The sequence below is a fragment of the Nitrososphaerota archaeon genome, from assembly GCA_011605775.1.
Taxonomy (GTDB): Archaea; Thermoproteota; Nitrososphaeria; order Nitrososphaerales; family JAAOZN01; genus JAAOZN01.
Genome location: JAAOZN010000040.1, coordinates 1 through 53,404, shown reverse-complemented (window position 1 = coordinate 53,404; position 53,404 = coordinate 1). Strand labels below are relative to the sequence as shown.

Below are 53,404 nucleotides of genomic sequence, written 5' to 3'. Positions count from 1 at the left end.
GGTATGATCGTCTTCGCTTCTACTTCTGAGGGCAGTAGCAAATTACATCCACCTTCTATTGCTTTGACCTTATATTTAGATGTGACGGAAGATTCTGCTGTATAAATTGATTTTACTCTTCAACTATCTTCTTCAACTGAGACCTATACAGCTCCACTATCTCCTGAACGGTTGTGGCGTCTTCAGCATCCTTATCGTCTCTCAACCTACCAGTAAACTTCGGGAACCTGAGCGCTAATCCAGCGCCCTTCTTGATCAAGTTCATAGCGCAGGTGTGGACTGGGCTCAAGGTCACTTCTGAGGCAATGACCTCGATAACCACCTTTGGCGTAAACCAGAAATCAGCCTCTATCTTTGACTCGACCCTAGCATGCCTATTCGGTATCTTATATGGCTGAAGGATTTCGGGAAACCTCGCCAGATCTTCGTCTGTGAAACCGGTGCCCACTTTGCATACTGTCTTAAAGGCGTCTTCATCTTTATCGTAGGCTGCTAGGAGGAAGGCTCCGTATCTGCCAGCCCTCCTCCCCCTCCCAGAGAAGGCTCCTACGATTACTAGGTCTATTGTGTCTTGCAGCTCGCTCTTATACTCCCGCTTCAGCTTTATCCAAGCGAACTCCCTTGCACCAGCTCTGTAGCTGCTCTTCAGATCCTTGGCTACGATCCCCTCACATCCATCTAGAATGGCTTGTTGCATAAATTCTTCAATCTTTTGAGGATCAGCAGTTATTATAGCTGGAACTATGGTGATTCTTTCAGCCTTCTCAGTAACTTCTTCGAGGATCTTCCTCCTTTCAAGATAGGGTTTCTGGGTAAGATCTTCCCCCTCGAGGTAGAGTATATCGAATAAGTTTAGTGAGATCGGGTACTCTTTCATCGCCTCCTCTATGCCATACTTCCTCCTCCTATGCATAATCTCTTGGAAGGGTAGGTATTCGCCTGTGTCCTCGTTTATCGCTACAGCTTCACCATCTAGTATCGCTTCCTTAGCCTTGATGTGCTTTACAACAAGCTCTATTGCATCTGGGTAGTGCGCTGTTATATTTTCAAGCCTACGTGAGAAGAGGCTGGCCTCCGAATCCCTTTTATGTATCTGAAGCCTCTCCCCATCCAACTTATACTCAACGGCACACTCCCCGCCCATCTTTTCAACTATGGCTTCGGCAGACTCGAGCCTCTCAGCCAACATTGGTCTGACTGGCTTACCGATCTGAATCTTGAACTTCAGAACCCCCTCTAACCCTTCTCGAGCGACCGCTTTAGCGACGCTACCTAGGTCACTAGATAGATTATAGGCCCTCTCTAGGTGTACTCGATTCGCCCTATCCCCCGTGAACGCTACAGCTAACGCATCTAACACCGTATAGTCAGCTATACCAAGCCTAAGCTTGCCTGTTACTGTGCGCAGAAGATACTTCGCCTCAACTGGTGTTGCGTCGTTAAGGAGGCTCTGAAGATAACCCAATCTTAAATCGAGGCTGCCAGAGCCGGTTGTTTTGGCGATCTTTTCTAAAGTTGCGTAGACTCTTTCTACTGTTAGGGGCTCGGAGAAGAGTGTCTGCTGCTTCTTGTTGGCTAATAGATCTTGGGCTACCGCACCTATGTCGCCTTTCTCCTTATAGTACTCCTCGACCCTCTCTACTGATAGCCCAGTTATGTTGGCGACAGCTCTTAACGCGAGTTTATCAGCCACCCCTATCTCCACACCCATGTAGTCTGGGTAAAGCTTGCCCTGCGTCAAGTAGATGACTTTATCTAAGATCTCAACAGGAGTAGCCTTGAATAACTCAACCAAATATGCTGTTAAGTCAAGCCTCTTGGTCGTTTCCTCCATCTTCTCATAGGCTTGAGCGATTAGGCTGTACTCCATCTCCACACTACATATAATGCTGAAGGTTATTAAAGAGCTACTCCGATTGTTTCCACACCGAAAGCCAACGCCGCTTCTCTCTGCCTTTCATCTAGTGTTAAAAGCGGTAGCTTCTTCTCCTTTGCTAAAGCGATATACAACGCATCATACACAGTTAACCCGTAATCCAACGCTATTCTGAACGCCTTACTCAAATACAGTTGCTCAGGCTCAAATATGATATTTACGTTTAGTAGAGAAGAGAGCATGTTAAAGAGCCGTAGGGCATCTTCGACACTAATAACCTTTTTAACTCGATTTAGTTTCCAGAGGGCGTTTGCAACCTCTTTTACAGCGTGATCTAGCGATAAACAATATCTTACATACTCTACCAAACTCCTCCATCCAGGCTCTTTAAGTATAAATGCTGCGAGAGCGGATGCGTCAACTACTATCACGGTCTTCCCTCACCAACGCCGCTGAAAACCCTTTAGGAACCTCTATAGGTATCTTCTCAAGATCTTTCACGACTTTCTCGATGTTCTCAGAAGCTTCCAGCATCCGTGTCCTCTCTTCTACAAACTTTCTGAGTTCCTCAGCCCATTTGACCTTATATTTGAACTTCTCCATCTTCTTTTTAATCTCTTTACTAACTTTAAAGCTGACTACGCTCATCGTAGCATTCTTCAGTAGACCATTTGACAAACCTTATTGTAAACGCACTCTACTTTGCTTGCTAAATTTATTTAGCAGAGGGCTCGGTTTCTAATTAGATGGTTGGGAGGAGGCGCTTCATCAAGGGTATATTGCTGTTAGCCTCCTCTATTATAGTGGCGTTCTCCACGCTACTCATATTCACACCTCAGAGGAAGGAGGGGTTTGTTGGCGGGGTTGTAGAGCTTCCTGAGCCCCCTAAGATCTCTATGCCTGTAGAAGAGGCGATTCAGAGGAGGCGCTCTATTCGGGAGTATAGGCATCCAATAGATCTTACTAGGTTCAGCCAGCTGCTCTCTCACTCACTCGGCAGAGCCGGAAATGGCTACGGCGCTCTCGAAGCAGCGCTAAATGAGATCGATGTATATGTTGCTGTGGGTGAGGGTAAGGTTGAGGGTGTTCCAGCAGGCATCTACCTCTATCTTAGAGATGAGCACGCCCTCAAGATGCTTCGTGAAGGAAGTTTCCTTAAGGAGCTCGCTTCAGCAGCAGTAAATCAAGTGTGGGTTGAGGAAGCCTGCTTTAACATCATTCTCTTCTCTGATCTTGAGCGTGGTGTGCTGCGAGAAGGTGTTGTTGAGCTGCCTCATCTGTGTGCTGGTATCTTGGGTGAGAAGGTGTATCTGGCGGCTGTAGGGCTGGGGCTTGGATGTGTGGTCATAGGCGCCTTCTATGACGATAGAGTAAAGGAGATCTTCAAAACAGCAAAGACACCCCTCTACATAATACCAGTCGGTGACCGAATTTGAGCATACCACTCTCTAACTTAGTATCGGGCAATCTAAGCCTCACCAAAGCCCTCGAAAGAGTCGATTCTATCCGAACACCGAAGCGCAAAAAGCTCAGCTTAGGTGAGTTAGGTAGGATTCTGTGGGCTACCCAAGGCGTAACAAAGAGGGATTCTGGGTGGATATATCCGCTAAGATCAGCACCTTCAGCAGGCGGGTTGTATCCGCTTGAAGTTTACGTAGTTGTCGACGCTGAAGGTGTTGATGGTTTAAGCGAAGGTGTCTACCACTACGACCCTGTAGGCGAAAGGTTAACCCTATTCAAAAGCGGAGACTATTTCGCTGAAGTTTCGAAGATAATGGGCTTTGTGCCCGATGAATACTCCCTATACCTTCTTATATGCGCAGTCTACCCTAGAACTACCTCGAAGTATGGTGAACGGGGTATTATGTATGTGCATAATGAAGTGGGTCACGCCGCTCTTAACGCTATGGTTGAGTGCGCATCGCTCAACCTCGTCTGCGAACCCGTAGTGATCAGATCTACATCTGCTGTGAAGGCGACGCTGGGGTTATATGAGGAACCTCTTCTGCTACTTAAAGTGAGTGGAGCGGTGTAGAGAAAAAATGTTAGAGGGTTTCTGAGGTTTATACCTCAGAAGCTTAGAGCCCGAGTATCCCTATGAAGAGCGGTATGAATAGTATCGAGAGCGTGTTCAGCAGTTTGATTAGCACGTGTAGTGAGGGGCCTGCTGTGTCTTTCATCGGGTCGCCTACTGTGTCTCCCACTACTGCTGCTGCGTGTGCGGGTGAGCCTTTGCCCCCTAGATTCCCTGCTTCAATAAACTTCTTAGCGTTGTCCCAAGCTGCGCCGCCTGTGTTCATTAGTATGGCTAGTGGTATACCAGCTAAGGTTGCGCCTATGACTAAAGCGCCTACAGCGCTCCAACCTAAAAGCACACCTACGACTATCGGAGCCACCACAACCAGTAGCCCTGGCGGAACCATCTCCTTTAGAGCCGCTCTTGTGCAGATATCTACAGCTTTATCGTACTCTGGCTTTGCTTTACCCTCCATTAGACCGGGGATTTCTTTGAACTGTCTTCTCACTTCGTTAACTATCTCTTTTGCAGCGGAGCCAACAGCTTTTATAGCGAAGGCTGAGAAGATGAAGGGCAGCATCGCACCTATGAGTGTTGCGACCAGCACGACAGGGTTGCTGAGTTCAAGCTTGATTTCGGGTAGGTTTAGGCTCTTTAGATATTCGTTCCCAGCTTCGATGTAGGCTTGGAAGAGTAGCTGCGCAGCTAATAGAGCGCTCCCCATAGCGAAGCCCTTGGTTAGAGCTTTTGTAGTGTTACCGACGGCGTCGAGAGCCTCCATGCTTTCCCCTATTCCACTTTGCCCAGACATCTCAGCTATGCCTCCTGCGTTGTCTGCTATCGGTCCGAAGCCATCTAAAGCTAGAACCATTCCCATCACAGCGAGCATACCCATCGTCGCCAAGGTGGTGCCGTAAACGCCGCCCATGAGAGATGCGTGCGCACCCCATTGTGGATTCGCTGCGCCAAATAGTGTGCCAAAGTAGTAGGCGATTAGCAGACAGGCTCCAAGCGAGGCTATGGGTAAGGCGGTTGTCTCAAGCGCAACTGAGAAGCCAGTTATTATGTTGGTTCCTGCGCCAGTCTGGGATGCATCGGCTATTCTCCTAACTGGGCCCCTCTCTCTGCCTGTGTAGTAGTCTGTTATGACTTGAACCAGGATGCTTGCCGCTAGACCAGCAAGCATCGAGAAGTATAGGTAGATGCCGCCTGGCTGTGAGCCGAAGAGGAGCTGTATGGCGACATAGAAGAGTACTGCAGACATTATGGTTGCTACGATGAGCCCTTTATGTAGGGCTCTCATCGGCTTATGCTCTTCCCCTTTGCCTAGTCTAACAAATGGCATACCTATCAGAGTAGCGAATATGCCGAGCGCTCTAGCTATTATCGGGAAGACTAGGAAGGCCCAGTTTTGAGTCCAAGACGCAATTACGGCTCCTATGATCATGCTGCCTATGTTTTCAGCTGTGGCTGATTCGAATAGGTCTGCTCCACGACCCGCTGAGTCGCCTACATTATCGCCTACGTTATCCGCTATTACAGCAGCGTTTCTTGGATCGTCTTCTGGTATGCCAGCCTCAACCTTCCCCACTAGATCGGCACCTACGTCAGCCGCCTTCGTATATATACCGCCACCTAGCTGTGCGAAGAGTGCTACGAGGCTTGCACCGAATCCCATCCCTATGATCTTGGTCGGTGTGGTTTCATCCGCACCATATAATACGAAGAGCGCTGTGACACCGAGCAGACTCAGGCCTGTTACAAGAAGCCCCATGATCGCGCCACCATGGAAAGCCGTCTTTAGAGCAGGTTCTATCCCCTTCTTCGCCATAATAACAGTTCTAACGTTGGAGCGTGTCGCCATATCCATAGCTATGAAGCCTGCTAGCAACGATGCGAAGGCTCCTATGAGAAAGGCTACCGCTGCGCCTGGTCCGAAGTGAACAGCTATTGCCTCAGCTTCCTTAGGTGCAACATACCCCGCAGCTAAAAGGATCGCTGCTATAACTATGGCTATGATCGTTATAGTTGAGTATTGCCTTTTCATGAAGGCGTAGGCTCCTACGCGTATCGCTGACGCTACTTCAGCAGCCTTTGGATCATCAACCTTGATTGAAAGTATTCGCCATATAAGGGCTAGGGCTGCGAGGATCGCTGCTATGCCCCCTATGGGTGCTATCCAGAAGTATGGTTCAGATAGAATGTTAACCATACTGGTCTCCAGACATCGGCAGACGGCTATCTGGTATTAAATCTTTCGTAAATACCATCTGCATACCCTTAAATTTTCTGGGTGTAAGGCTTATCTTAACCTCTGAGGGAGAGGTTCTTGGATGCATCTGTTCGTCATCTTGACCTCATTCTGCAACCTGAAGTGCTTGTATTGTTACGGTAAGTGCTGCGAGGATATCGGAAGCGGCTTCGACTTTGAAGTCGACTACTCTGTTCCAGACGAAATATCTTACAGCATAGACCTATTGAAGTCGTTTTGCTCTAAAGCTAAGGTGGGCAACCTAATCTTCTATGGTGGCGAACCTCTACTTAGATTGGATAGGATGTTTGAGATAATGGATAATGTTGAAGCTGAAAAGTTTATGGTTCAGACAAACGGTCTTTTACTAGATAGAATAGAGCCGAAGTATCTGAAGAAGCTGCATACAATCTTAGTTTCAATAGACGGCGATGAGATGCTCACAGATTTCTATAGAGGGAAGGGGGTCTACAAAAGGGTTATTGAGAATGTGGAAACTATAAGAGAAAAGGGTTTCAAAGGCGAGGTCATAGCCCGAATGACTGTCAGCCAACAGACCGACATAGAATCTAGCGTAAAGCACCTCTTAGAGCGCAGCAGCACATTCGATTCAGTTCATTGGCAGTTAGATGCGCAGTTCTGGCGAAGCGACTATAACCCAGAAGCCTATACCAGATGGATAGAGGAAAGCTATGGGCCCGGTCTACTCAGGCTCATACACTTTTGGGCCGATCAGCTCACAGCTGGGCGTGTTTTACGCATCTACCCCTTCCTAGGCGTCATAGAGACTCTACTCAAAGGTGGTGAAGCTGGTTTAAGATGCGGCTCAGGCTGGACTCAGTACACTATCCAGACCGACGGCACTATAGTCCCGTGCCCAAGCATGGTGGGTTTTAAAGCATACTACCTCGGCAATATCAGAGATACCGATCCATCTACTTTACCCAAAGCCGTTAAGTTAAATCCACCCTGCAGCGGTTGCGATATACTCTCCCTCTGCGGGGGAAGATGCCTCTACGCTAACATAACGAAGCTCTGGGGTGAAGAGGGCTTTAAAATCGTCTGCAGCACAGTAAGGCTGCTAATAGACGGGTTAAGGTGCATTAAACCTTTGGTAGAAAAGGCGCTATCGGACGATGTAATAAGCTTAGATGATCTAGCGTATACCAAGTTTAACAGCTGCGAAATAATACCGTAAGCTGGTTATTAAGCAAATAATCTAAAATACCCTCAACTTATATCCATGCAACTAAATGTCAATGTTCATAGGTGTAGCAGCCTCACTCGGTGCTGCTCTATGCTGGACAGCTACTGCAGCGTTACTAAAACTAGGCTCTTCCAAATACCAACCGATCACAGCCAATGCGCTCAGAGCGGCGGCGGGAGCAGTAGGCTCGATACTTCTAGTTCTGTTTGCAGGTGAAGTAAATGTTTTCTTAAACCCAGATTTGAGAGCCTTTACCATCGCTTTTTTGGCTGGATTACTTGGTATCGTAATTGGAGACACACTCTACATCTACGCCTTGAAGTCAGTGGGTGTAGCGAGGGCGATGCCAGTAGCGAATACTTATCCACTCTTCTCAACATTAGGCGCCTTCCTCTTCTTAGGTGAAGAAATAACCCCTCAAATAATAGTTGGTGCCATACTCATCATTCTAGGACTCTGGCTCATCAGCCCAAAGGGAGAAGGGAAAAGTAGCTTTACAGCGAAGAACTTCTTCCTCACACTCAGTTGCGCTCCCATTTGGGCGCTGGCATACTTCTACTCAGCTACGCCCTAAACTACTACAGCTTTTTGGCTCTGAATGCTGTGAGACTCCCGCTTATAGCTGTTATACTCATCGGATTTGCCTACTCTAGAGGTTATAATCCCATTAAGCTGGATAGGCGCTCCCTCTTAGTCCTTACTCTAGCTGGTATTCTCGGTCTGAGCATTGGAAACGCTCTATTCCTACTCGGTATAACTAGTATGGGGGTGGCTAGAGCGGTCCCGCTTTCCTCAATCTCGCCCATCCTCTCCACCGTGGTAGGTAGTGTCTTTCTTCGTGAAAGGGTTACTCTAAAGGTTTACCTGAGCGCCTTTATTGTAGTTATTGGAATAATTCAGATCACGATAGGTTAGAGACAAATATATTTGGTAGAGCTTGGCAGAGGAAGGTAATATGCAGTATAAAGTTGGTAGAACATCTATTAAAATAGTTCAAGGAGACATAACGGAGCAGGAGACTGAAGCTATAGTCAACGCAGCCAACCCAAGCCTCATGGGTGGAGGAGGGGTTGATGGAGCCATACATAGAAAAGGTGGTCCAAGTATCTTAGAGGAGTGTAAGAAGATTAGAGCAACCCAGTATCCAGACGGGCTACCAACGGGTAAAGCGGTTATAACCACCGCAGGTAAACTGAAGGCTAAATACGTTATACACACCGTAGGTCCGATATGGCGAGGTGGGGGTGAGGGTGAAGCCGATCTATTAGCACAGGCTTATCGAAGCTGCTTAGAGTTGGCAGCTTCAAGAGGCATAAAGAGCATAGCCTTCCCATCTATTAGTACGGGTGCATACGCCTACCCGATCGCTGAAGCAAGCAGAGTCGCGTTAAAGGCGATTAAGGAGTTTCTAGAAGTGAAGCCCGTGTTTGACGAAGTGGTTCTTGTGCTCTTCAGCAAAGACGCGTTAAAGGTGTATGAGGAAGCAGCCGCAGAAATCTTCGGCACGTAGCTAGCAGCCCACTCTTAAAATTAGTTTTTAGAAGGCTATTATGAATATTAGAAAAGGCTATTATGAATATTAGAAAAGTAGTGCTGAGCGATATAGAATCTTTTGTCGATTTATATGTTCTATCTTATAAAGGACTGGAGGAATACGCTTACACGCAAAGAAAGGATATAGAGGACTATTTCAAATGGTTGTTGAAAAGGGATTCTGAAGGCTTCTTGATAGTCGAAATGAATGAACCTGTAGCGTTCGTAGCTTGCGACGCAAACTGGTTTAGCGGCGTTGATGGTGAAATTGTAGGAGAGATACACGAGCTGTTTGTGCATCCGAATTATAGAAGGAGAGGTATAGGAAGTACGCTTGTGGAAAAGGCGGTCGATTACGCTAGAAGAAGGAATAGAAGAACTATGGGTTTATGGGTTGGTGTAAAGAATCTTTCAGCAAAGGAATTTTATAGGGAAATGGGCTTCATCGAAAGGCTATCCTTAGGGAAATGGACGAGAATGATAAAGATATTGGAAAATTGAAGATCTACGCTGTTTTAATTTTAGAGGTAAGCCCTGTTTCAGACCGAAGCAAACAAGTACTTTAAATAAACATCTTTGGTATTATAGTTTGCTGGTAGAAGAATGGGTGGGTTGGTTGCTATTAGATACTAACATCGTTATCAGATACGCTTCTTTGGCTGATGTTAAAACTTTGCTGAAGATTGAGGGGGAGTGTTTTGAGTACCCGTATGATAGAGAGGTCTTTGAGGCGATGCTTAGAAGTAGAGGCTGCGCGATTCTGCTCGCTGAAGTGCTAGGCAACCCTATTGGGTACGTAGCCTTTGAGAAGAAAGGTTGCTTTGGCACTATACTTTCGATCGGTGTTGCTAAGAAGTTTAGGCGCAGAGGTGTTGGCACATACTTGATGGCACAAGCTCTGGGGATGCTGAAGGAAGCTGGTGTTCGGAGGGTAGTCCTCCAAGTGTCTGTTAAGAATTTGGCTGCTCAACGGTTATATGAAAAGCTCGGGTTTAGGGCAGAGGGGTTGCTTAGAGGGTACTATAGGGGGGAGGAGGACGCTATCCTTTATAGCCTAGAATATGGCGCGCTTAGCCGCCAAGATGCTTAACGGTGTAAGGGTTGGCTGGGGTCTTCGAATGTACGAACCTTACTAAGATCTATAAGGGTAGTGAAAAGAGGGCGTTAGATAATGTATCATTTAAGATGCCTTCATCGGGCATCCTAACCCTGCTTGGCAGAAATGGTGCAGGGAAGACCACACTATTAAGAATCGCTACAACACAACTTCTACCCACAAGCGGAAACGTAACTGTTTTAGATCTTGATGTGGTCAGCGAAGCTAAGAAGGTTCGTGAACGCATAAGCGTCTTGCCACAAGAAGGCAGACCATTCCCACCTCTAACGCCGTGGGATCACGTCTACTACACCCTCTTAGCGCGTGGTTTCGGTAGGTTCGAGGCGAAGGCTAGAGCTAAGAAGGTGCTTGAAGATCTTGAATTGGTCGAGTATGCTGCTATACCAGCAGATAAGTTATCTGGTGGTTTAAGGCAGAGGATACTTTTGGCGATGGCTCTATCAGCATACGCTGAGCTGGTCTTCTTAGATGAGCCTACACTCGGCTTAGATGCGGTTAATCAAAGAAAGATCTGGTCTCTCATTAAAGACTACTGCAGAAAATATGGTTCTGTCGTGCTCACAACAAACTCTATCAACGAAGCAGAGGTGCTTTCAGATTACATCGTTGTGTTAAATCGTGGGGGTGTTGTAGCACAAGGTACGGTTGACGAATTGAAGGCTATGGTACCATATAGGTTCAGAGTGAATGTTTCAGAAGGCTTCTCTAAAGAAGAGCTCTCATCTTACGGTAAGGTTGTTGAAGTGGGTGGAAAGATGAGGGTACTCTTAGACGAGGCTAGTGCAAGAGAGTTGGCATTAGATGCTGTTAAGAGGTGTGTCTCAGCCTCGGTCTCCCCTACTACGCTCGAGGATGTCTTCATAGATCTGGTTGAGGAGGGCGCTCAAGATGAAGAGGCTTCAGAACCTTAGAGCGGTCTTCGTATTAGCATACATGTTCAGTATACTCTGGATCGTAAGGAATCTGCTAAGCCTCATATACCTATTCTTCGCACCCTTCACAGTCCTCTTCTTACTCTACGCTTTAGTGGGTTCTGAGGTTCTGCCGTACGCCTTGGTCGGCGCCTACATTATGACCATCGTTCAAACAGGTTCTGGCATAATTGGTGATGCTGCGTGGCATAAACTTGAGCTTAAATTCCAAGACATGATGGTAGCATCTCCAGTTTCTGAAACGGCGTATCTGCTTGCTGAAGCCCTATCAGAACTCCTCTACGCTTCACCAGCACTCATCATACTATCAACCCTCATACTTCAGCTTAAACCAAGCGTTTTTACCCTCGGCACACTACTCTCCATTACACTACTAGTCTGGCTCTTAACATCAGCGCTCGGCTTCTTCATATCAACCTACGTACCCAACATAAGAAATGCGTGGCAGATCTCTCTGCTCGTAGGGCTCGTGTTAGCCGTGCTTCCACCAGTCTTCTACCCAATAGAGCGTGTACCAGAGTCTCTACTCTGGTTAGCGTACATACCACCAACCACACACGCAGCGTTGATACTAAGAGATTCCATCGGGCTTACCTCTACCACGAACATAACTTACAGCTGGCTTATCCTCATAGCATACACAATAGCATTTTTGCTCTTGGCGACCTATAGGGCTCAGTGGCGTGAAAGGTAGGTTAAGCTTCTACGGCCTTAAGCAGATCCTCTAAACCCTCACACCATTTTTCGAAGCTAAGATTCTCTAGTGAAAACGTTGCGTTTGGGTGGTAGTATCGCTCTATAGTAATCGTTCTAAGGGTTGGTGAGAAATGCTTCAATGAAGCTAACATCATACTTTGGAATGGGTATAGCCCTCCAACAAATAGTATGAAGTCATATTTGCCTCTGCCATCAAACCCCAACCAATTCGGATCCAAGAGCCTCTCCACCACGCTCTCCACATTAATCATATACTTTGTGCCATCATAGTGTTGGAAGGCTCTGAAGACACTTGGAGAGACCGCTAGAGTTGCGCCCAACTTCTTAGCGATCCTTTCTATGGTGTTGACCATATTTACTTTAACGTACTCTTCATCCAATATGTTCCCACCAACTATTATCAGAAGTCTCTTTGCTCTACGCAGCATCTTACCGCAGTTCTCAGGCGTTAAGGTGTAAGCAGTCTTAGGACCCCTAATTTCAGCCTCATCCCAAGCTATAGCTTTAGACATCTTTACCTACCTCCAAAAATCATTCTGCTGAGCAAAGTGGGGTCAGGTATTTCTGTTGGCTTCCAACCTTTCTGCTTAATGAGAGTTAAGATTTCATCCTTCATAGTTATTGGCAGATCGTTCTCATCCCTAACAAATAGATGCAGATCTTCAGGTAAGCCACCATAAAATTGGCGATGCAGGCTGACATAGTTGGATAATTTGATCATCCGCCCTTTAGGTGTGTCGTTGGGTCTCATGACGAGCTTGGCAGCGGTAACCATGGCCTCCTCTGCCGTTTCAACTACACATAATAGGTGCTCTGGGGTAGGTCCAACATAGACCCTTCTCCCGTCCTTAGCGTTATACACCAACCACCTCTCGTAATCTTCACTTCTCCCCAGATAGGCTCTTCTATACTTGACTCCTTGTGGCCCTAAGATGACGGGTATCCCGAATCTGTTGGCTCCAGTAGCAATAGACATAGCCTTTTGATGCTGAGCACCCCAAGCGATAGCAACGGCGCCGATTCTATTTAATATGTAGTCTGCTATCTCTTCAAAGTTCCCTCTGAGGTTTCTTTTAGCGAATATGCTCGCTATCTTCACTACAGCACCTACAGCATGGGCGTTAGACACACATGGACCTAAGTTGACTATACACCCTGCGTCAAAGGCTCCAGGATATTTTTCGTAGAGGGTCTGCCCATTTTCATCTTTGTAACGCGCTATATCTAAAGCAGAACAGCCAGAGGTAACAACGATATACCTTCTCTTAGCGAATTCATCAGCCATCTTAGCAAGATCATAATTTCCGCCAGGATAGTTTGCGCATCCGGCAAATACTACCACCCCAGGTATCTCGCCCATAACTATTGGTCTGCCAACATTTCTGATCTCAGTATCCTTTATTGGTCCTCTTCCAGCCCTGATCTTGAACCTTTCGTTCCTGATCTTGTCTTCTGAGGCAGCATCTATCACAGTAAGCACAGGTATGTCATTGGGGCAGGCTGCGTCGCATCTTGCACAGCCTAGACATTCGTCGAAGACTTCTAGGAGTAAAGATTGGTCACCTCGTTTAGCCGTGTTTACAGCTAAGCCCACATTTATCCCGATAGGGCAGTTCTTTGTGCAGCTTAGGCAAAGTGAGCAAGCTGCGGCCTTGGCTACTATCTCGTTCCTATTGTACCCTTTTTGATTAAGCCTAAGTGGGGCGATTAATCTTGCAGCTTTCACCGCTACTCTACCAACCTTGACCGGGTCTTGGATGACAACCGCTAGCTCTTCGCCTGAAACTAGTCTTGAAACCACGATATCGTCATCGATATTTGTGTAGTTAGGCAAGCCTCCTACGAGCTGATCTGAAGTCGCTATAACCCTAGATCCAACCTTCGTCGCCTCCTCTATTACATCAGCCCTAACGCACTCTTGATCCACTATCACAACATCTGCTATACCCATCCTTATGAAGCGAAGCTGCCTAGAGATTGGTCCAACGATCTTAGCACCGCTAGAGAAGCGTGCAAGATCCGATGCTGTGCAGCATACACCAGCGACCTCAACCTTACCATAAAGCCCAGTCTCATTCAGATAATCTATAACTTCACTACCAGGCGCAACGTTATGACCTATGCATAGTATTACTGGTTTCTCGCGCTCCACAACCCCCATACCAACCTCAATGAATGGTGTTTCAGCATCTCCTTTTGGGAAGCCGAGCGCTGATATCTGCGCTATATCCGCTACTTCTAACGCCAGGATATCAAGCATACCAGCATGTAAGGCTTTAGATTCGTAATCTAGGTAGTTCTGCTCCTGTCCAGTTGCGGTAGCTGATAGAAGGTGGGTTATCTGCCCCTCAAGGTAGTTCACAACATCCACTAGATCTGAAAGCTTCTTCGGTCTTATACCTGTTATTAACCTTGTGATGGGTGCTTCGATTTCAACCTCGCCGCCCAAGTTTATAGGTTGATCAGGACCATACTGCTTGATTAGAAAGTTCAAAAGGTGGTGAGCGTGTGTTGTATGTGCTGAAGTACCCATTACGGTCTGCAGAAGCACCCATTTGCCCATGTGCCCAGCCATATCTATCCCACAGGCCCCTCTCTTTCCAGCAGTAAGATCACACTTTCCGTAGGTGCAGAATTCACAGAAGTCACTTAAGGGGGAGTAGAAGGGGGGATAGCGTTCAAGAAGCCTCAAATCCCACTCTCTTAAATCCATTAAACTAGGGTAGGGGGTTGGCCCCATTGGTTCGGCCCATTCATCGAACTCTGTAAACTTGCCTACCGTAAGTTCAAGTCCCTTGATTTTTAAACCGCCTGACTCTAGCTCCTTAATGTTTATGCGAGTTACCATCTTCTATTTTAGCTACTAAAATCTTCTTTTTAAACTTTAATCCTTATGGGTTGGCTAAGCAACTATTAGAAAGGTTAAAACCTAGGTGTGTGGATGATTTGTGGAGATGAGCTTTACAGAGGAAGAGATAAGGCGTGCAGCAGATATGAAGATGTGGATAGAGGCTAGAATCGCCGAGCATGAGGCTGATATTGAACGGTTAAAGCAGATGCTCCTAATAATCGATAGTATACTTAGGCAGAGTAGCTTTAAGACCGCCGCTGAAATCGCAAAGCCCTCTGCTGCAGAAGCGCCTACTGTTGAGAGCTTCAGTGAGGTTCGCCCGCTGAAGAGGGTAAAGGATGGTCTGCTGCTGGGCAATGCGTATATCTCACCAGACACCGTAGTCATAATACCAGCTTCTGACGTTAGGTTGATGGTCGATACACCGCCTTTCAAGAGTTTCTTCATCAACAGAATACTTGAGGGGATGAAGGCTAAAGATAACGAAGCTGTTAAAGAGGGGAAGATGGTGCTGAATCAAGTCCTCTCCTACAATATAGAGGAGGATAATGGTAGGCTGACGAAGATAACTATAAGAAACTACGGGAACCAGACTAGGCTAAATGAGATAATAAGCACAGTAACATGGTCATTTACAAGGATGCTTGAAAAGAGCGGGTAAAGCCTTGCAGAAAGGTATAGACAAGGTTCTGGTCCTAGACTTCGGCGCACAGTACGCCCACCTCATAGCGAGGCGTATAAGAGAATGTAGAGTGTACTCTGAGCTCATACCCTATTACACTAAGGCTGAAGATATAGCGCAACTCAAACCGAAGGGGCTGGTCTTATCAGGTGGTCCAGCAAACGTATACCAGAAGGATGCTCCGCTACCAGACCCCGCTATCTACGAGCTAAAGATACCTATACTAGGAATATGCTACGGCCTTCAGGTCATAGTGCATCAGCTTGGAGGAGAGGTTGTTAGAGTTGATAAGCGCGAGTATGGCAAAGCTGTGCTCCATATAATAGACACAACCGACCTATTCAAAGGGCTCAAATCCACTACCGTCTGTTGGATGAGCCACGGAGATTCGGCGAAAACCATACCAGTAGGCTTCGAACCCATAGCATACACAGAAAACTCGCCGTACGCAGCCATACGTGATATTGAGCACAGAATATACGCTCTACAATTCCACCCAGAGGTCGCCCATACACCACGCGGCAAAAAGATTCTAAGAAACTTCCTTTTTGAAATATGCGACTGCAAAGCGAACTGGACTATGCCATCCTTTATTGAAAAGTCGGTTGAAGAAATCAGATCTAAAGTCGGGTCTGAAAGAGTCTTGTGTGCATTGAGCGGTGGTGTAGATTCGTCGACAACGGCTGCGCTTATACATAAAGCGGTTGGAGACCAGCTAACCTGCATCTTCGTAGATCACGGGCTGCTCAGAAAAAATGATGCTGAGGAAGTCGTGCGAACGTTTAGAGATACCCTAGGTGTAAGATTGATCGTAATAGATGCATCAAAGAGATTCCTAGATAGACTCAGAGGCGTGGTGGACCCTGAGGAGAAGAGGCGGATCATCGGCGAAGAATTCGCTAACGTCTTCACAGAAGCCAGCATAAAATATGGGCCATTTGAGTGGCTAGCGCAGGGAACCTTATACCCTGACGTGATAGAGTCTGCTGCAAGTCAAGGCCCAGCGTCAAGAATCAAGACGCACCACAATGTAGGAGGGCTGCCTCAAAAGCTTGAATTCAAGCTGCTTGAGCCTCTCAGAGATCTCTATAAGGATGAGGTTAGAAAGATAGCCTCCTTACTTAAACTGCCCGCCAGTATAGTAAAAAGACACCCTTTCCCCGGGCCGGGTTTGGCTGTTAGGATCATAGGCGAGGTTACAGAGGAAAAGCTGCGCATATGTAGGGAGGCTAGCAGCATCGTGGAGGAGGAGCTTCAAAAGCACAATCTCTACGATAAGGTGTGGCAGGCCTTCGCTATAGTTGGTGACGATAAAGCTGTTGGTGTGCTTGGGGATGCTAGAAGCTACGGCTACATAGTTTCTGTGCGTGTTGTCCAATCTACCGATGCCATGACTGCAGACTGGGTAAGGCTACCGTATAAGGTGCTTGAGAGAATCAGCAATAGGATAACTAACGAAGTTCCAGGTGTGACTTGGGTCACATATGTGATCTCAAGCAAACCCCCAGCGACCATAGAGCCCCAGTAGCCTAAACTTTTGTACGCATCCGCGCGAAAAGCATCAAGGTTGAAATCGCCAGGGTAGCAAGGCAGAGAGTGAATGCCCAGAAATATGCTCCCACGTCATAAATTCGCTCACCTGCGATTATCATCTTCGGCGTTGTCAGATCCATTATCAGCCCCATCGCTGCTGGGTAAGCGAATGCGCCTAGGACTACGAAGGTGTTAACCAAGCTTAGGAGTAGGGCAAGGTTCCTTTCACCTACCTCTTTTCTGATGATCGTGGGCCAAATCGTAAAACCGCTTAGGCTTAATACAGAGCACGAAAAGAACAACATAGAAAGATACACATCACTCAACATAATTGAGTAGAGTAGCGCTGCTAGGAGGATAGCGGTCAAAAGATGAGTATACTTATACACAGAGCTACAGGATTTTGTCCTGTCAGCTAAAATCCCCATGAGAGGACTCCCTATGGCCATCATAGCAACAGGTAGTGCTGCTACAATACCGGCAACGTCTCTAGTTAGTGCAAAAACGTCATAGAGATACTTCGGTATCCAGCTGACAAGACCTACATAAGATCCATACGCTACCGCAGTACTCAGATAAATGAGCAAAAGGTTCGATGAAAAAAGTGTTCTTAATTTAACTCCACTCTGTTTGGATGAAGGATCGGTAGCCTGTTTCTTAGTAGCGTGTCTAACAGTAAAAGCGGCGAAGAATACGTAGAAGATTAGACTTGCCACAGCTACTGAGATAAATGTTTGGCGCCAACCTAAACCTTGCCCAAGCATGATGCTGGGAATAACCATACCTAGTAGACTTGCTGTGTATCCCCAGCCTGTGTAGATCCCGACTACCTTACCATATGTGGCACTCTTAAATGTGAGGGCGGTCGCCTTCAAACCGGCTATAAAAACACAAGCGATGGCTGCGGCTACTCCTATTCTGGATAGGATGAGTGATTCAAATGTTGGGGATGTGGCGAATAGGTAACACGCTAGAACATAGATGGGCATCGTGAAGAGAACCACCTTGCTTGAACCGTATCTATCTATCGCAGCACCATAAAGTGGTTGGAGTAGACCATATATGATAAAGTAAGAAGATGTGAGCACACCCACGTTCGCCGCAGATACACCGAATTCACGCATAAACTCCCCTGCAAGAGGACCGATAGCTGTTCGGTGAAATTGAGAGAAGAAGTATAGCCCCATATATAACACTAAGATAACTATGGGTTGTATGCTGGTAGGCTTCTCTGACACAGCCTTACTCAAAATCTCTTCCTTAATATCAGCGGTCGGCTTCTACCGCCCAATAATTCAAGCTCCAGTGTATCACTGGAACATCGGCCACCTTATGCCCAGGAAGCAGCTTTTTAACCCCGGCTAAGAGGTTTCTGAAAGAGGGGGTGCTGATCTTAACCCTATATGGCTTCTCCTTTCCGTCGCTGATTATATAGAATGAGAGGCTTCCTCGCGCCGCTTCTGTTCGAGCGTAGGCTTCACCCTCCCTACCTCTCAATCTCCCTCTGATGTGGTATCTGACTGGCCCGGGCTTCATCATCTTGACTGCTTGCCTTATTATCCTTAGGCTCTGATACATTTCTAGGTAGGAGACCATACAGCGAGCATATGAGTCACCCTCTTTCATCACAGGCACGTCAAAGTCGATGGTATCGTAGAGCGAATAAGGTTCATCTTTACGAGTATCTGAAAAGACACCAGATGCCCGAAGCGCTGGACCTACTATGCCGAGATCTATGGCGTCTTGCCTACGCAAAACACCAACGCCTACCGTTCGATCTAGAAAGAGCGGGTTCTCAAAATATATCTCCCTATAGTGGCTGATGCGCTCCTCAAATTTATCGCAGATCTTCAGCACGTAATCCGTCCAACCCTCTGGGGCGTCGTTTCTAACTCCGCCGGGCACAAAATAGGCGAATGTGACTCTAGCACCAGCAAGTCGTTGAGCAGCATCGATAATAAGTTCGCGGTCGCCCATAGCCCACATAAACATTGTTGAGTGCCCTGTGAAGATACCCATTATTGCAAGCCAATATGTGTGGTTAAGTATGCGGTTAAACTCAGCCATTATTATGCGCAGATACTTAGCCCGCTCAGGGACCTTATCTGAAATGTCAAGTATGTCTTCTGCAGCGAGCACATAAGGGAAGAGCATGCCTGAGGAATCGTGTACAGTCATACGCTCTAGTTGAGGTATGTTCTGAAAGTAGTTCTTGTATTCACACATCTTCTCCTTCCCTCTGTGCACATAGCCTATGTCTGGTTCGACTTCGGTTATGATGTCTCCATCCACACCTAAGACAAGCCTCATATGCCCGCTCCCAGGGTGCTGAATGCCGAAAGAGATGGCGATGCTCCGCTCATCCTTCCGAACCCATTGGAAGAGCTGCCTACCCAGTGTATCATAGTCTGGCACATCAAGAGCTTGCTGGAAACGCTCTAAGAAAGGTGGTGTTTTAACCTTCATAAAGTCGCTTTGTGTCGGTATGTATTCTGGCGGAGGGGTATGAAGGACAGCCCGCTCTATCTTAAGCCCTGAATCCTCACGCTCGATCGCCCCCCACTTTTTAACTTGAAACTCCTTTCTCAACGGAGGGGTATCGTCCCAATCGTCTGGTAGAAGTAGCTTGGCTAGCTTCGGATGCCCCTCAAAGCGGATACCCAGCATCTCATACTCTTCTCTCTCGTGAAAGTAAGCTCCAGGCCATATGTTGATAAGGGATGGGAAGACAGGGTTATTCCGAGAGATTCTGCTGCCTAAGATCAATACCTTAGACTTCAGACCTTCTTCTACTGAGCCCACAATATATAGGACTTCCATTGCGTTATCATTAGGGTGGTCTATGCCACAGACCGACTCTATGTGGTTAAAACCGTATTCTTTCACAACCTCAGCCACTCTTACGACACTTTCCGCAGGCGTCACGACCTTAATCCTATTTCCTCTGACGGTACACTGGGCTTCTGGCGCTCTCTCTCTAATCTTCTCAAACAGATCGTTCAAGTTTTCGCTGCCTCCCTTCGCTTCCCAACTAGATATGACGGCTTACCCACAGAGGGTGGTATGCTCAACTCAAGCGGGGAGTAGTAAAGCTTGTTCCTATCATAGTCTGCCAACCTAATCTCAGGAGTCATATGTAGGCACTCGAAGGGGCAAGAATCGACACATAACCCGCAGAACACGCATCTCCCATAATCTATAGATGGGAAGAGACTCTTTTTGTTCTGCTCAAACTTTACTTCAGGCACTTCTACCATCACAATCGCGTTACTTATTTCATCGCACATAAATGAGCATAGCTGGCAGCCAGTGCACTTATCTAACTCAAGGTAGTGGCGCCCTCTCCAGCCGGCGGCTGCGACACCCTTCTTTGGGTCAAAGGAGTAGTAGGTTTCAGGTAGGCCGCTTTCGACTTCAGGGTACCTTCTTGTAACACGACTATAAAATAGGTGGCGTAACCCGCTTTTAACCGCGTTAAGTATCGCTATCGGTTTTACCATGTCTTATCTCATCCTCCACTTAGGTGAGAGGCGAAGATAAGATTCGGATATGACCCTCCCTTTAAGATCCATACAACGAATCTTCTCCTGAAGCTTCACGATACCATCTATAACTGCTTGGGCTGGTGGAGGGCACCCTGGTATGTATACATCGACCGGGATGATTTTGTTAACCCCTTGGAGCACATTATAAGACTGCTCATAGAGCCCTCCAGATATTGCGCAAGCACCCATGGCTATACAAAACTTTGGATCGGGCATCTGATCCCAAATCAGCTTTAACCTAGGTGCTAGCTTTCTGGTCACCGTACCCATAACTATCATAAGGTCGCACTGCCTAAGGCTCCCAAAGGCTTCCAATACGCCAAAACGCTCCATATCCCACCTTGGACCAGCCGAGGCCCCTATCTCAACGCTGCAGCACGCTGTTTCAACGTGAGTCGGCCAAAGAGAGTAGAGTCTACCCCAGTTAACAAGATAGGTTAGCGGCTCGCCTATAAGGTAGTCCATAACCCTTCTTATTGCACTTTTAGGCTTGACCACTTCATTAACCTTACCCACCAGCACGGCCGCAGACTGAGGTCCTTCCGCTCTGCTCTGCATTATCGCTTCGACTGCTTTTGGGTCTACCTCGCTTTGCATAACGGTAAGCTCCCTCTCACTATCCGGTATATATGTTTGCATATGTTAAAACATAAGAGTTGGCTTCCCCGCTATTATGGGGTTTGGTTAGGTGAGGTAATAATTATGGTTGAGATCAGAAAGGACTATTTTAGAGATTCGCTTTGTATAGTGAGCGATGAAGATCTTGAGCGCGGTTACCTAGAGGCTGGCGGAGGCGAGGAGGTTTGCCCCTACTGTGCGGGTAATGAGCACCTAACTCAACCAGCCGAATTGGTCTTAGTGCAGTATCAAGGCTCGCTGGTTAAGAAAAGCGATACTGAAGAGGAGAGAATTAAGAACTGGTCCATCAGAGTTATTCCTAGTAGGAAACCATTTGTTAGCATATCTCAGCAGTCAAGATTTACTGATCTCCCTCTTTATAGCGAGCCTGCATTCGGCTACCATTATGAAGTAGTGGCGACACCAGACCACCAAGAAACTTTATCAACCATAAGCGTAAATCAGTGGTCTAATCTTCTCAGAGTCATTCAAGACCGTATGAAGTGGTTATATGGTAAGAAAGGTGTAACATATGTTTCTGTTTTCGCAGAGCGAGCAAAGGGGCACGCTAGATTCAATTTGGTTACACTCCCTAAGCTCCCGCCCATAGTGGAGCAAGAAGCCACCGCCTTCCATAACACTTATCGAGAAACGGCTGTATGCCCGATGTGTAACGTTGTATCTATTGAAACAGGCGGCCCAAGGCAGATATACCTAAACGAGCATTATATCGTCTTCGCTCCTTGGGCTCCATCATCCTTATACGAATTCTGGGTCTTCCCTAGGAGGCATCAGACCAGTTTCCTAAAAGTTGGGCAGAAGGAGCTTGATAACCTCGCCCTCACTATCCGAGCGGCATTAGGTGCGTTTGATAAGGCTTTTAACTTCACACCCTATACCATCGTGTTACACTCATCCTCAGAGAAGAAGACATCTAAGCAGCTACACTGGCACCTCGAGGTGCATGCGAACGCTCCACCAGCGAACTCGCTTCACGTGGGCACGGGCATATATTTCAACCCTCTTCCACCGGAGAAGGTAGCTAGCAAGCTCAGCTTCGCATTTAAAAGAGAGTTCGCTGCGCTCGTAGGTGTCTCCTAGTCTCCGCTCAACCTCTTTTTCAACAAAGCTATGTTGGGTGTTGGTGCTGGTGGAATCCCTCTTAACACAGCAAGGTAGAGCGTTGCGTACTCCAATATGTAGAGGAGCTTCACCATACTTTTGAAGAGCGAAGCCTCTCCCGCGTGGACGCTCCTATACTTGACACCAGACCGCTCAACCAGCTCCATAAGCGTATCAAACCGCTTCTTTAACCTTTCATCGTATTCGTTTATTGCGAAGAGGACCCGAAGGTTTGAAGGATAAGGGAGCCAAGCTTCGATACTGTTGTGGCAAGCTTCAGGCAATATCTCAACAGACGCATGAACCTTAGCGTTTTCGTTAAGCGAGTTCTTGAATCTCAAAAGTACACCCCTAAACTCCTGAGGACCGTATACTATTGGGTATGCGTTATAGAGGTGGTGCGCGATCTGCTTTGCTTCATTATCTTTCAACTCACTCTCCACCCCTACCGATCCCCTTAGCCTACGCATCAAAGCTATTGTGTCGTAGAGGTCGCTCTCCGAAACCAGTTCATAGCCCAACCTTTCTAGAGCAGATAGGGTTGAGTAGAGTATGAAGGGTAAGGCTGATCTAGGGGTTAGGGCGCTGCCAAGCTTTACGTGTGGTACGCTATTCTCCTTACAGATCTTCTCGAGCTCTCCACCAGAGGAGAACCCGACCACTTTACATCCTCTCTCAAGCGCCTCCTTAAGGGCAGATAGAGTTTCTTCTGTATCCCCTGAGTAGCTGACCGCTAGAACCAGTGTCAATTTATCAGCGAACTGTGGTAGATGATACCCCTTAACTACATAGAGGGGAAGGAATCTGGCTCTGCTGAAAGACAGATCTTGCAGAATATCTCCGGCACAGCCTGAGCCACCCATCCCACAATACACTATTTTATTCGCATCAACTCCTTTAAGATCTACTGATAGCTTGAGAGCTGACTCAGCCTGCTCAGGCCAAGATTCGTAGTCTCTGTGCAATCCTTCTCGATCTACTCGTTCAACCTCCCCTTTACTCAGCTCCACACTAACCACCTCTCTCAACTCTACACATTTCAAAGACAGCCTTCATCATATTCTCATAGGCCTCGCCTGGGCTTTTACCTCTTCTACTCATCATCCTCCTCTGCACCTTTAACACCTCCTCTAATGGCATAGGCTCAGCGCCTCTCTCAACACCTTTTGGGCAGAATGTGAAAGGCGGTATATCTCGGTCTATGAAGCCTCCTATGTGGCTAAACACGCCTATCTTTCTACCCGTGCTTATCTGAGTGCCTATCGAGGATTTCACACCATCGCCTATGAAGCACCCTAATTTCACACGCTTGGTATCAACAACCGCACCATCCACACTTACCCTCACGCTACCGTATGTGTTCTTAAGATCTGAATTACAAGTACCAGCGCCTAAGTTGACCCACTCCCCTACAATAGAGTGTCCTATGTAGCCTAAATGCGCCTTATTGGTGTAGCTTAGGATAATGGAGTTGGAGACCTCGCCCCCGATCTTACAACCCTCACCGATCACGCTACCTTCGATTATAGAGGAGGGTTTGATGAGGCTGCCCATCCCAATATAGGTAGGTCCAGAGACCCTAGTAAAAGACTCAACTGTGCACCCATCATCTAAAATTATAGGACCTGAGCTGGTATCAAATGTAACGAAACCTTCTACCGTGACCCCATCTCCAAATCTTAAACCTTCTCTACTGCCCTTAACAAAGATGTTAGGGGGTAACGCCTCCTTCGCTTCCCCCATTTGCTTTGCTTGCTCTCTTAACGCGGGTCCGATTAGATCAAGGAGATGCCAAGGATATTTCGCAGCCACTGTGTTAGAGACTCTAAAAGAAGGTGAGGAATCAGGTAAAGCGTTGAAGTAGGGTTTACGTTCTCTTATGGTTTGCATAATCTTACTTAGGTGAAACTCGTCCAGCCTCGCTGCAGCAAGTAAGTCTTCATCAAAGATCGCAAACCTCTTATTCTCTGAAGCCACCTTCTTAAGAAGGTCTTTGAAACTAGGGTTGAAAAAGCCGTTTACAAGTATGGCGTCTTCATTTACAGATTCTGGATTTACTGCGAAGTTTTGTTGTCTTTCCTCAACCACCTTCTTTAGATAATTTGGCACTAAAAGAACCACCTCATCTGGCTTTAGAGCGTTAAGCAGTCTATCGAGTACAGTACCTGCAGCAAAGGGTAGCTCGAATGCTGCTCTTGTGTAGGTTAGTGGCTTGAAGTTGTTTGAGATTATAGGGTCGTCGAAGACTACTAGATACAACTAGGGAGGCACCGGCTTGCTAGAGGATCTTACCGAGCCTCTCAAGATACTTCCTGTAGGCTGAGGCATATGACTTTTTGTCCCCTATGTCGATGAAGCCATCTTCTATAATGTGTCCGTAAATCCTTTCCCCGCTCTTTATCATATTTTGGAAGGCTAGATCCATACTGTATACGACACCTTCAGGTATGTAGTTTAAGACTTTGGGCTCCATAACGTAGCAGCCGATGTTGATTAAACCTTGAAGCTCGGGCTTTTCCCGCCAGTTCTGCACAAACCCCTCAGCATCTACATCTATGAAGCCGTATTTGAGCACCACCTTATACTTGCTTAGCGCTATCGTTGCGTCAGCCCTCTTCTCCCTATGTTTATCCACAAAGCGTTGCAGATTAAAGTCGAAGATGGTGTCGCCGTAAAGACATAGGAAGGTGTCAGATATGTAGGGTGCAGCACTCTTAAGCTGACCAGCAGTACCCATCGGTCTGCTTGTGCGTATATATGTGATCCTAACCCCGAATTCAGACCCATCCTTAAAGTATTCTTCGATGGTTCTGCGTAGATATCCTACACAGATGCATATATCATCAAACCCATACTTCTTAAGCCACTCTAACACGTACTCTAAAACAGGTCTCTCACCTAGAGGGAGCATCGGCTTAGGTACGAAGAGCGTGTATGGTCGAAGCCTAGTGCCCAGACCAGCTGCAAGTATAACAACCTTCAACCTGCTCACACAGCAAGTAAGTGAGACGCCGTTAGTTAAAGTTTACACCAATATTCTGGAGCGGTAATCTGCCAAGACTAGCTTCACGCTTTCAGCAGAAGAGCCTAGTGCAAGGGAGTTAAGTATCACCCCTTTGCAACCAGTTCGGGCTAAAATCGGTAAGAAGCGTGGCTCAACTATCTTCTGAAGCAGATTTAAAACAGGCTTTTCAGAAAGCCCCACGAGAAGCCTCAGCGTACCAAGATCAAGAGCAGTCATATCTTGAGCAACTGCTTGTGACGGGGTTAGTGCAGCGACCAGAGCGTCAATATTAGGGTCCTTAGATAGCGCCCTAACCTGCTCAATAACATACCCAGGCCCTATGGCAGCAAACTTAGACACTCTCTCATCGGATAAGACGAGGATGGGCATCTGGTGCGCAAACATGATCAGAAAATCTATGTTCGCAGCTATCACCCTCTCCCACTCTTCTGAATCTATGTGGAGGGTATCGCCCATGTAGAGCCCTACGGGTATGCTTACCGTTGAGGTGACCGCTCTTATACCCTCCTCTTCTAATTCAAAGTTTCCGAACCTATTTGCTCCGAAGTCAGATGCTCCGGTGCTTACAACCAGCGCATCAGCACCACCTTCTTCAGCAGCAGCGGCAAGATCGGCTCTGTTGGCTAGTAAAGCGGCTAGAAAGAGGAAGTCCTTCTCAGAGAGCAAAGTTACGACTTTAGGCAAGAGATAGGACCTCTGCTCATACCCATTCTCTAAGACTCCTCTATGTGCAGATTTAAATCATTTGTTGATAATTAAGTAACAATCTTGTCAAGCATCATGGCTAGGAATATTAAAGCAAGATAGGGGCTGGATAACTTAAACCCGATCCAAGCTCGCTCTTTGCTCGGCTTAACGACGAGCCAAAAGTTTACCGCCAGCGCCACTGCGCCTAGGATCGCCGCTGTTGTAAGGTATATTGTTCCGAAGGTGCCTGCAAAGTAGATGCCTATGCTGAAAGCCACCATGAGTATGGATGTTGAGGCGATGCACCTTACAGCTACGCTCTCGCTGACGACGACTGGGAGCATAGGTACTTTCGCTTTGGCGTAATCGTCTTTCGCATAGAGTGCAAGTGCCCATATGTGACCCGGAATCCATAAAACTACCAGCGCAGCCATCAGTAACGAGGTTAGATCGATTGTGTTCTTGACCGCTGCATATCCTATGAGCGCTGGTGCGCCTCCTGAGAAGCCACCTAGGATTATGCTTACAGGGTTCCTCCTCTTCAGCATCTTGCTGTAGATTATGATGTTGTCTACAAGCCCGAAGACCATAAGTAGCGCAGCTATCGGGTTGATGAGTAGTGCTAGAGTGACTGAGGCTAATGCTAGGGCTAAGCCGTAGTAGAGCGCTTTCTCCGCTGGGTATATTCTTCTTGTGGGTATAGGTCGAAGCCTAGTTCTATCCATGACAGCATCAATATCCCTATCTATATAGCAGGTGATCGTGTTAGCTCCAGCAGAACCCAATGTTACAGCGATAATAGTTAGCGCAAACAGATACGGGTCTATGCTCCTACCAGCAGCAACCACATAACCTCCGAGCGCCGTGAATACGAGCAGATACCATACTCGCGGTTTTGTTACCTCGTAATACGCTTTAACCCGCTCGAGCAAAGAGGTTACCCTAGAATACCCAGCGACATAAGTATAAATATAGTTTGTTAAAGATCTTCTGTGAAATGCCCATAGAATACACCGACCCCGATGAGGTATTCGAGGCTCTTCTCGGTGCGCAGCGTGCCCAACCCAAAGTCGTTGAGGTGGATGTTGCGGACGCTTTTAACCGTGTTCTAGCCGAGGAGGTCAAGTCGCCTATAGATGTGCCGGCCTTTAACAGCTCACATCTGGATGGGTATGCTCTGAGATCTGTTGATACGCTGAATGCTACGCCTCAACATCCTGTGGTGCTAACCATTAGAGGATCTATTGAGTTGGGTGTTAAACCCCCCAAGATAGTCCAAACAGGGGAAGCCTATCGTGTTAGAACTGGGAGCTATCTGCCTGAAGGTTGTGATGCCGTGGTTGGAAAAGAGGAGGTATATGTAGAAGGAGACAAGGTTTATGTCACCAAGCCAGTCAAAGCGGGTTCAGAAGTTGTTAAGAAGGGGTCTGATGTAGCAAAAGACATGATCGTTCTCAGATCTGGGCACAAACTCAGAGCGCAGGATCTGGGTATGCTAAGGCTTCTACGTTACACCAAGGTTAAGGTCTACGCCGAACCGGTAGTAGCTGTAGCATCAATAGGTAGCGAACTTACTGAAAGCGTGGAAGAGGCGGAGCTGGGTAAGACCCTAAATACACACGCCTACACCATCACAGCCCTAATCAAGAGCGCAGGCGGTAAACCCCTCTACCTGGGTATTGTGCCAGACGACCCTCAAGCGATAAAAGATACAGTACTCAAGGGGTTGGCTAAAAGCAGCCTACTTCTGACAATAGGCGGCTCATCTGTAGGCGAAGCAGACTTGGTTTCGAAAACACTCCAAACACTAACACCAACTATGCACAAACACGGGTTAAAGCTACATCCAGGAAGGGTGGCTGGGTGTTGTGTTGTGAACGGCAAAGCCGTAATAATACTACCAGGTTTGATTCAATCGACTGTAAATGCCTTCGTCTACTTAGCCTTGCCACTCATAAAGAAGCTTTCAGGGCAAGAGACAACTAGATACGAAGCTACAGTACGGGCTAGGCTCGCTGAGGATCTGGTCTTTCACAGATTCCCAGACTTCAAGAAGATGACATGGGTCTCGCTTAGAAAGAAGGATAATGAGCTAGTCGCCCACCCAATTCGAGGAGACTCTCCAATGCTAAACGTGCTTGTAAAAGCTGATGGATACATCTTGACCGAGCCGAACCGAATGGTCGTAAGGAAAGATACAGACGTGGATGTGGCGCTTGTGCCGGGGCTATCTTCTTTGCCATAGCCAGAAACCTTTTTTACCGCAGCCGCTCTTAAGAAAAGAAGATGATGCAGCCAACCTACACAACAAGCGAAATCTACCATAAGGTAGCCGAGCTACTTGAAGATGGGAAGAGGTTTGTGTTAGCCTCTGTAATACGCGCAGCCGGCTCAACACCTAGAGGCACAAGCGCAAAGATGATCGTTCTCGAGGACGGCAGCAGCATAGGTACTATCGGCGGCGGGTGCTTAGAAACCTATGTGCTTCACGAGTCTAAGAAGGTTTTTGAAGATGGTGTGCTTAGGATCGTAGAGGCGGATCTTGGAGATGACAGCTGGTCTGGTCTGGGGATGGCTTGTGGTGGGAAGGTGGAGATAGCGTTGGAGCTTGTTGAACCCAACCCTAGACTAATAATCTTGGGCGCTGGGCACCTTGCTAAAGCAGTAGCTAAAGCTGGAAGGTTTGTAGGTATGAGGGTAGTGGTCATAGACCCTTTTGCAAAACCAGAAGACTTTCCTGAAGCAGAAGCTGTTATAGCAGAGGGCTATGAAGATGGTGTATCTAAGATACCCATCTACGCTTACGATAGCATTGTGATATGCACGAGGCATCAAGGAGATGAACAGGCGTTAAAAGCGGTTATAAATTCTAAGGCAAGATACATAGGGATGGTTGGAAGCGCTAATAGGGTTCAACTTGTCTTCAGAGAGCTTATGAAACAGGGCTATCCAGCAGAGAAGCTTTTAAGAGTTCACGCACCTATCGGACTAGAGATAGGCGCAGAAACCCCAGAGGAGATAGCGGTCAGCATAATTGCAGAAATCATAATGAGCAGAAGGGGAGGAACAGGTGCACCTAAGAAGATAAGTAAAATCGAGCAGGCGGTAGTAGAGAAGGCTTAGATAGCCTCTAAGAGTGTTTGGTGTTTGATAAGCCTAGTGGTTTTAGCCGCTGGCATGTCAACTAGATTTGGAGAGAATAAGATGCTCTACCCTATTGATGGCGAACCCATGGTTAGGAGGGTGGTGAAGACCGCCCTCTCCTCTTCAGTAGATGAGGTTATAGTGGTTGTAGGATTTGAGGCTGAGAAGGTGAGGGAGGCGCTTAAGGGGTTAGGGTGTAAGGTGGTGGAGAATCCTGAGTACGCTACTGGGGGGCAGAGTTCATCGGTTAGGTGTGGTGTTAAACACGTTAATGAGGACGCTGATGCTGTTATGATACTTCCAGGCGATGTTGCCTTCATCGACGCAACCGTAATAGATAAGGTGGTTGATGAGTATGAGAGAAAGGGGGCGAAGATCGTAGTAGCAGCCCATCAAGGTAAGCCTGGGCATCCGATTCTCTTTGACCGAAGCCTTATACCAGAGATCTTAGCGATAGATGAAGCAGGATACGGGCTTAAGGCTGTAGTAAACAGGCATAAAGCAGATGTAGTCTATGTGGAAGCGAGCACACCGAATGTGCTACTTGATGTCGATAGAAGATCCGATTTGAGTAGGAGAAGCTAGACTAGCGCCTTACCACACTTGGGGCAGAATGTTGCATTAGGCTTCACTTCTGCTCCGCAGTATCTACATTTACTCACATCGGTTGGGAGCACTTTGGTTATGACTGGCGGCTCCTTCTCGGCACGCTGCTTCTCATAACGCTTAGCCACAAGTATACCTACCTCTAATAGTACAACTAGAGGTGCAAAGAGTGCTATGTCTGCTATTGGTCCGCCGTCTGGTGTAATCAGCGCAGTGACTACAAACAGTGCTGCGTAGACATACTTCCTGTTCTTGGTTAGGATCTCTGTGCCGACAATATTAAACTTCACGAGTATGACGAAGATTACTGGGAAGGTGAATACTAGGCCGCAAAGTATAACCATCGTAAACACAAGTGTGTAGAAGTCCATAACGTAAACCAAGGCTTCAACCTGTAGCGCCTCGAAGAAAGGCAGTAGCGCCCATATCATGAAGGGGGAGAGGATCTTGTATCCGAAGACCGCACCCGCTATGAATAGGGAGATAAATGCGGCTACAAAAGGATAGACCATTCTTCTTTCTTCGGGGTAGAGTGCTGGATCAACGAACTTATAGACTTCGTAGAACATTACTGGGAGGGTTACAGCAACGCCCAGTGCGAATGAGGCTAGTATATATAACTCTAGAGGGGTGGTGATTTCACCAGCTATGAGCTTGACCGAAGCTGGTAGGATGTCCTCCCTTATGTAGTTCAGAAGAACCGAAACAAGAGGCTTGAACACAGGCGGATTATGTAGAAAAGATAGGTCTGCCGGGAGAGCCATAAAGATGATCGTCGAGGCTACGAGTGTATAGAGGATGATCTTCAGTCTACTGGCGAGCTCAGCCAGATGCTCTTGAAACGTAAGCTCCTTGTCTTTTGACATGCTGCCACCTGAAGGTATATCCTCTAGCCGCTTTCTTCAGCAGCAGACGCCCTTTAATTGTTTGCTTCCTCTTGTTGAGAGGGTTGAGGCTTATAGTATCAGAATAGCGTAGAGCCTACTGCTGCTGGCCGCTCTGGGGCTGTGTAGTGGTTTGGGGTTGTGTGGTGCGTGCACGCTCTAGTATCTCCTTTGAAATCTGCTCCCTCGTCTTACCCGCGGTCTCTATGCCTAGGCTCTTGGCTGTTTGGATAAGGTAGTCGTCACTCGCTGTTTTAGGTTCAGCTGTAGATGCTGGCTCAGGTTCTGGTGCGGGGTTTGTGAACTCTTTCTGCGCTTTTTCGAACTCCTTTCTCGCTTGACCTAAGGCGCGAGCGAGCTTAGGTATCTTATCTGGGCCCCAGATCATTATTACTGCGAGTATGACTAGGATGACTATCCACTCCCAGCCGACTATAGCCACACTATTCACCACACAATCTATCGCAGAGGGGTAGATATAAGGCTTCCCCGACTTCCGACCTTTCCTCTTTGAATTGTCGAAAAGATTAAATGCGATTGGATGTTTGACCGTTCATCAAGCTGGTGTGAAATGGTCGAAGAGCGCACTATGATCTTTTTAGAGCCATCGTGTGCACTTTTTCCAATAAACTCTATCGGATTCAATACCATTCAACTACTTTATACAACACGTCCTGTGATTTCTTCTACTCAACAGACTCTGCTTTTAAGGGGGCTTTAGGTGTTGCGTACACGCTTACTTGCCCTACCCATCTTCATCATAATAATATCTTTACTCACTGTGGTATTGGATCTTGACTTTAAACAGACAGCATCTTTGGTCGCCTTCTTAGGCTTCATATTTGGCACGCTCCTCTTCTGGAGGTTCAGATTAGCCTTCGCCCTCATAGGTGTTGTGACACTTCTTGTTCTAGGTTTGATCGATGTGCCAACGCTGATAGACTTTGCTGGGTTGGATATAATCCTCTTTCTGATGGGTATGATGATAGTCATAGGCTTCCTCGAGGAGAGGAGGTTCTTCGAGTACATCATAGACAAACTTTCAGCCATAGCTGGCGCTTCAGGTGTCAAGCTTGTAGCGGTCATGATGATTTTATCAGCTCTCTCTGCAGCCTTAGTGGATGAAGTTACCTCGATACTCTTTATGTCAGCGTCTATGATACACCTCTGTCTACGCGTTAAGATTAACCCCATACCATTCATCATAATGCTTGTCTTCGCCACAAATATCGGAAGCGCCGCAACCGTGGTCGGCAACCCTGTAGGTGTGCTTGTAGCCTTACGTGGCGGCTTTACTTTCATAGACTTTCTACGCTGGGCAACTCCAATCTCGATAGTTGGGTTAGCGATCGCCATACCCTTATCGGGCTTCTACTATAGAAAGGAGATAAAACTCTTAGATGAACGCCTTAAGCTCAGAGTGGTCAAGGGTGCGGAGAGAGGAGAGGCTGCAAACCAAACTACGAGGGATCTTTTGGTTTCAGCGCTACTATTCATCGGAACGATCGCTGCGCTTATAATGCATAGTCAGATTGAGGCGCTCCTTCATTTAAAGAAGAACACGATGCTGATAGGTACGGCTCTTGCAGCCGCAGCTATAGCAATCATCATAGACCGAGAGAGGGCGAGACAGATCGTTGAGAGGAGAGTAGATTGGTGGACCCTATCCTTCTTCCTCCTACTATTCGCCTCAGTAGGAACCTTAAGCTACGTTGGGGTTGATCAGAAGATCGCAGCCAAGTTGACAGCGCTTCCAATGGGTGAAATCCCCCTTCTCATAGTCTTTACATCAATTGCCGGCTTAATGAGCGCGTTTATGGATAATGTGCTAACAGTTGCAACGCTACTTCCGATAGTAGAGGAGCTCGGTACTTTCGGTATCAGCAACCAACCCTTCTGGTGGTCGGCGTTGTTCGCAGGAACATTCTTCGGAAATCTAACGATTATAGGTAGTACAGCCAATATAGTGGCTATCGGAATCTTAGAGCGGCGGGAGCTCGGTCACATCACTTTAAAAGAATGGATTAAGCCCGGAGCACTCGTATCCATACCTACGATTGCTGTAGCGTTACTGCTCCTAATCGTTCAGATCCCGTTTATGAAAGGTTAGTCTGAGACGGGTTTGCAGCATATGAATAAGTGTTTATCATCTTTACCTAACCACATTTCATAATTGTTGTCAAGCACCAACTCTACGACTTGGCTCCACGGAAATCTCTGTTTATCCAATATTATGATACGGTAGCCGCCGTATTGAAGCGTCACTTCTCCAGAGTCACCTATTATCTCTTTCAGCTTCGTCTCAACATCACGGTAAGGCGCTTGCATCTCAGATATCCTACGCTTCGCAGCCTCAAGCTCCTCCCTGTATCTTGATAAAGCGGCTTCGAGCTGGGCTATCTTCTGTTTAAGGAGTTGAGTCTCCTTCTTAGACTCCGCTTCGGCAAGCTTGGCCTCCAACTCTTTTATACGTTCTTCGAGCTGCTGCACCCTACTCTTATCTGCTGAACTTTCGCTCAACCAGTTCACCTTACATCTAGGTGACCACCTTATATCCTTTACGAAAGTCTTGCAAAGCCCCCAGTCTTGAAATCGCTTTACTCTCGCGACATCAAAAAGAAGAGTGGGGTAAACTAGCCTCTGCTTAACCCTTCAGCTCCTTTAGGTGGCTTTCCACAGCAGCTATCTCTTTCTTAAGATCTTCCAGGTATTCTTCGAGCTCTTTTATGTGCTCCTCTTTTGTTAGGAAGCGTCTGCCGAAGCCTCTGTGGTGCCAATGGTGGCATTCGCAACCGCAGCAGCAACACATATTTTTTCACCAGTATGTATTTGGTTTGTGTCTGTTTATAAGTTCTTCGTTCTTCCCGAATAAATAAACTTAAATATGTTGTCGCTACTTCAGATGGCTGGGCTCCCGTGGCTTACTCGCTTTCTCACCCTCTGGATATTCCTAGCTATGATCATAGGTGTAGGTCTAGGGTATTGGGTTCCGCAAGTCTCTGATGTCATCGGCTCTCTGAGCGTCGGAACCACCTCTATTCCTATAGCGATAGGTCTGATCTGGATGATGTATCCTCCCCTTGCTAAGGTTAGGTATGAGGATCTTCGTAAGATAGTTACAGCAAGCGGCTCAAAGAGGATGCTTACACTATCACTGATCCAGAACTGGCTTCTAGGACCACTTCTCATGTTCATATTAGCTTGGATCTTTCTAGCAGACTACCCATCTTTCAGAAATGGTATAATCATCGTCGGTCTGGCTAGGTGTATAGCTATGGTGATCGTCTGGAACAGTCTCGCAGAAGGTGATAATGAGTGGGCAGCGATTCTTGTCGCGTTGAACTCTGTCTTCCAGATAGCGATGTACTCGATACTCGCCTACTTCTACATAACCGTGCTCTCCTCTCTGATCTCAGGTGAAGGACTAGTGGTACACATATCGCTAATAGAGGTAGCGCAGTCTGTAGCCATCTACTTAGGCATACCCTTCTTTGGAGGGATGATAACAAGATTCTACCTCTTAAGGAAGAAGGGGAGAGAATGGTATGACAACGTATTCATGCCGAAACTCAGCCCTACATCTCTATTTGCGCTCCTCTTCACAATCATAGTCATGTTCTCTCTTAAAGGCGAATACATAGTTACTCTACCGCTCGATGTAGCAAGAGTCGCCATGCCACTGTTGGCTTACTTCACAATCATGTTCTTTTTATCATTCGCATTAGGCTACCTCTCTAAACTTGACTACCAACGCACCACATCGCTAGCCTTCACAGCAGCAAGCAACAACTTTGAACTGGCGATAGCGGTCGCCGTTTCAGTCTTCGGCTTAGCCTCACAAGAAGCATTCGCAACCGTCATAGGTCCCCTCATCGAGGTGCCTGTCATGATAAGTCTTGTGAACGTAGCCCTATGGTTTAGAAGAAGGCTCTATGCTGCTGAGAGAGTAGAGGCTAAGGCGGTTAGTTAGATAAGCTTAGAGGTAGCCGATCTTAGGGAACCTTTTAACCGCCACACCAGCCTCTATAACATACGGTACTGCCTCGCTTAAATCGAGTGTGCGGAGGATCGGTGAAAGCATCTTGTCAGCGGGGACTTCGTTGAAATCAGAACCATAGGCTAAAGGTGAGACCGAAGGCAGCACAAGATATCTGCAGCCGCTGGTCTGGAGATCGATGAACGCCTTAAATCTGTGCTTGGCGCCCACATCGTCTTTGAGTGTTATGGCTGGGTGCTCATGTCCTAAGATCACAACCCTACAGCCTCTTCCATCTACAGTCAATGGTTTATGGCCGTGTGTTAGAAGTATGCCGCTCAACTCTAGATAGGGGTCGTGTAAAGGCACACCGAGTTCTTTGAGGACCTTGATTATGTAGTTATCGTGGTTCCCCCTTACGACTTCAACGTCTAGGCTATGCGCTCTCAGTTTAGAGATCAGTTTCTTTACACCGAACCACTCTGGCTCTGTTACCTCTGCGAACTCGTGTTTCACGTCGCCAAGCAATATTACCCCTCTGCAACCCAGATCTTTGGCTGGTGTGATTACGTGTTTAATTATAGTAGGTAAGATTGGTGCTGGAATATGTATGCCTTTCTCCTCGCTTTCATCCTCGAGCCCTATGTGTAGGTCCGCTGCTACAAGTAAACCCTCTTTCTCAAGCAGAATCGCTGGGTATGGTGATGCTATCGAGATTCTCCGCGTGATCTTGATCCTCTCAGCCACGTTTTCTACCTTCAAGGCGCCTCTCCTTTATCCTCCTCATCACACTATCGTAGAGGGCTTCAAGCAGCGCCTTCTTATCCTCCATAAGCACTATATCGCTGTAGCCCAGCAGTATGAGATCATGGGTGAAGGGTGAAGGTAAGTCTGAAGTAGGCGCTACAATAAACCTTCTTCTACCAGATGCAACATCACCTAAGACCTCTTCAGCTGTCTTAACATCCATCACATCCTCAAGCACCTCTCTATAAGCCTCTTCAACAACAGGAAAGCCCTCGATCTCATCACACAGCTTAAAGAGTATCTGCGAGTTCGTCTGCTGCCTAGCAACGGTTATCTCATGCCCCTTATAGTTACGCAGCACCATAAGAGCCCTAGTCGCACAGTGCCTAAACCTTCGTCTAACGAGCTCAGTATTCCTAATCGAGGAGACGAGCAGCCCCCTCAAATTCTCTCTCGTCACTTGGTTTACGAGCCACTTCGGCTCTACACGCCTGCCTACAGGTAAAGTTAGCATGAAGCCTGAATCACTAACCGTCACCATAATGTTCACTTTTAGGTTAAGCGCAACCACGTGTGCATAAGCCCTTGAGAGGGCGTCGTTCACCCTTCTACCAAAGACGGTGTTGAATATTATATTCTGCCTACCTTCGTTGTCCACATAATCTTCGACCAAAAGGTTGGTGTCGCTCGGCATATCCCCCAATCCCAATGTAGTTAAGAAGTCGTATTCAGCCTTCATGTAGCCTAAGATCGCTTTAGCCGCGTTAAGGGTGCATTTGTAGTCACGCATAATCCAATCTATGATCTCTTTTTTCGCAACCCCCTCCTTCAGCATCTTAAATACTTCGCTTCTAAACCTACCTATGGCTTCGCCTAGATCGAAGCTGAGGGGCAGCATCTCGCTGAACCACGTCGGCACAGTAGGCTTACCCTCCTTGATCGGCGTAACATACGCCTTCACGCCTCTTGAGTAGCGATAGTCGTAGAGCCTCCCGCCAAGTATGAATATGTCGCCTTTAGTAAGCCTCTCCAGAAACTCCTCTTCGATCGAACCCACCCACCTACCGTCAAGCGTGTATACTTTGATGGCCACTTCATCCGGTATGGTTCCCACGTTGGTTGCGTAGATCACTCTTAGAAGCGCTCCTCTTCTCCCAAAGGTCCCCTCCTCTTCATCATACCAGATCTTGCCGTAAACTCTGAAGTTCTCGAGGCTCTTGTATCCGCCGCTAAGATACTTGAGTAGGCGCTTAAGCTGGTCTAGGGTTAGATCTCTGTAGCAGTAGCTTCGAGTCAAGACCCTATAGGCTTCTTCTACACGCCATTTCCTCTCGATCGCCATCCCAACAATATGCTGAGCCAACACATCAAGAGGACCTTTAGGTATGTAGACCCTATCCAACCTCCCTTTTGAAGCCTCGGAAGCCAGCACAGCGTCCTCAACTAGATCGTCACGCTCAAGAGGGATGAGCACCCCCTCTGAAACCCTGTTCAGAGCATGCCCCGATCTGCCTACTCGCTGGAGACACCTCGAAATAGACTTAGGCGAGCCTATCTGCACAACTAGGTCGATGCTCCCTATATCTATCCCGAGCTCTAGGCTCGTGCTTGTTACTACGGCTCTCATCACACCATTCTTTAACTTATCCTCGACCTCTTTTCTTATCTCTCGAGATAGGCTACTGTGGTGTGCAGCAAGCTCATCAGCATCAACAGCGTTGAGTTTAGATAGGTGGTAGACTACGCGCTCGGTACCAGACCTCGTGTTAGTGAATATGAGTGTCGTCTTATGCTTCCTCACAAGATCCCTTATCATCCGATACATCTTTGACGTGACATACTCTGCCGATGTGTGAACCAAGTCGCTTACAGGGAGATCTACCGTCAGCTTAGTAGGCTTCACAAACCTCGTATCAGCTATAACACAGTCTCTGAGCGCCCCGTCTTCATATCCAACCAGAAACTTCGCTACCTCCTCAAGGGGGTGGATAGTCGCCGACAACCCTATGCGGGTGAAACTCTTCTCGCAAAGCTCCTGAAGCCTCTCAAGAGAAAGCGTTAGGTGTACCCCTCTTTTTGAGCTACATAGTTCGTGAATCTCATCCACTATAACCCACTTAACAGACCTGAGCTTCTCACGAAACTTCGGCGCACATAAGACTATGGCTAAGCTCTCGGGAGTGGTTATAAGTATGTGAGGCGGCTTCCTCAACATCTTAGCCCTATCAGATGAGGGCGTGTCACCAGTCCTAACAGCCACCCTAATCTCAGGCAGCCCACTATCGGTTCCCATCGATCTAGCAGCCTTCTGAATACCCTTTAGCGTCGTGTTGAGATTCTTCTCGATATCGTTGTTCAAAGACCTTAGCGGCGAAACATACACCGCATAGACCTCATCGCCTAAGAGCCCCTTCTTCCCTAAGCTCAACAACTCATTTATAATCGATAGAAAGACCGCAAGAGTCTTACCCGAGCCTGTAGGCGCGGCTATAAGCGTATTCTCGTGGTTCTGAATAGACCTTATCGCATAGATCTGCGGCGGGGTTAGTGAACCAAAGGTTGCAAAGAACCAGTTCGATACTTCAGGCTCGAGGAGCGCAGCTACCTCAGCCTCTGAAATCGCCTTAGCAACCGTCAAAGCCAAGAAGGCTCGTCTAACAGATTATCCAAAGGGGCGTCTTAAAAGCATGTAGCCAGAACCTACTCATCAGCATATGCCCCTACTGTTTCCTGCATCGACGTTAAGGGTCTCGCATCAAACCCCTCTCTACGAAGATGCTCCGCGAACTCAGCAGCAAACCCGTGGAAAGTGTAGACCGCCTCTGGGCAGCACCTCTTCACAACCTCTTTAAGTTCGGTGAAGTCACAGTGGTCGCTCAGCGGAATAGCGTAATCAACCCCCATAGCATACTTAAAGCTCGGCTCAGCGGCCCAGCCTGAGAAGGCTATGGTGACCGCCCTATACTTCTTCTTCAGATTTGAGATGTAGGTGCTTCGTCCACTATACATCGGGGTAATAAGCACCCAAGGCTTCTTCCCAAGCAGCCCCTTACTTTGAGCCTCTTGGTATGTTATATGGTCTCCACCCAAATCCAACCCTAGGCTAGAGCAGGCAGAGTTTATCTTCGCTACAGCGCCGTGTTGGTAAAAGGGCTTCCAAGCTGAGAAGATTCTAGTCAGAATCTGCGCCTTACCCAGAGGATAGCCCATGAGTATAACTGGTCTCCCCATTGAGAAGTGCTCAGAGATGATCTTGTGCGTCTTATCAACCACCTCTTCAATAGGCGGGAATTTGAATACCTCTTTACCATATGTGCTTTCGATTATGAGCACTTTGCAGCGTGGTGTCTCACCTCCTTTAAGAAAAGCTCTGCTTCTAAGCGAAAAATCCCCAGTATAGTAAATCTCGTCATCTATAAGTAGGCTTCGTGAGCCGAAGATGTGCCCAGAGTTCATCATCTCAAGCCCATCCATATCCGATACAAGATTCTGGATAACTCTACCACGAGCAGCAGCCAAAGCAGCCGTCTCCCTCGATGCTAAAACCTTCTGCCCACCTGACTCAAGTAAATGGTCTTGGTGTGCGTGCGAAACAAATACCAGCCCCCCACCACCAGATCTAGTCGGATCTAGAAGCAGCTTCATATCTCCATACTCAACCACTATACCGTCAGCAGCCCTTACAGATACCCTCCTCAACACTAGAGGCTAGCGCTCAGCACTTATTTTAGGGATATGCTAAGCTAGATTTAAAAGCCTCTACAAACAATAAGATGGTTGGGTTGGTATGAGGTTAAGGCTTGGGCTTATAGGTAAGACGAATACAGGTAAGACGACCTTCTTTAACGCAGCTACCCTATTATCTGGAGAGGTTTCTACTTACCCCTTTACGACCAAGACACCCTACGCAGGAACAGCATCAGCAATAACACTCTGCGTCCATAAAGAATTCAAAGTAAAGGACGACCCAGTTAACTCAAAATGTATAGAAGGCTGGAGGCTTATACCCGTGGAACTTATAGACTTACCGGGTTTAATTAAGGGTGCCTCTGCGGGCAAGGGTTTGGGCTTTCAATTCCTCAGCCACGCCGCGCAGTCAGACGCCTTACTCCACATAGTTGACGCATCTGGTAGTGTGGATGCTGATGGGCGTATAACAGAGCCTGGGACAGGAGATCCTGTTGCAGACATAGGTGACATAGAAGAGGAGCTCGTCCTCTGGTATCTTCGCCTTCTGCAGAACAACGCCGATAAGATTTCTCGAAGCATAAAAGGTGGGTCCGCGTTAGAAGCGGCCATCAGAGAAGTCTTCAGCGGCATCGGCGTGAAAGAGCTTCATGTGAAGACCGCTTTACAGCAAGCAAAGCTTGAAGGTAAGGACTTTGAAAACTGGTCGGATGAAGAGTGTAAAGAATTCTGCTGGATACTAAGGGACATCTCCAAACCCACACTGATCGTAGCGAACAAGATGGATCTTAGAACAGCACCAGAGAACTTTAAGCGTATACAAGAAGCCTACCCAGATATGATCGTCGTGCCAGCCAGTGCTGAAGCAGAGCTGATACTGAGGCGGGCTAGTGAAAAAGGTCTAATAGAGTATATACCGGGTGAGGAACGCTTTAAGGTAGTGAATCCGAATCTGCTGAACGAGAGACAGAGGTGGGCGCTTAACTTTATCAAAAGAGCGGTCTTAGGCCAATTCATGAGGACTGGTGTCCAATTCGCTATTAATGTCGCTGTCTTCAAGCTTCTAAGGATGAACACCGTCTACCCCGTCTATGATCCCACCAAGCTCTCCGATAAACATGGACATGTGCTACCAGATGTGCTCCTTATGCCCTCAGGCTCTACTGTTAGAGACCTAGCCAGAGAGATACATACTGAGTTAGAGAAGGGGCTGCTCTACGCTATAGATGCTAGAACAGGTCTAAGACTACCCACAGACTACGAGCTCAAGGACAGAGATGTTCTATCTATCGTCTCGGCAACAAGATCAAGGAGTTAGCGGCTTAACCCTCCTCCACCTCACTCCCTGTGGAGTGTCCTCAAGTAACACACCACGTCTCCTTAACTCTTCTCTGATTTTATCTGCGGTTGCCCAATCTTTTCTACGCCTAGCCTCCTCCCTCTCCTTGATCAAGGCTTGAAGCTCCGGTTCAAGCTTCTCCTCATATTGTGGTATGACGTTAAATATTGCGTTGAAGGAGTTTACGAATGCTCTGCAGAACTCTAAATCCCTCTGCGAAATCTTACCCTCATCTAATGCCTTATTAACCTCTCTCATAAATTCGAAGAATACTGCAAGTGCAGCTGGTGCGTTTAGATCGTTATCCATCTCCTCTTCAAACTTTCTCCTATATTCTTCAACAGATTCGGCCAACCTATCTTCGCTTGACGATGGTTTTCCTGTAGATAACCTTAGGTTGAATTCTTGAAGCCTTCTAACGGTGTTCTCAGCGTGCATCAGCCCCTCAAAGGTGAAGTTCAACCTATCCCTATAATGCGCTGAGAGCAGTAGAAATCTTATAGCGGTTGGGCTATAGCCTCTCGCTAAGAGGTCCCTTAGCGTAAAATAGTTGCCAAGCGACTTCGCCATCTTCTGCCCGTTGACAAGAAGATGTTCACAGTGCACCCAGTATCTAGCTAAGGGCTTACCTGTAACAGCTTCTGACTGAGCGATCTCGTTCTCGTGATGGGGGAATATGAGGTCAACACCACCTGAATGAATATCGAATGTTTCACCCAGATACTTCATAGACATAGCAGAGCACTCTATATGCCAGCCTGGTCTACCCTTACCCAACTCGGTTACCCAGAAGACGTCTCCGTCCTCCTCATCCCACGCCTTCCAGAGTGCGAAGTCTCTTGCCTCCTCTTTAGAATACTCGTCAGACTTCACTCTCTCAACCCTAAGACCAGCGCTTCTAACACCAGAAAGCTTACCATAATCTTTGAAGGCTGATACCCTATAATAGACCGAGCCCTCAGAGAAGTAGGCAAACCCTTTTTCAAGAAGCCTCTTAATTAACAAAACCATCTCAGGTATGTGCTCAGTCGCCCTCGGATAGACCTCGGCCCTCTCTATACCTAAAGTATCGACGTCTTGAAAGTAGGCTTTGATGTATCGATCTGTATACTCTCTAAGAGAAACGCCTTGCTCCCTCGACGCCCTTATAGTCTTATCGTCAACATCGGTTAGATTCTGAACCTGAAAGACCGAGTAGCCCTTATACTTCAAGTACCTCCTAAGTAGGTCTTGGAAGACAAATGTTCGAAAGTTCCCTATATGCGCGTAATCATAAACCGTTGGTCCACAAGTATAGATCTTGACCACTCCGTGCTGTAGCGGGATAAACTCCTCTGCTCTCCTGCCGAGGGTGTTGAAGAACCTTAGTGCCATCAGTTTTCAGCCTTATGTTAAAGTGGGTTCTACACCTATTCTATCACCATCATAGTTAGTGTTGAGCGAACCCCGCTTAACCCACGTATCTTTCTTGAGATCACTTCTTTAAGTTTATCCATAGTCGGAAGATCCACTTTAACTACGATATCATATACCCCATAGACTTCGTTCGCTTCAACAACACCCTCGATGTTGCGCAGCTCCTTTATCAGTGCTTTCTCGGAACCCAACTCAGCATTAATCATAACAAACGCTATCGGCATACTATCAAATGTAGATGCACAGATATATATTTCTTACCGAAGCTCGACACCACAACAATCTTATCCCGATGAAAGGCACATCAAGCAGAAGAACTTATATACGGCGTGTTAGATACCGCACGGAAGGTGGAGGGGAAGTGCGAGGCGATCTACTTTACCGCGAGTGTGATCACCTTTTCAACCAGCATCGATTATAGAACCCTTCGAGTATCATCCAACCCTCCTTCCAATCGAATAAATAAATCTCTAAGGGGTGTTTCTGTTGGTAGAAGATGTAGTAGTCTTTAAGTTCGGAGGCTCGGTGCTCGACAGCGATGAGCACATCAAGAAGGCAGCGCAGAGAGTCAAGGATGTGCATGCAGGAAGTCTGGGTGTTGTTGTGGTCGTTTCGGCTCTGCGTGGTGTAACCGACTCCCTACTTTCAACCGCGCGTATGGCGAACCCTAATATCACCCCAGAAATGCTTGATGAGGTCCTCTCTATGGGCGAGCGTACGAGCGCGAGGCTCTTTGCCGCTGCGCTGAAAGGATTCGGGTTAGATGCTGTTGCGGTTGACCCCGATTCACCCCATTGGCCTATTGTAACAGATTCGAACCATCTTGACGCTAACCCGCTCTACGAAGAAACGAAGCGGCTCGTTGAGGAGCGGCTAAAGCCTCTGCTTAATGAGGGTAAGGTTCCTGTGGTCTGCGGATTCGTTGGGAAGACGCTGGATGGTAAGATTACCACGCTCGGTAGGGGTGGTAGTGACACTACAGCGGTGCTCCTTGGAAGCGCTCTGAAGGCGAAGGAGGTGGTGCTTGTTAAGGATGTGGGTAAGGTCTTCTCCAGCGACCCGGATAAGGTTTCTGATGCAGTGCCTTTAAGCACTCTTGACTCAGAGGAGGCGTTAGCCCTTAGTCTAGGCGGCGCGAAGTTCCTACATTATAAGGCACTGAGGTATAAGGCTGAGGGGGTGCCTATCTACATAGCGAGCCTCGATTCTGAAGATAAGGGGACGATGATAGATGGTGAGCCGCTTCTCAACATAGATATCGAAGCCTTACCAGATCCAGTCACTATGATAACAGTAGTCGGCAACATAAACGGCTCATACAGAGCCATTGGTGAACTATTAGATACGGTCTACTCTGGTGGGGGTAGGGTGATCTCTATGGGCTCTGAGCCGAAGTCCATTGTGCTCTATGTATTAAATGGGGACAAAGTTTTAGGGAAGCTGCATTCTTGGGTTGTTTCGACAGGCTTCGGGAAAGCGGTCAGCAGCTACGGTAACCTCGTTATGATAACTGTTAAAGCCCCTGCTATGGAGACCAGCCCAGGTATGGTTCAGCGTGTTACTCAGCCGCTTGCTAGACACGGGATAAACGTCTACGGCTTGGTTACAGCGGGTTCATCGATAAGGCTCTTTGTTTCGATGGCTGATCGAGATAAGTCGCTTGCACTTCTCCGAGACGCGTTGATGGTGACTAGTAGAAAGGAGGTGAGTTAAGATGGGTAAGCATCTTAGAATCGCTAGGCTGACTAGAAAAGGTAGGATGCTCTGTATACCAATGGATCACGGCATCAGCATAGGTCCGGTGAAGGGTCTTGACACAATTTATCTTACGATTCAACAGATCGCTGAGGGAGGGGCTTCGGCGATTCTTGTTCACAAAGGTATCCTTAAGGGTCTTCAAACTCACCCGGGTACTGGTATAATTATGCACCTCTCAGCCAGCACAGATATCGGTCCATCGCCTAACCGTAAGATGCTCGTCGCGGGTGTTGAAGAAGCGATTAGGTTGGGTGCTGATGCTGTCTCTGTGCATATCAACATAGGTTGTAAGGATGAGCCTGAGATGTTGCAGGATTTGGGGCTTGTTGCTGATGAATGTGATAGCTGGGGTATGCCTCTGATTGCTATGATGTATCCGAGGGGTGAGAACATAAAGAACCCGTATGATCCAGATGTGGTTGCGCACGTAGCGAGGGTTGGTGCAGAGGCTGGTGCTGACATCGTAAAGACGGTCTACACAGGAAGCCCAGAGACCTTCAGCAAGGTGGTGCGTGGATGCCCTGTGCCAGTAGTTATAGCTGGCGGACCTAAGGTGAATAGTGATAGGGAGGTGCTGCTTATGGCTAAAGGCGCGTTGGACGCTGGGGCGATGGGTGTGACCTTCGGTAGGAACGTCTTCCAGCACACTAGTCCGCGTGGCATAACGAAGGCTCTTAGTAGGCTTGTGTTCGATGGTGTGGGTGTAGATGAAGCGCTTAAGGCAGTGAATGAGTGAAATGTTCGAGGGTAAAGAGGTTATCATCGAACCTATAGTAAAAGCGAGCGACCTAACGAACTTCATAGAGGGCGCCAAAGCTCTAGGTGTAAAGAAGTTCCTCTGCAAACCAGTCGAGGGTGTTGATGTGGAGTTCATTCAACCTTCTGAATCTGCTGAAGAGGTTAGGGGACTGGTGCTGAGAAAGAGGATTACGGATAGGGCAGATCTTGAGAAGATCATAGTGGATGCAAAGAGAGGCGCTAAAGCCGTGCTCGTTGAAACCGCTGACTGGAAGATCATACCATTAGAGAATCTCGTAGCCGAGCTTCAGTCAAGTGGCTGCAAGCTATATGCTTACGCTTCTTCGCCTAGCGAAGTTAGGCCGCTGCTCGGTGTGTTGGAGCGTGGTGTGGATGGTGTTGTGCTGAAAACCTCTAGTCTTGAGGAGGTTAAGCAGACCCTCGACTATCTTAGGGCTGTTTCCTTTGTTCGTCTTGTGCCTGTTGAGGTGCTTGAGGTTAGGGAGGCTGGTGTGGGTGATAGGGTTTGTGTAGATACATCCTCGATGCTAAGCTTGGGCGAGGGGCTGCTCGTAGGTAGTAGATCTAACTTCTTCTTCCTTGTTCACAACGAATCCTTGGGTTCAAAGTTCACCTCACCCAGACCTTTCCGAGTAAACGCTGGGAGCGTCAGCAGCTACATACTCATGCCAGACGGCAGAACAAAGTACTTGTCTGAGCTTGAAGCCGGAGACCAAGTGCTGGTGGTGAGCCCTAAGGATCCGCCTAGAGTAGCTACAGTAGGTAGGGTTAAGATAGAGCGTAGACCAATGGTCTTAGTTAAAGCCTCGTTTGGAGAGGAGGTTGGGAGCGTACTGCTTCAGAACGCTGAGACTATAGCCTTGGTCTGCGAGGATGGTAAGGTGAAGTCTGTGACCGAGCTTAAGCGTGGCGACCGCATACTTGCTAGTGTAGTGGAAGCGAAGGGTAGGCACTTCGGAGCAGCTGTTGACGAATACATCTTAGAAAAATAGGTGTCGGATCTTAGGGATGAAGGTATGTGTTTCGGTAGGTGCTAAAACCTACGCCCTCCTTAAAAAGAAGGCTGATGCTGCTATAAAGCTGGGTGCTGATCTGGTCGAGCTTAGACTCGATTACCTTCGAACATTTGATGTTGAGAAGCTGAAGAACGTGACCAAGGGTATAGAGGGTAGGTGCATCCTAACTCTCAGATCTAGCAAAGAGGGTGGGCGGTTTACAGGGGATGAAGCGAAACGCATACAGCTCCTCTACCACCTAACAGACCTTAAGCCAGCCTACATCGATATAGAGTTAGATACCGTGAAGAAAGAGAAGAAGCTTACAGAAGTTTACACAAAGACCACGTTGATAGCCTCTAAGCACAGCTTCACCAACACACCGAACCAATCTACCTTAAGCAGATGGGTGGAGGAGGCGTTGAGCTTCGGAGGCGTGGGTAAGGTCGTAACCACAGCGAGAAGGTTCGAAGACAACCTTAGAGTTTTGGAGGTGCTGAAGCAAGCACCGAAAGGTAGGCTCATAGCGTTCTGCATGGGTGAGTTAGGGCTCGTTTCTAGGGTGCTTGCTCCGATGCTCGGCTCTCCTATAGTCTACAGTTGCTTGAAAGAGGCTACTGCTCCAGGGCAGATAGAGTTAAGTGAAGCGCTTAGGTTGTATCGTGTGCTAGGTTATGAAGATCGACTATAAGACCAAGATCTATGGGTTAGTTGGGCATCCGCTCGAACATACAGCCTCCCCAGCCATACATAACGCAGCATTTGAAGCACTCGGTCTAAACGCGGTCTACCTCGTCTTCGACATAGAGCCTACAGTGTTTGAAGATGCCATAAAGGGTCTGAAAGCGCTTAAGGTTTGCGGCTTTAACGTCACAATACCCTATAAAGAGCAGATTATCCCGCTGCTCACACACCTAGATCCATCGGCTGCGAAGGTTGGTGCGGTCAACACGGTCAAGCTAGATGGTGACTCCCTACTAGGCTATAACACAGACGTAATCGGCTTCTTAGCCCCGCTTCTGGAGCTCGATCTTAAACTAAATGAGATGACGGCTCTAATATTGGGTGCGGGCGGCGCAGCAAAGGCTTGTGTAAGGGCACTTCTAGAGGCTGGTTGCAGAGAGGTAATTGTGCTTAACAGAAGTATAGAGCGTGCCCTCAACCTATCTAAGCAACACAACACTAAACTGAAGGTGGGGCATCTTAACGAAGAGAGCCTAAAAGAAGCCCTTAGCAGAGCAAGTTTGGTGGTCAACGCAACCCCTGTCGGCATGTACCCGAATGTGGATGAGTCGATCATACCTAAGGCTCTTCTAAGAAGCGATCTAATCGTCTACGACCTAGTCTACAGACCAACCCAAACCAAGCTCCTTAAGGAGGCTAAAGAGGCTGGTGCAACAACCATCTCTGGCTACAAGATGCTACTTGAGCAAGCAGCAGAATCCTTTAGTATCTGGACTGGGCTCGAGCCTCCTAAGGAAGCTATGCTCAAGGCTTTGAAGATGGAGCTCGGTGTTGAGGATGTGGGGTAGGGCTGAAGCATACGGCGCCGTCTCTGTAGTAAACGCGGTTGCAACAGGTTTAGGATGCTCACTCGGTGTATGCTTGAGGCTCGAAGCTGAAGTCAAGATAATCGATGGAACCGAGGGGGTGGATGTGAGGTTAGAGGGGGTAGAGCACCAACCCAGCGACGTAGAATCCTCTAAGATTATGGCACAAGCGATAATAGAAGCTCTAGCCAAAAGAAGGGTAGGCGCAGAGGTCACCACATACTCAGAGATACCGTTGGCAAGAGGGCTCAAGAGCTCAAGCGCAGCTGCGAACGCCATCGCGCTAGCTGCCAAAGCAGCTTTAGGCACGGAGGTCGATGATTTAGAGCTCGTCAAGATAGGCGTTAACGCCGCCATCAAAGCGAAGGTAACCATAACAGGCGCTTTTGACGATGCCTGCGCAAGCTACTTCGGCGGCTACTGCCTCACAGACAACACAAACCTCAAGCTCCTAAAAAGAGAGCAGGGACCTGAAGACCTAGAGGTGGTGATTTATGTGCCTGAAGAAAGGTTGGAGAAGCAGAAGATAAGCAGGCAGAATGTGGAGCGATTCAAACCCTTCGCTCTACAAGCATTCAAGCTAGCCTCAGAAGGTAAATATCTAGAAGCCCTAACCATAAACGGGTTGGTCTACTCAGCAGCACTAGGCTTTGATGTAAGGGCTGCTGCAGAAGCCATAAAGCACGGTGCTCTAGCCGCTGGGCTCTCAGGAACCGGGCCAGCGGTATCTGCGCTCTGCAGAAGCGAGTTTGTTAATGAGCTGGTTTCAGCATTACAGAACTTAGGCGGCAAGGTTATCTTAACTAAAGTTAATAATAGGCGGGCGAGGGTGCTGGCCAGTGGTTAAGGTTAAAGTATATCCTTCAGTCGTTAATGGTTTTGTCGAAGCGCCGCCGAGCAAGAGCTACACGCATAGAGCGGTTATACTAGCAGCGCTCAGCGACGGTCTCTCAAAGATCAACCGACCTCTATCGGCTAGAGATACAAATGCGACAATAGAAGCGGTTAAAGCAATCGGCGCCGAAGTAACCAAGCAAAATATCTCTCTATCAGTTAGAGGTGTTGATCGCCCCCAGACCCCCGAGGATGTGATAGATGCGGAAAACTCTGGCACTACCATCAGAATAATGACCTCAGTATCAGCTCTAACCCCCAGCGGCTATACCGTGCTCACGGGAGACAGCAGCCTAAGGCAGAGACCGATGCAACCACTTTTAGACGCTCTAACGCAGCTAGGTGTAAAATGCTGGTCTACCAGACTTAACGGTAAGCCACCCATCTTGGTGCAGGGTGGTGGCATAAAAGGTGGCGTCGCTGTGATAAGGGGGGATATTTCATCTCAGTTCATCTCCTCCCTACTTATAGCAACACCTCTCGCTGACAACGACACAACGATTCAAGTAGCCGGCAAGTTGGTCTCAAGACCATATGTTGAAGCAACCCTCCACACTATTCGTGAATTCGGCGGCGAGGTAGCGAGCCCTAGGGAAGGGGTCTTCCACATACCACACGGTCAAAGATACAAGCCTACAGAAGTAGATATCCCGGGCGACTTCAGCTCGGCAGCCTTCATAGTAGCCTCAGCAGCACTTACAGGCGGTGAAGTCGAAGTCGGTAACCTCTCCTTGCAACAACCACAGGCGGACAGCAGCATCATAGAGATCCTACGAGATCTTGGTGCTGAAGCGGAGGTTAAGGAGGGGTCTGTTAGAGTTAGGGGCTCTAAAGATATGCTAAAGGGTGGGGTATTCGACTTATCAGATTGCCCAGACCTCCTACCAGTAGTAGCTGTGCTTGGGTTGAGGTGTAGGGAGGGTGTGGAGGTAAGGGGGGTGGCGCACGCTAGATACAAAGAAACAGATAGGTTGACTGTGTTGGCTGAGGAGTTGAGTAGGATGGGCGCCGAAGTAATGCTCTACGAAGACGGCTTGAAGATCAAAGGAGGCACGCTTAAGAGGTGCACACTTGACTCAAAAGGCGACCATCGCCTATTCATGGCATTCTGCCTAGCTGGGTTAGCAACACAAAGCGGATGTGAAGTGATAGGTGCTGAAAGTGTCGATGTCTCATACCCGACCTTCATAGAAGATATGAGGAAGCTGGGTGCATCTCTGGAAGTGGAGCAAGATGCCGGCTAACCTAATAGGTGAGCGCTTTGCAGTTATGAGCTTCGGCGAAAGCCACGGTAGATGCGTAGGTGCGGTTATAGACGGCTGCCCAGCTGGCTTACCTATAGAGGTAGAGGAGATTCAGCGTGAAGTCGACCTTAGAAGACCAAGCAGCCCCATATCAACAGCAAGAGTGGAATCAGACCGAGTAGACATCCTCTCCGGCGTCTTTAACAGCAGAACAACAGGCGCACCTATCTGCATGGTGGTCTGGAATCGCGACGTAGATTCAACACCATATGAGGAGATTAAGGACACACCCAGACCGGGGCACGCAGATTACCCTGCGCGTGTAAAATATCTGGGGTTTGAGGACTATAGAGGGGGCGGGCGCTTTTCAGCAAGAGTGACCGTTGGGTTTGTGATGGCCGGGGCTGTTGCTAAGAAGCTGCTGAGCAGATGCTTAGGTGTGCGTATAATAGCCTACACAAAAGAGATAGCAGGCATAAAAGCGTCTGAAATGAGTTTAGATGAGATAGAGCGGCGTAGGTACCTTAATGAGGTCAGATGCCCGGACGAAGAAGCGGCGAAACTCATGAGGGAGAAGATACTTGAGGCGAAAGAAGAAGGAGATAGTGTAGGCGGCATCGTAGAATGCATAGTAGATGGCTTAAGGGCTGGTGTCGGAGAGCCCATATTTAGCTCGCTCGATAGCGAGCTCAGCAAAGCAATATTCTCCATACCAGCGGTTAAGGGCGTAGAATTTGGCTTAGGCTTCCAAGCAGCAAGGGTCAAAGGATCAGAAGACAATGACGAATTCACCGTCCGAGACGGTAAGATTGTAACTTTAACCAACCGCTCAGGCGGGGTGCTCGGCGGGTTATCGACTGGTATGCCGCTTGTGTTCCGAGCAGCCTTCAAACCACCATCATCCATAGCAAAGAAGCAGAAGACCGTCAACCTCAGATCTATGAAGGAAGTAGAGATAGTGGTCAAGGGGCGCCACGATCCCTGTGTTGTACCGAGGGCTGTTCCTATAGTTGAGGCGGTAACAGCGATAGTTTTGGCAGATCTGGCCCTGAGAGGCGGGTACATACCAGCGGTAGTAGAGAAGTGAGCCACTTTGGATGATCGTGAACTGCTTGAAGAGATCAGAGAGCAGATAGCTGAAAAGACGCGCATAATAGCTGAAGCGTTCTGCCAAAGGACGCTCCTAGTAAGCAAGATAGCGTCTCTAAAAGCGAAGCTCAACCTATCTATCGATGATTACCGAGTAGAGAAGAATTTGGCTAATCAGATCAGAGAGATATGTAGCAAATACAGCTTGGACCCAGCCAAAGGACTTAAACTTCTTAACCTACTTATTTCGGAATCGATAGCCTTACAGAAACCAGCGTACAAACCTCTAATCACACCCACAACTGTATTTGAAGAAAGTCGGCGCCTAGAGGAGCAAGGCTCAAAAGTAATCCATTTAGAAGTTGGTGAACCTGACTTTGGCCCGCCGCAAAGAGTATTAGATGCTACGGTAAAAGCGCTTAAAGAGGGGCGCACACACTACACCTCAAAGTACGGTCTACCTGAGTTAAGAAGAGCCTTAGCAGATAAGATGAGTGAAAGATGGGGAGCGTCTATCAAACCAAACGAAGTCCTAATTACACCAGGAGGGAAGGCGGCTCTCACTCTTGCACTCTCAGCCACCTTAAGCCAAGGCGACTCAGCAATAATCATCGAACCATCTTGGCCAGCCTATAGGAAATGCGTTGAATCCTTTGGTTGTAGAGCTAGGGTCGTGCATACAAAGCTCGAAGACGAATGGGAGCTTGATGTAAACAAAATAGAGGAGCTGATAGATGAGACAACAAAGACCATCATTCTAAATTCGCCCAGCAATCCAACTGGCAAATCTCTGAAAAGAAGAACCATCGAATCAATAATAGAAATAGCTGCCAAACACAACTTAACCATATTAAGCGACGAAGCATACACGGAATTCTCATACGAAAACCGCCACAGCCTACTAGCAGAAGACTGCGAAAAGATAGTAATAGGCACATTCTCTAAAGCCTGGGGTATGACAGGCTTCAGACTCGGATACATAATCACATCAAGCGAACGCTGCGACACCATCGCAGACCTCGCAGGGGACCTCTACACTTGCGTTCCAGAGCCTATTCAGTTGGCTGGTGTAGCGGCGCTGGACTGCTTTGATGAAGTTGACGTCTATGTAGCAGAGATGAAGAAGAGGCGTGAGCTCGTAACATCGCTACTTAAGCCTCTACCAATAGAGTATAAGGAGCCTGACGGCGCCTTTTACATCTTCTTTAAACTTAAAGGTGGTATAAGCGGTGAAGAGTTCGTTGAGCAGATGCTTAAGAAGCATCGAGTAGCCCTAACACCGGGCTCAGGCTTCGGGAACTACCCTCAATTTATTAGGTTGTCGTTCTGCAGACCAGAAGAAGAGCTGCGTGAAGGGGTGGCGAGGATGCGTGAGATGCTGTGAATATAGCTGTAGTAGGCGCTGCTGGCAGCATGGGGAGGTGGTTCACCAACTACTTTATCAAGGAGGGGCACAAGGTTAGGATCTATGATAAGAGGAGGAAAGACGCTGAAGCGTTAGCAAAAGAGATGGGCGCAGAGTTTACACCAACCCTAAAGGAGTGTATCTATAGGTCTGATGTTATATTTCTCTCAATACCTATAGAAGCTACGCCTAAAATGGTGGCAGAGATAGGAAGGGTTAGAGAAAGCAGCGCGCTGCTAGTGGAAATCTCGTCCCTGAAGAGCCCCACAATTTCAGCCTTAAGACGGCTACCTAAACATATTACACCTCTTTCATTGCATCCCTTATTCGGCCCAGGTCTGACCGATTTAAAGTCTGGGCGCATAGTCGTGGTCAAAGTGCAGAATCTAGAGCGTGAGGCTGAGTTAGCTAGACAGCTTTTTCCAGAGGCCAGTTTTGTAAAGTGCGATGTGGAAGAGCATGATAGGATGATAGCCTTCTCTCTAACCTTACCTTACTTTGTGAATCTCGCTTTCGGTCTTTCTATATCGAAGCTTAAAGTAGTGAAGCTACGGCAGTATGCTGGGACAACATTGTCTATGCAACTTGACCTACTGGAAGCTGTTATTCAGAGCAGCGGACACCTCATCTCCACGTTATTAACAAAGAACCCATATTCACAGGAAGTAGTCAAGCGGTATCTTGATGCGGCGAGGAAACTCAGCCAATATGTGGAGAGAGGAGCAGCGTTAGAGAAGGTTGTTAAGAGGTTAGAGAAGAAATTGTCTTTAGACCCAGCGTATCGGGAGGCCTACCAAAACATATACAGATTAGCTGAGAAGAGCCACTAAAGGCGCAACCCAAAAGATTGAGCAAATTCTTCGAAGCGTGAATATGCGACAAGGAACTGGCGCCCTTGATCACTAATTCTGTATCTCATACCCCTCTCTGCGTTGACCTCCTCGATGAGCCCACATTTGACCAAGTCTTTTAATAAGCGGCTTAACCGTGAGTACGATATATTACCCTTGCGAAGCAGAGTTGTTATACCAACACCCTTTTCTGAGTCAGAATTCTTTGCGATCGTGAGTATATCGACGACGATTCGTAAAGAGTTTCTATACACCATTCTTTAAGACACCACCCTTTAATGAAGCGAACTTAACTATCGGGGCTAAGAGGGCTGAGAACCCTATCAACTTTAGAACCAGAGATGTAGAGTACCAAAACGGCCAAGATAACTCAACGTAGCTTATCCACCTTATGAGCTCGCTTACAGCGAGGAATATGAGGCCAAGAGATAACACTAACGTTTCAGCCCTCCTCGTCTTCATATATGATATAGCGGTTTCTACCGCCGCATATATTAGTAGGTAAAAAGAAATAGACTTCAGAGCAGCTGAAATTTGAATAACGGGTAGGCTTAGCGGGAGTATCAAGGGCATAACTGAGACCCTCTGAGTTGCCCTAACGTTAAGTATATACGAGAAGGCTAAGAAGAAGAAACCTAAGGTCTCTAAGAAACTTGAGGCGATTGTAAAGAAGGCTGTTGCAAGGGCGAGGATAGGAAGCACGCCAACATACCCAAATACGGCAAGTGCTTCACAGGTAAAGCCTAAGAAGAGGAGAATAAATGCTGAGGTGAGCCTAAGCAGAGCTGGGCTGCCTGTCTCTCTGTATCCGATTAACGAAATATAAGCTATGGATAGCCCTATGAATGCTCCGAGTAGAGCGAGCATACCCTCAGCAACGAGTAGGGTAGACAAGGCCCTAGGGCCCCTCTTAGTCTAACTATAGGCGGGGTTATTAAAGCCTTCCTTGCCTAACAACCTAGACAAGCAGCTCAGCTAACTAGACTCTACGTCTACCCTTCTTTAAAATTTTTATACCCCTTTTATCGTAATCGCATGTAGTAGGAAGATGATGGAGCCGGAAGATTACTCGATTCCCGCTACACCCGGAAGGTATCGACTGGTGGTGTGATGGCCGAGACCTGCAGTAAATGTGGACTTCCACGTGATCTCTGCGTCTGCGAGGAACTTAACAAGCAGGAGAGTAGGATAATCATTAGGTTGGATATGCGGCGCTTCAAAAAACCGACTACGATGATAGAGGGGCTTAATATGAAGCAATCCGAATTAGAGAAGCTTGCACAGAGCCTTAAAACAAAACTAGCGTGTGGCGGTACAGCGAAGGACGGATATGTGCTTCTACAAGGT

The 53,404-nt window shown here is 47.7% G+C and carries 56 protein-coding genes; 30 read left to right on the top strand and 26 right to left on the bottom strand.

Features of this window, described 5'->3' with window-relative positions; all coding sequences use genetic code 11:
• Positions 1 to 112: 112 nt before the first annotated feature.
• The 3 genes from HA494_03955 to HA494_03945 are packed head-to-tail and all read right to left on the bottom strand — an operon-like array spanning position 113 to position 2,524.
• Positions 113 to 1,870: an ATP-dependent DNA ligase gene (locus HA494_03955; GenBank protein NHV96924.1), complete on the bottom strand. Its 1,758-nt coding sequence runs from the start codon at positions 1,868 to 1,870 to the stop codon at positions 113 to 115.
• 29 nt (positions 1,871 to 1,899) lie between these two features.
• A complete protein-coding gene (locus HA494_03950; protein ID NHV96923.1) occupies positions 1,900 to 2,307 on the bottom strand; it encodes a type II toxin-antitoxin system VapC family toxin in 408 nt (135 codons plus the stop codon).
• Positions 2,294 to 2,524: a CopG family transcriptional regulator gene (locus HA494_03945; GenBank protein ID NHV96922.1), complete on the bottom strand. Its 231-nt coding sequence runs from the start codon at positions 2,522 to 2,524 to the stop codon at positions 2,294 to 2,296. The genes HA494_03950 and HA494_03945 overlap by 14 nt, the downstream gene beginning before the upstream one ends.
• A gap of 98 nt (positions 2,525 to 2,622) precedes the next feature.
• Here HA494_03945 and HA494_03940 point away from each other — a divergent pair, with 98 nt between their 5' ends.
• The gene (locus tag HA494_03940) at positions 2,623 to 3,312 is read left to right on the top strand and encodes a SagB/ThcOx family dehydrogenase (protein ID NHV96921.1); all 690 of its coding nucleotides are present in this window, start codon (positions 2,623 to 2,625) and stop codon (positions 3,310 to 3,312) included.
• Positions 3,309 to 3,911, top strand: coding sequence for a SagB/ThcOx family dehydrogenase (locus HA494_03935; GenBank protein NHV96920.1), 603 nt, complete (start codon positions 3,309 to 3,311; stop codon positions 3,909 to 3,911). Before HA494_03940 ends, HA494_03935 begins: the two co-directional genes overlap by 4 nt.
• A 43-nt stretch (positions 3,912 to 3,954) precedes the next feature.
• Here the strand turns inward: HA494_03935 and HA494_03930 are convergent, their stop codons facing one another.
• Positions 3,955 to 6,105: a sodium-translocating pyrophosphatase gene (locus HA494_03930; protein ID NHV96919.1), complete on the bottom strand. Its 2,151-nt coding sequence runs from the start codon at positions 6,103 to 6,105 to the stop codon at positions 3,955 to 3,957.
• Between the two features lie 121 nt (positions 6,106 to 6,226).
• Between HA494_03930 and HA494_03925 the strand changes: the two genes are divergently transcribed.
• From HA494_03925 to HA494_03890, 8 genes are all read left to right on the top strand, one after another.
• Entirely contained in the window at positions 6,227 to 7,342 is a 1,116-nt protein-coding gene (locus tag HA494_03925) for a TIGR04084 family radical SAM/SPASM domain-containing protein (protein NHV96918.1), read from the top strand.
• Positions 7,343 to 7,397: 55 nt separating this feature from the next.
• Positions 7,398 to 7,925, top strand: a complete 528-nt coding sequence (locus HA494_03920; GenBank protein ID NHV96917.1) for a DMT family transporter — start codon at positions 7,398 to 7,400, stop codon at positions 7,923 to 7,925.
• Positions 7,889 to 8,266: a DMT family transporter gene (locus HA494_03915; GenBank protein ID NHV96916.1), complete on the top strand. Its 378-nt coding sequence runs from the start codon at positions 7,889 to 7,891 to the stop codon at positions 8,264 to 8,266. The genes HA494_03920 and HA494_03915 overlap by 37 nt, the downstream gene beginning before the upstream one ends.
• Before the next feature lie 40 nt (positions 8,267 to 8,306).
• Positions 8,307 to 8,861 (top strand): O-acetyl-ADP-ribose deacetylase, encoded by a 555-nt coding sequence (locus HA494_03910; GenBank protein NHV96915.1) that lies wholly within the window; start codon positions 8,307 to 8,309, stop codon positions 8,859 to 8,861.
• Between the two features lie 62 nt (positions 8,862 to 8,923).
• The gene (locus tag HA494_03905; GenBank protein NHV96914.1) at positions 8,924 to 9,385 is read left to right on the top strand and encodes a GNAT family N-acetyltransferase; all 462 of its coding nucleotides are present in this window, start codon (positions 8,924 to 8,926) and stop codon (positions 9,383 to 9,385) included.
• 115 nt (positions 9,386 to 9,500) lie between these two features.
• The gene (locus tag HA494_03900) at positions 9,501 to 9,974 is read left to right on the top strand and encodes a GNAT family N-acetyltransferase (protein ID NHV96913.1); all 474 of its coding nucleotides are present in this window, start codon (positions 9,501 to 9,503) and stop codon (positions 9,972 to 9,974) included.
• Positions 9,975 to 9,985: 11 nt separating this feature from the next.
• Positions 9,986 to 10,912 (top strand): ABC transporter ATP-binding protein, encoded by a 927-nt coding sequence (locus HA494_03895; protein ID NHV96912.1) that lies wholly within the window; start codon positions 9,986 to 9,988, stop codon positions 10,910 to 10,912.
• Entirely contained in the window at positions 10,890 to 11,627 is a 738-nt protein-coding gene (locus HA494_03890; protein ID NHV96911.1) for an ABC transporter permease, read from the top strand. The genes HA494_03895 and HA494_03890 overlap by 23 nt, the downstream gene beginning before the upstream one ends.
• 1 nt (position 11,628) lies before the next feature.
• Here HA494_03890 and cdhB read toward each other — a convergent pair whose 3' ends face one another.
• Both cdhB and cdhA read right to left on the bottom strand, forming a co-directional pair.
• The gene (gene cdhB, locus HA494_03885) at positions 11,629 to 12,162 is read right to left on the bottom strand and encodes a CO dehydrogenase/acetyl-CoA synthase complex subunit epsilon (protein NHV96910.1); all 534 of its coding nucleotides are present in this window, start codon (positions 12,160 to 12,162) and stop codon (positions 11,629 to 11,631) included.
• A gap of 2 nt (positions 12,163 to 12,164) precedes the next feature.
• Entirely contained in the window at positions 12,165 to 14,498 is a 2,334-nt protein-coding gene (gene cdhA, locus HA494_03880) for a CO dehydrogenase/acetyl-CoA synthase complex subunit epsilon (GenBank protein NHV96909.1), read from the bottom strand.
• A gap of 106 nt (positions 14,499 to 14,604) precedes the next feature.
• Between cdhA and HA494_03875 the strand changes: the two genes are divergently transcribed.
• Both HA494_03875 and guaA read left to right on the top strand, forming a co-directional pair.
• Positions 14,605 to 15,162, top strand: a complete 558-nt coding sequence (locus tag HA494_03875) for a hypothetical protein (protein ID NHV96908.1) — start codon at positions 14,605 to 14,607, stop codon at positions 15,160 to 15,162.
• Positions 15,163 to 15,178: 16 nt separating this feature from the next.
• The gene (gene guaA / locus HA494_03870; protein NHV96907.1) at positions 15,179 to 16,711 is read left to right on the top strand and encodes a glutamine-hydrolyzing GMP synthase; all 1,533 of its coding nucleotides are present in this window, start codon (positions 15,179 to 15,181) and stop codon (positions 16,709 to 16,711) included.
• Position 16,712: 1 nt separating this feature from the next.
• Here guaA and HA494_03865 read toward each other — a convergent pair whose 3' ends face one another.
• The 4 genes from HA494_03865 to HA494_03850 are packed head-to-tail and all read right to left on the bottom strand — an operon-like array spanning position 16,713 to position 20,819.
• Complete coding sequence (locus HA494_03865) at positions 16,713 to 17,966, bottom strand: MFS transporter (GenBank protein ID NHV96906.1); 1,254 nt, start codon at positions 17,964 to 17,966, stop codon at positions 16,713 to 16,715.
• Between the two features lie 16 nt (positions 17,967 to 17,982).
• The gene (locus HA494_03860) at positions 17,983 to 19,719 is read right to left on the bottom strand and encodes an NADH-quinone oxidoreductase subunit D (protein ID NHV96905.1); all 1,737 of its coding nucleotides are present in this window, start codon (positions 19,717 to 19,719) and stop codon (positions 17,983 to 17,985) included.
• A complete protein-coding gene (locus HA494_03855; GenBank protein ID NHV96904.1) occupies positions 19,716 to 20,216 on the bottom strand; it encodes a 4Fe-4S binding protein in 501 nt (166 codons plus the stop codon). The genes HA494_03860 and HA494_03855 overlap by 4 nt, the downstream gene beginning before the upstream one ends.
• A 3-nt stretch (positions 20,217 to 20,219) precedes the next feature.
• Positions 20,220 to 20,819: an NADH-quinone oxidoreductase subunit B gene (locus tag HA494_03850; protein NHV96903.1), complete on the bottom strand. Its 600-nt coding sequence runs from the start codon at positions 20,817 to 20,819 to the stop codon at positions 20,220 to 20,222.
• A gap of 144 nt (positions 20,820 to 20,963) precedes the next feature.
• On the opposite strand from HA494_03850, the gene HA494_03845 reads away from it, so the two are divergent.
• Entirely contained in the window at positions 20,964 to 21,980 is a 1,017-nt protein-coding gene (locus HA494_03845; protein ID NHV96902.1) for a galactose-1-phosphate uridylyltransferase, read from the top strand.
• On the opposite strand, the gene HA494_03840 is transcribed toward HA494_03845, so the two are convergent.
• From HA494_03840 to HA494_03820, 5 genes are all read right to left on the bottom strand, one after another.
• Complete coding sequence (locus tag HA494_03840; protein NHV96901.1) at positions 21,977 to 23,011, bottom strand: bifunctional phosphoglucose/phosphomannose isomerase; 1,035 nt, start codon at positions 23,009 to 23,011, stop codon at positions 21,977 to 21,979. The genes HA494_03845 and HA494_03840 overlap by 4 nt on opposite strands.
• Before the next feature lies 1 nt (position 23,012).
• Positions 23,013 to 24,260, bottom strand: a complete 1,248-nt coding sequence (locus HA494_03835) for a hypothetical protein (GenBank protein NHV96900.1) — start codon at positions 24,258 to 24,260, stop codon at positions 23,013 to 23,015.
• A 19-nt stretch (positions 24,261 to 24,279) separates the two neighbouring features.
• Positions 24,280 to 24,984: a nucleotidyltransferase family protein gene (locus HA494_03830; protein ID NHV96899.1), complete on the bottom strand. Its 705-nt coding sequence runs from the start codon at positions 24,982 to 24,984 to the stop codon at positions 24,280 to 24,282.
• Between the two features lie 42 nt (positions 24,985 to 25,026).
• Complete coding sequence (locus HA494_03825) at positions 25,027 to 25,710, bottom strand: hypothetical protein (protein ID NHV96898.1); 684 nt, start codon at positions 25,708 to 25,710, stop codon at positions 25,027 to 25,029.
• 71 nt (positions 25,711 to 25,781) lie between these two features.
• Entirely contained in the window at positions 25,782 to 26,645 is an 864-nt protein-coding gene (locus HA494_03820; GenBank protein ID NHV96897.1) for a protoheme IX farnesyltransferase, read from the bottom strand.
• Between the two features lie 65 nt (positions 26,646 to 26,710).
• On the opposite strand from HA494_03820, the gene HA494_03815 reads away from it, so the two are divergent.
• Genes HA494_03815 through HA494_03805 form a run of 3 tightly spaced genes read left to right on the top strand, consistent with a single transcriptional unit; the run spans position 26,711 to position 29,442 of the window.
• On the top strand, positions 26,711 to 27,958 hold the full coding sequence (locus HA494_03815) for a molybdopterin molybdotransferase MoeA (protein NHV96896.1): 1,248 nt from the start codon (positions 26,711 to 26,713) through the stop codon (positions 27,956 to 27,958).
• Positions 27,959 to 28,002: 44 nt separating this feature from the next.
• Entirely contained in the window at positions 28,003 to 28,836 is an 834-nt protein-coding gene (locus tag HA494_03810) for a xanthine dehydrogenase (GenBank protein NHV96895.1), read from the top strand.
• A 24-nt stretch (positions 28,837 to 28,860) separates the two neighbouring features.
• Positions 28,861 to 29,442, top strand: coding sequence for a nucleotidyltransferase family protein (locus tag HA494_03805; GenBank protein NHV96894.1), 582 nt, complete (start codon positions 28,861 to 28,863; stop codon positions 29,440 to 29,442).
• Here HA494_03805 and HA494_03800 read toward each other — a convergent pair.
• Together HA494_03800 and HA494_03795 are read right to left on the bottom strand one after the other, a co-directional pair.
• The gene (locus HA494_03800; protein ID NHV96893.1) at positions 29,439 to 30,329 is read right to left on the bottom strand and encodes a zinc-ribbon domain-containing protein; all 891 of its coding nucleotides are present in this window, start codon (positions 30,327 to 30,329) and stop codon (positions 29,439 to 29,441) included. The genes HA494_03805 and HA494_03800 overlap by 4 nt on opposite strands.
• Positions 30,330 to 30,444: 115 nt before the next feature.
• Positions 30,445 to 30,735, bottom strand: a complete 291-nt coding sequence (locus HA494_03795) for a twin-arginine translocase TatA/TatE family subunit (protein NHV96892.1) — start codon at positions 30,733 to 30,735, stop codon at positions 30,445 to 30,447.
• 333 nt (positions 30,736 to 31,068) lie between these two features.
• Between HA494_03795 and HA494_03790 the strand changes: the two genes are divergently transcribed.
• Positions 31,069 to 32,457, top strand: a complete 1,389-nt coding sequence (locus HA494_03790) for a hypothetical protein (protein NHV96891.1) — start codon at positions 31,069 to 31,071, stop codon at positions 32,455 to 32,457.
• Here the strand turns inward: HA494_03790 and HA494_03785 are convergent.
• Both HA494_03785 and HA494_03780 read right to left on the bottom strand, forming a co-directional pair.
• On the bottom strand, positions 32,454 to 32,867 hold the full coding sequence (locus HA494_03785) for a hypothetical protein (protein ID NHV96890.1): 414 nt from the start codon (positions 32,865 to 32,867) through the stop codon (positions 32,454 to 32,456). The genes HA494_03790 and HA494_03785 overlap by 4 nt on opposite strands.
• Before the next feature lie 124 nt (positions 32,868 to 32,991).
• A complete protein-coding gene (locus HA494_03780; protein ID NHV96889.1) occupies positions 32,992 to 33,156 on the bottom strand; it encodes a DUF5320 domain-containing protein in 165 nt (54 codons plus the stop codon).
• Between the two features lie 93 nt (positions 33,157 to 33,249).
• Between HA494_03780 and arsB the strand changes: the two genes are divergently transcribed.
• Positions 33,250 to 34,317, top strand: a complete 1,068-nt coding sequence (arsB, locus tag HA494_03775) for an ACR3 family arsenite efflux transporter (GenBank protein ID NHV96888.1) — start codon at positions 33,250 to 33,252, stop codon at positions 34,315 to 34,317.
• A gap of 6 nt (positions 34,318 to 34,323) precedes the next feature.
• Here the strand turns inward: arsB and HA494_03770 are convergent, their stop codons facing one another.
• Genes HA494_03770 through HA494_03760 form a run of 3 tightly spaced genes read right to left on the bottom strand, consistent with a single transcriptional unit; the run spans position 34,324 to position 38,769 of the window.
• Positions 34,324 to 35,085: a hypothetical protein gene (locus tag HA494_03770; protein ID NHV96887.1), complete on the bottom strand. Its 762-nt coding sequence runs from the start codon at positions 35,083 to 35,085 to the stop codon at positions 34,324 to 34,326.
• A complete protein-coding gene (locus HA494_03765) occupies positions 35,063 to 37,714 on the bottom strand; it encodes an ATP-dependent helicase (GenBank protein NHV96886.1) in 2,652 nt (883 codons plus the stop codon). Before HA494_03765 ends, HA494_03770 begins: the two co-directional genes overlap by 23 nt.
• Positions 37,715 to 37,770: 56 nt before the next feature.
• The gene (locus HA494_03760) at positions 37,771 to 38,769 is read right to left on the bottom strand and encodes an exonuclease (GenBank protein NHV96885.1); all 999 of its coding nucleotides are present in this window, start codon (positions 38,767 to 38,769) and stop codon (positions 37,771 to 37,773) included.
• 88 nt (positions 38,770 to 38,857) lie between these two features.
• Here HA494_03760 and HA494_03755 point away from each other — a divergent pair, with 88 nt between their 5' ends.
• The gene (locus tag HA494_03755; protein ID NHV96884.1) at positions 38,858 to 40,075 is read left to right on the top strand and encodes a redox-regulated ATPase YchF; all 1,218 of its coding nucleotides are present in this window, start codon (positions 38,858 to 38,860) and stop codon (positions 40,073 to 40,075) included.
• On the opposite strand, the gene HA494_03750 is transcribed toward HA494_03755, so the two are convergent.
• Positions 40,064 to 41,470, bottom strand: a complete 1,407-nt coding sequence (locus HA494_03750) for a cysteine--tRNA ligase (protein ID NHV96883.1) — start codon at positions 41,468 to 41,470, stop codon at positions 40,064 to 40,066. The two genes, HA494_03755 and HA494_03750, sit on opposite strands and share 12 nt — an antisense overlap.
• A 35-nt stretch (positions 41,471 to 41,505) precedes the next feature.
• On the bottom strand, positions 41,506 to 41,736 hold the full coding sequence (locus HA494_03745) for an Lrp/AsnC family transcriptional regulator (GenBank protein ID NHV96882.1): 231 nt from the start codon (positions 41,734 to 41,736) through the stop codon (positions 41,506 to 41,508).
• Positions 41,737 to 41,998: 262 nt separating this feature from the next.
• Here HA494_03745 and HA494_03740 point away from each other — a divergent pair, with 262 nt between their 5' ends.
• Genes HA494_03740 through HA494_03695 form a run of 10 tightly spaced genes read left to right on the top strand, consistent with a single transcriptional unit; the run spans position 41,999 to position 52,036 of the window.
• The gene (locus HA494_03740) at positions 41,999 to 43,225 is read left to right on the top strand and encodes a hypothetical protein (GenBank protein NHV96881.1); all 1,227 of its coding nucleotides are present in this window, start codon (positions 41,999 to 42,001) and stop codon (positions 43,223 to 43,225) included.
• 1 nt (position 43,226) lies between these two features.
• Positions 43,227 to 44,006 carry a class I fructose-bisphosphate aldolase family protein gene (locus HA494_03735; GenBank protein NHV96880.1) on the top strand — a complete coding sequence of 260 codons (780 nt, stop codon included), beginning with the start codon at positions 43,227 to 43,229 and terminating at the stop codon, positions 44,004 to 44,006.
• A 1-nt stretch (position 44,007) separates the two neighbouring features.
• Positions 44,008 to 45,021 (top strand): 3-dehydroquinate synthase, encoded by a 1,014-nt coding sequence (locus HA494_03730; protein ID NHV96879.1) that lies wholly within the window; start codon positions 44,008 to 44,010, stop codon positions 45,019 to 45,021.
• A gap of 16 nt (positions 45,022 to 45,037) precedes the next feature.
• Positions 45,038 to 45,715: a type I 3-dehydroquinate dehydratase gene (gene aroD / locus HA494_03725; protein NHV96878.1), complete on the top strand. Its 678-nt coding sequence runs from the start codon at positions 45,038 to 45,040 to the stop codon at positions 45,713 to 45,715.
• Positions 45,705 to 46,556: a shikimate dehydrogenase gene (locus HA494_03720; protein ID NHV96877.1), complete on the top strand. Its 852-nt coding sequence runs from the start codon at positions 45,705 to 45,707 to the stop codon at positions 46,554 to 46,556. The genes aroD and HA494_03720 overlap by 11 nt, the downstream gene beginning before the upstream one ends.
• On the top strand, positions 46,540 to 47,421 hold the full coding sequence (locus HA494_03715; GenBank protein ID NHV96876.1) for a shikimate kinase: 882 nt from the start codon (positions 46,540 to 46,542) through the stop codon (positions 47,419 to 47,421). The genes HA494_03720 and HA494_03715 overlap by 17 nt, the downstream gene beginning before the upstream one ends.
• Positions 47,414 to 48,712: a 3-phosphoshikimate 1-carboxyvinyltransferase gene (gene aroA / locus HA494_03710; GenBank protein ID NHV96875.1), complete on the top strand. Its 1,299-nt coding sequence runs from the start codon at positions 47,414 to 47,416 to the stop codon at positions 48,710 to 48,712. Before HA494_03715 ends, aroA begins: the two co-directional genes overlap by 8 nt.
• Complete coding sequence (aroC, locus tag HA494_03705) at positions 48,702 to 49,799, top strand: chorismate synthase (protein NHV96874.1); 1,098 nt, start codon at positions 48,702 to 48,704, stop codon at positions 49,797 to 49,799. The genes aroA and aroC overlap by 11 nt, the downstream gene beginning before the upstream one ends.
• Positions 49,800 to 49,805: 6 nt before the next feature.
• Positions 49,806 to 51,185, top strand: coding sequence for an aminotransferase class I/II-fold pyridoxal phosphate-dependent enzyme (locus HA494_03700; protein ID NHV96873.1), 1,380 nt, complete (start codon positions 49,806 to 49,808; stop codon positions 51,183 to 51,185).
• Positions 51,182 to 52,036, top strand: coding sequence for a prephenate dehydrogenase/arogenate dehydrogenase family protein (locus HA494_03695; protein ID NHV96872.1), 855 nt, complete (start codon positions 51,182 to 51,184; stop codon positions 52,034 to 52,036). The genes HA494_03700 and HA494_03695 overlap by 4 nt, the downstream gene beginning before the upstream one ends.
• On the opposite strand, the gene HA494_03690 is transcribed toward HA494_03695, so the two are convergent.
• Together HA494_03690 and HA494_03685 are read right to left on the bottom strand one after the other, a co-directional pair.
• Complete coding sequence (locus HA494_03690; protein NHV96871.1) at positions 52,033 to 52,314, bottom strand: winged helix DNA-binding protein; 282 nt, start codon at positions 52,312 to 52,314, stop codon at positions 52,033 to 52,035. The two genes, HA494_03695 and HA494_03690, sit on opposite strands and share 4 nt — an antisense overlap.
• Positions 52,304 to 52,951 carry a hypothetical protein gene (locus tag HA494_03685; GenBank protein ID NHV96870.1) on the bottom strand — a complete coding sequence of 216 codons (648 nt, stop codon included), beginning with the start codon at positions 52,949 to 52,951 and terminating at the stop codon, positions 52,304 to 52,306. Before HA494_03685 ends, HA494_03690 begins: the two co-directional genes overlap by 11 nt.
• A 216-nt stretch (positions 52,952 to 53,167) precedes the next feature.
• On the opposite strand from HA494_03685, the gene yciH reads away from it, so the two are divergent.
• On the top strand, positions 53,168 to 53,404 hold a 237-nt coding region (gene yciH, locus HA494_03680; GenBank protein ID NHV96869.1), incomplete at its 3' end, for a stress response translation initiation inhibitor YciH.

Bases quoted from the DNA above. Each gene is read 5' to 3' on its own strand.
- HA494_03930 (NHV96919.1), bottom strand. From the start codon at position 6,105: ATGGTTAACATTCTATCTGAACCATACTTCTGGATAGCACCCATAGGG.
- aroD (NHV96878.1), top strand. From the start codon at position 45,038: ATGAAGGTATGTGTTTCGGTAGGTGCTAAAACCTACGCCCTCCTTAAA.
- HA494_03920 (NHV96917.1), top strand. From the start codon at position 7,398: ATGTCAATGTTCATAGGTGTAGCAGCCTCACTCGGTGCTGCTCTATGC.
- arsB (NHV96888.1), top strand. From the start codon at position 33,250: ATGGCTGGGCTCCCGTGGCTTACTCGCTTTCTCACCCTCTGGATATTC.
- HA494_03755 (NHV96884.1), top strand. From the start codon at position 38,858: ATGAGGTTAAGGCTTGGGCTTATAGGTAAGACGAATACAGGTAAGACG.
- aroC (NHV96874.1), top strand. From the start codon at position 48,702: ATGCCGGCTAACCTAATAGGTGAGCGCTTTGCAGTTATGAGCTTCGGC.
- HA494_03750 (NHV96883.1), bottom strand. From the start codon at position 41,470: ATGGCACTAAGGTTCTTCAACACCCTCGGCAGGAGAGCAGAGGAGTTT.
- cdhB (NHV96910.1), bottom strand. From the start codon at position 12,162: ATGTCTAAAGCTATAGCTTGGGATGAGGCTGAAATTAGGGGTCCTAAG.
- HA494_03910 (NHV96915.1), top strand. From the start codon at position 8,307: ATGCAGTATAAAGTTGGTAGAACATCTATTAAAATAGTTCAAGGAGAC.
- cdhA (NHV96909.1), bottom strand. From the start codon at position 14,498: ATGGTAACTCGCATAAACATTAAGGAGCTAGAGTCAGGCGGTTTAAAA.
- HA494_03855 (NHV96904.1), bottom strand. From the start codon at position 20,216: ATGGTAAAACCGATAGCGATACTTAACGCGGTTAAAAGCGGGTTACGC.
- HA494_03940 (NHV96921.1), top strand. From the start codon at position 2,623: ATGGTTGGGAGGAGGCGCTTCATCAAGGGTATATTGCTGTTAGCCTCC.
- HA494_03925 (NHV96918.1), top strand. From the start codon at position 6,227: ATGCATCTGTTCGTCATCTTGACCTCATTCTGCAACCTGAAGTGCTTG.
- HA494_03690 (NHV96871.1), bottom strand. From the start codon at position 52,314: ATGGTGTATAGAAACTCTTTACGAATCGTCGTCGATATACTCACGATC.
- HA494_03745 (NHV96882.1), bottom strand. From the start codon at position 41,736: ATGCCGATAGCGTTTGTTATGATTAATGCTGAGTTGGGTTCCGAGAAA.
- HA494_03955 (NHV96924.1), bottom strand. From the start codon at position 1,870: ATGGAGTACAGCCTAATCGCTCAAGCCTATGAGAAGATGGAGGAAACG.
- HA494_03795 (NHV96892.1), bottom strand. From the start codon at position 30,735: ATGATCTGGGGCCCAGATAAGATACCTAAGCTCGCTCGCGCCTTAGGT.
- HA494_03850 (NHV96903.1), bottom strand. From the start codon at position 20,819: ATGCAGAGCAGAGCGGAAGGACCTCAGTCTGCGGCCGTGCTGGTGGGT.
- HA494_03845 (NHV96902.1), top strand. From the start codon at position 20,964: ATGGTTGAGATCAGAAAGGACTATTTTAGAGATTCGCTTTGTATAGTG.
- HA494_03945 (NHV96922.1), bottom strand. From the start codon at position 2,524: ATGAGCGTAGTCAGCTTTAAAGTTAGTAAAGAGATTAAAAAGAAGATG.
- HA494_03905 (NHV96914.1), top strand. From the start codon at position 8,924: ATGAATATTAGAAAAGTAGTGCTGAGCGATATAGAATCTTTTGTCGAT.
- HA494_03780 (NHV96889.1), bottom strand. From the start codon at position 33,156: ATGTGTTGCTGCTGCGGTTGCGAATGCCACCATTGGCACCACAGAGGC.
- HA494_03815 (NHV96896.1), top strand. From the start codon at position 26,711: ATGCCCATAGAATACACCGACCCCGATGAGGTATTCGAGGCTCTTCTC.
- HA494_03735 (NHV96880.1), top strand. From the start codon at position 43,227: ATGGGTAAGCATCTTAGAATCGCTAGGCTGACTAGAAAAGGTAGGATG.
- HA494_03800 (NHV96893.1), bottom strand. From the start codon at position 30,329: ATGTCAAAAGACAAGGAGCTTACGTTTCAAGAGCATCTGGCTGAGCTC.
- HA494_03730 (NHV96879.1), top strand. From the start codon at position 44,008: ATGTTCGAGGGTAAAGAGGTTATCATCGAACCTATAGTAAAAGCGAGC.
- HA494_03810 (NHV96895.1), top strand. From the start codon at position 28,003: ATGCAGCCAACCTACACAACAAGCGAAATCTACCATAAGGTAGCCGAG.
- HA494_03890 (NHV96911.1), top strand. From the start codon at position 10,890: ATGAAGAGGCTTCAGAACCTTAGAGCGGTCTTCGTATTAGCATACATG.
- HA494_03875 (NHV96908.1), top strand. From the start codon at position 14,605: ATGAGCTTTACAGAGGAAGAGATAAGGCGTGCAGCAGATATGAAGATG.